51 protein-coding genes and 1 tRNA gene (1 of these 52 running past the window's edge) are annotated in these 57,671 nt (G+C 60.3%); 16 read left to right on the top strand and 36 right to left on the bottom strand.

Annotation, left to right across the window (positions count from 1 at the left end; genetic code table 11):
* Positions 1-184 precede the first annotated feature (184 nt).
* Complete coding sequence (gene arcD / locus J1G34_RS22450; protein ID WP_222994658.1) at positions 185-1,612, bottom strand: arginine-ornithine antiporter; 1,428 nt, start codon at positions 1,610-1,612, stop codon at positions 185-187.
* Between the two features lie 401 nt (positions 1,613-2,013).
* Between arcD (J1G34_RS22450) and arcD (J1G34_RS22455) the strand changes: the two genes are divergently transcribed.
* The 11 genes from arcD (J1G34_RS22455) to J1G34_RS22505 all read left to right on the top strand — a co-directional run bounded on the left by arcD (J1G34_RS22455) (position 2,014) and on the right by J1G34_RS22505 (position 14,992).
* Entirely contained in the window at positions 2,014-3,441 is a 1,428-nt protein-coding gene (arcD, locus tag J1G34_RS22455) for an arginine-ornithine antiporter (RefSeq protein WP_065896407.1), read from the top strand.
* Positions 3,442-3,465: 24 nt separating this feature from the next.
* Positions 3,466-4,722: an arginine deiminase gene (gene arcA, locus J1G34_RS22460; protein ID WP_222994659.1), complete on the top strand. Its 1,257-nt coding sequence runs from the start codon at positions 3,466-3,468 to the stop codon at positions 4,720-4,722.
* A 12-nt stretch (positions 4,723-4,734) separates the two neighbouring features.
* Positions 4,735-5,745: an ornithine carbamoyltransferase gene (locus J1G34_RS22465; protein ID WP_065896405.1), complete on the top strand. Its 1,011-nt coding sequence runs from the start codon at positions 4,735-4,737 to the stop codon at positions 5,743-5,745.
* A gap of 148 nt (positions 5,746-5,893) precedes the next feature.
* Positions 5,894-6,823: a carbamate kinase gene (gene arcC / locus J1G34_RS22470; RefSeq protein WP_065936850.1), complete on the top strand. Its 930-nt coding sequence runs from the start codon at positions 5,894-5,896 to the stop codon at positions 6,821-6,823.
* A gap of 18 nt (positions 6,824-6,841) precedes the next feature.
* Positions 6,842-7,204 (top strand): DUF5064 family protein, encoded by a 363-nt coding sequence (locus tag J1G34_RS22475; RefSeq protein ID WP_065895065.1) that lies wholly within the window; start codon positions 6,842-6,844, stop codon positions 7,202-7,204.
* A 206-nt stretch (positions 7,205-7,410) separates the two neighbouring features.
* Positions 7,411-8,919, top strand: coding sequence for a sigma-54-dependent transcriptional regulator (locus J1G34_RS22480; protein WP_065887621.1), 1,509 nt, complete (start codon positions 7,411-7,413; stop codon positions 8,917-8,919).
* 429 nt (positions 8,920-9,348) lie between these two features.
* A complete protein-coding gene (gcvH, locus tag J1G34_RS22485; RefSeq protein WP_005790845.1) occupies positions 9,349-9,732 on the top strand; it encodes a glycine cleavage system protein GcvH in 384 nt (127 codons plus the stop codon).
* A gap of 10 nt (positions 9,733-9,742) precedes the next feature.
* Positions 9,743-12,580, top strand: a complete 2,838-nt coding sequence (gene gcvP / locus J1G34_RS22490; RefSeq protein ID WP_222994660.1) for an aminomethyl-transferring glycine dehydrogenase — start codon at positions 9,743-9,745, stop codon at positions 12,578-12,580.
* Between the two features lie 98 nt (positions 12,581-12,678).
* Entirely contained in the window at positions 12,679-13,803 is a 1,125-nt protein-coding gene (gene gcvT, locus J1G34_RS22495) for a glycine cleavage system aminomethyltransferase GcvT (RefSeq protein ID WP_065936852.1), read from the top strand.
* 393 nt (positions 13,804-14,196) lie between these two features.
* Positions 14,197-14,409, top strand: coding sequence for a cold-shock protein (locus J1G34_RS22500; protein WP_065887618.1), 213 nt, complete (start codon positions 14,197-14,199; stop codon positions 14,407-14,409).
* Positions 14,410-14,503: 94 nt separating this feature from the next.
* Entirely contained in the window at positions 14,504-14,992 is a 489-nt protein-coding gene (locus J1G34_RS22505) for an RDD family protein (protein WP_065887617.1), read from the top strand.
* A 503-nt stretch (positions 14,993-15,495) separates the two neighbouring features.
* Here J1G34_RS22505 and nadA read toward each other — a convergent pair.
* The 28 genes from nadA to J1G34_RS22645 all read right to left on the bottom strand — a co-directional run bounded on the left by nadA (position 15,496) and on the right by J1G34_RS22645 (position 43,791).
* Positions 15,496-16,554, bottom strand: a complete 1,059-nt coding sequence (gene nadA, locus J1G34_RS22510; protein ID WP_065895069.1) for a quinolinate synthase NadA — start codon at positions 16,552-16,554, stop codon at positions 15,496-15,498.
* 257 nt (positions 16,555-16,811) lie between these two features.
* Complete coding sequence (locus J1G34_RS22515; RefSeq protein ID WP_065887615.1) at positions 16,812-17,279, bottom strand: SRPBCC family protein; 468 nt, start codon at positions 17,277-17,279, stop codon at positions 16,812-16,814.
* 20 nt (positions 17,280-17,299) lie between these two features.
* Positions 17,300-20,776, bottom strand: a complete 3,477-nt coding sequence (locus J1G34_RS22520; RefSeq protein WP_222994661.1) for an amino acid adenylation domain-containing protein — start codon at positions 20,774-20,776, stop codon at positions 17,300-17,302.
* Between the two features lie 12 nt (positions 20,777-20,788).
* The gene (locus J1G34_RS22525) at positions 20,789-21,718 is read right to left on the bottom strand and encodes a diiron oxygenase (protein ID WP_065887613.1); all 930 of its coding nucleotides are present in this window, start codon (positions 21,716-21,718) and stop codon (positions 20,789-20,791) included.
* 25 nt (positions 21,719-21,743) lie between these two features.
* Positions 21,744-22,091: a DUF4437 domain-containing protein gene (locus J1G34_RS22530; RefSeq protein ID WP_065895071.1), complete on the bottom strand. Its 348-nt coding sequence runs from the start codon at positions 22,089-22,091 to the stop codon at positions 21,744-21,746.
* A complete protein-coding gene (locus J1G34_RS22535; RefSeq protein ID WP_065887611.1) occupies positions 22,088-22,864 on the bottom strand; it encodes a DUF3050 domain-containing protein in 777 nt (258 codons plus the stop codon). Before J1G34_RS22535 ends, J1G34_RS22530 begins: the two co-directional genes overlap by 4 nt.
* Before the next feature lie 459 nt (positions 22,865-23,323).
* Complete coding sequence (locus J1G34_RS22540; RefSeq protein WP_065896400.1) at positions 23,324-24,868, bottom strand: MDR family MFS transporter; 1,545 nt, start codon at positions 24,866-24,868, stop codon at positions 23,324-23,326.
* On the bottom strand, positions 24,861-26,033 hold the full coding sequence (locus J1G34_RS22545; RefSeq protein ID WP_065936868.1) for an HlyD family secretion protein: 1,173 nt from the start codon (positions 26,031-26,033) through the stop codon (positions 24,861-24,863). Before J1G34_RS22545 ends, J1G34_RS22540 begins: the two co-directional genes overlap by 8 nt.
* Positions 26,030-27,532, bottom strand: a complete 1,503-nt coding sequence (locus tag J1G34_RS22550) for an efflux transporter outer membrane subunit (protein ID WP_065895075.1) — start codon at positions 27,530-27,532, stop codon at positions 26,030-26,032. Before J1G34_RS22550 ends, J1G34_RS22545 begins: the two co-directional genes overlap by 4 nt.
* A 208-nt stretch (positions 27,533-27,740) precedes the next feature.
* Positions 27,741-28,481: an AraC family transcriptional regulator gene (locus J1G34_RS22555; protein WP_065895076.1), complete on the bottom strand. Its 741-nt coding sequence runs from the start codon at positions 28,479-28,481 to the stop codon at positions 27,741-27,743.
* A gap of 1 nt (position 28,482) precedes the next feature.
* The gene (leuA, locus tag J1G34_RS22560; protein ID WP_065896398.1) at positions 28,483-30,177 is read right to left on the bottom strand and encodes a 2-isopropylmalate synthase; all 1,695 of its coding nucleotides are present in this window, start codon (positions 30,175-30,177) and stop codon (positions 28,483-28,485) included.
* Positions 30,178-30,550: 373 nt separating this feature from the next.
* Positions 30,551-30,626 (bottom strand) — tRNA-Lys (locus J1G34_RS22565).
* A gap of 121 nt (positions 30,627-30,747) precedes the next feature.
* On the bottom strand, positions 30,748-31,395 hold the full coding sequence (gene queE, locus J1G34_RS22570) for a 7-carboxy-7-deazaguanine synthase QueE (RefSeq protein ID WP_034128580.1): 648 nt from the start codon (positions 31,393-31,395) through the stop codon (positions 30,748-30,750).
* A 164-nt stretch (positions 31,396-31,559) separates the two neighbouring features.
* The gene (gene ybgF / locus J1G34_RS22575; protein ID WP_065936870.1) at positions 31,560-32,405 is read right to left on the bottom strand and encodes a tol-pal system protein YbgF; all 846 of its coding nucleotides are present in this window, start codon (positions 32,403-32,405) and stop codon (positions 31,560-31,562) included.
* A 6-nt stretch (positions 32,406-32,411) separates the two neighbouring features.
* Positions 32,412-32,912: a peptidoglycan-associated lipoprotein Pal gene (gene pal / locus J1G34_RS22580; RefSeq protein WP_003193861.1), complete on the bottom strand. Its 501-nt coding sequence runs from the start codon at positions 32,910-32,912 to the stop codon at positions 32,412-32,414.
* Positions 32,913-32,967: 55 nt separating this feature from the next.
* Entirely contained in the window at positions 32,968-34,248 is a 1,281-nt protein-coding gene (gene tolB, locus J1G34_RS22585) for a Tol-Pal system beta propeller repeat protein TolB (protein WP_065887603.1), read from the bottom strand.
* 17 nt (positions 34,249-34,265) lie between these two features.
* Positions 34,266-35,339 carry a cell envelope integrity protein TolA gene (gene tolA / locus J1G34_RS22590; RefSeq protein WP_065887602.1) on the bottom strand — a complete coding sequence of 358 codons (1,074 nt, stop codon included), beginning with the start codon at positions 35,337-35,339 and terminating at the stop codon, positions 34,266-34,268.
* Positions 35,339-35,791 (bottom strand): protein TolR, encoded by a 453-nt coding sequence (gene tolR, locus J1G34_RS22595; protein ID WP_161793227.1) that lies wholly within the window; start codon positions 35,789-35,791, stop codon positions 35,339-35,341. The genes tolA and tolR overlap by 1 nt, the downstream gene beginning before the upstream one ends.
* A 23-nt stretch (positions 35,792-35,814) precedes the next feature.
* A complete protein-coding gene (tolQ, locus tag J1G34_RS22600; RefSeq protein ID WP_034115768.1) occupies positions 35,815-36,510 on the bottom strand; it encodes a protein TolQ in 696 nt (231 codons plus the stop codon).
* A gap of 1 nt (position 36,511) precedes the next feature.
* Positions 36,512-36,967: a tol-pal system-associated acyl-CoA thioesterase gene (gene ybgC, locus J1G34_RS22605; RefSeq protein WP_003175800.1), complete on the bottom strand. Its 456-nt coding sequence runs from the start codon at positions 36,965-36,967 to the stop codon at positions 36,512-36,514.
* Between the two features lie 249 nt (positions 36,968-37,216).
* Positions 37,217-38,275 carry a Holliday junction branch migration DNA helicase RuvB gene (ruvB, locus tag J1G34_RS22610; RefSeq protein ID WP_053135842.1) on the bottom strand — a complete coding sequence of 353 codons (1,059 nt, stop codon included), beginning with the start codon at positions 38,273-38,275 and terminating at the stop codon, positions 37,217-37,219.
* Positions 38,276-38,887, bottom strand: a complete 612-nt coding sequence (gene ruvA, locus J1G34_RS22615; protein ID WP_003175802.1) for a Holliday junction branch migration protein RuvA — start codon at positions 38,885-38,887, stop codon at positions 38,276-38,278.
* 67 nt (positions 38,888-38,954) lie between these two features.
* The gene (gene ruvC / locus J1G34_RS22620; protein WP_065936871.1) at positions 38,955-39,479 is read right to left on the bottom strand and encodes a crossover junction endodeoxyribonuclease RuvC; all 525 of its coding nucleotides are present in this window, start codon (positions 39,477-39,479) and stop codon (positions 38,955-38,957) included.
* A 157-nt stretch (positions 39,480-39,636) separates the two neighbouring features.
* Positions 39,637-40,383 carry a YebC/PmpR family DNA-binding transcriptional regulator gene (locus J1G34_RS22625; protein WP_065887601.1) on the bottom strand — a complete coding sequence of 249 codons (747 nt, stop codon included), beginning with the start codon at positions 40,381-40,383 and terminating at the stop codon, positions 39,637-39,639.
* Between the two features lie 135 nt (positions 40,384-40,518).
* Entirely contained in the window at positions 40,519-42,294 is a 1,776-nt protein-coding gene (gene aspS, locus J1G34_RS22630) for an aspartate--tRNA ligase (protein ID WP_065895080.1), read from the bottom strand.
* A 108-nt stretch (positions 42,295-42,402) separates the two neighbouring features.
* A complete protein-coding gene (locus tag J1G34_RS22635) occupies positions 42,403-42,624 on the bottom strand; it encodes an FmdB family zinc ribbon protein (RefSeq protein ID WP_003193872.1) in 222 nt (73 codons plus the stop codon).
* Positions 42,625-42,796: 172 nt separating this feature from the next.
* Entirely contained in the window at positions 42,797-43,135 is a 339-nt protein-coding gene (locus tag J1G34_RS22640; RefSeq protein ID WP_065887599.1) for a ribbon-helix-helix domain-containing protein, read from the bottom strand.
* A gap of 182 nt (positions 43,136-43,317) precedes the next feature.
* Positions 43,318-43,791: a Dps family protein gene (locus tag J1G34_RS22645; RefSeq protein WP_003193874.1), complete on the bottom strand. Its 474-nt coding sequence runs from the start codon at positions 43,789-43,791 to the stop codon at positions 43,318-43,320.
* A gap of 427 nt (positions 43,792-44,218) precedes the next feature.
* On the opposite strand from J1G34_RS22645, the gene J1G34_RS27415 reads away from it, so the two are divergent.
* Positions 44,219-44,821 carry a cold-shock protein gene (locus J1G34_RS27415; RefSeq protein WP_005790922.1) on the top strand — a complete coding sequence of 201 codons (603 nt, stop codon included), beginning with the start codon at positions 44,219-44,221 and terminating at the stop codon, positions 44,819-44,821.
* A gap of 71 nt (positions 44,822-44,892) precedes the next feature.
* Here J1G34_RS27415 and J1G34_RS22655 read toward each other — a convergent pair whose 3' ends face one another.
* Positions 44,893-45,099: a SlyX family protein gene (locus J1G34_RS22655; RefSeq protein WP_065895081.1), complete on the bottom strand. Its 207-nt coding sequence runs from the start codon at positions 45,097-45,099 to the stop codon at positions 44,893-44,895.
* Between the two features lie 3 nt (positions 45,100-45,102).
* Positions 45,103-45,528, bottom strand: coding sequence for an HIT domain-containing protein (locus J1G34_RS22660; RefSeq protein ID WP_222994662.1), 426 nt, complete (start codon positions 45,526-45,528; stop codon positions 45,103-45,105).
* A gap of 743 nt (positions 45,529-46,271) precedes the next feature.
* Here J1G34_RS22660 and J1G34_RS22665 point away from each other — a divergent pair.
* Complete coding sequence (locus tag J1G34_RS22665) at positions 46,272-47,552, top strand: OprD family porin (protein ID WP_065887597.1); 1,281 nt, start codon at positions 46,272-46,274, stop codon at positions 47,550-47,552.
* Between the two features lie 203 nt (positions 47,553-47,755).
* On the opposite strand, the gene J1G34_RS22670 is transcribed toward J1G34_RS22665, so the two are convergent.
* Positions 47,756-48,598 (bottom strand): mechanosensitive ion channel family protein, encoded by an 843-nt coding sequence (locus J1G34_RS22670; RefSeq protein WP_065895083.1) that lies wholly within the window; start codon positions 48,596-48,598, stop codon positions 47,756-47,758.
* Positions 48,599-48,735: 137 nt separating this feature from the next.
* Complete coding sequence (locus tag J1G34_RS22675) at positions 48,736-49,221, bottom strand: YajQ family cyclic di-GMP-binding protein (RefSeq protein ID WP_003193880.1); 486 nt, start codon at positions 49,219-49,221, stop codon at positions 48,736-48,738.
* Between the two features lie 123 nt (positions 49,222-49,344).
* Here J1G34_RS22675 and J1G34_RS22680 point away from each other — a divergent pair, with 123 nt between their 5' ends.
* The 3 genes from J1G34_RS22680 to J1G34_RS22690 are packed head-to-tail and all read left to right on the top strand — an operon-like array spanning position 49,345 to position 52,925.
* The gene (locus J1G34_RS22680) at positions 49,345-50,262 is read left to right on the top strand and encodes a putative 2-dehydropantoate 2-reductase (protein ID WP_222994663.1); all 918 of its coding nucleotides are present in this window, start codon (positions 49,345-49,347) and stop codon (positions 50,260-50,262) included.
* Between the two features lie 45 nt (positions 50,263-50,307).
* Positions 50,308-52,344: a sensor histidine kinase gene (locus tag J1G34_RS22685; RefSeq protein ID WP_065887769.1), complete on the top strand. Its 2,037-nt coding sequence runs from the start codon at positions 50,308-50,310 to the stop codon at positions 52,342-52,344.
* Positions 52,345-52,346: 2 nt separating this feature from the next.
* Positions 52,347-52,925, top strand: coding sequence for a cob(I)yrinic acid a,c-diamide adenosyltransferase (locus J1G34_RS22690; protein WP_065887594.1), 579 nt, complete (start codon positions 52,347-52,349; stop codon positions 52,923-52,925).
* A 160-nt stretch (positions 52,926-53,085) separates the two neighbouring features.
* Here the strand turns inward: J1G34_RS22690 and J1G34_RS22695 are convergent, their stop codons facing one another.
* The 3 genes from J1G34_RS22695 to secA all read right to left on the bottom strand — a co-directional run.
* Positions 53,086-54,030: a Nudix family hydrolase gene (locus J1G34_RS22695; protein WP_065895144.1), complete on the bottom strand. Its 945-nt coding sequence runs from the start codon at positions 54,028-54,030 to the stop codon at positions 53,086-53,088.
* A 128-nt stretch (positions 54,031-54,158) separates the two neighbouring features.
* A complete protein-coding gene (gene argJ / locus J1G34_RS22700) occupies positions 54,159-55,376 on the bottom strand; it encodes a bifunctional glutamate N-acetyltransferase/amino-acid acetyltransferase ArgJ (protein ID WP_065895085.1) in 1,218 nt (405 codons plus the stop codon).
* A 120-nt stretch (positions 55,377-55,496) separates the two neighbouring features.
* Positions 55,497-57,671: the 3' portion of a preprotein translocase subunit SecA gene (gene secA / locus J1G34_RS22705; RefSeq protein WP_222994664.1), read on the bottom strand. The gene runs 561 nt beyond the window's last position; 2,175 of the gene's 2,736 nt are visible here — the last part of the coding sequence; its start codon lies off the right edge, out of view; its stop codon occupies positions 55,497-55,499.

Below are 57,671 nucleotides of genomic sequence, written 5' to 3' on the forward strand. Positions count from 1 at the left end.
TCCTGCCGGGTTACCCACGGATTCAAGCCTGCGTTCGGCCAGCGTGGTTTAACGGGGCGCCTGAGATCAAGATCAAGATCAAGAGCGGCTCGCTTCGCATCGTGGTTACGGTTGGGCGCTGCTGAGTTGTGTAGATACCTATGCCCCGATGGGGCCAGTACACCCACTATCAATTTCCGACATGTCACAACGACAACACCCCACTGTAAAGCCCGTAGGCCGCCACTGCGGCGCCTGCCAGTACACACCCGAAAATGCCTTTTTCCACCGGGGTGAACAACGCCTGGCCCTGCTCGCGCCTGGCCTGGGCGAACAGAATCACACCGGGGGCATACAACAGCGCCGACAGCAGCAGGTATTTCAGGCCGCCGGCATACAAAAGCCATACGGCGTAAGCCAGGGCAATCAGGCCCACCAGCAAGTCCTTGATGCGCCGACGCTGGGCGCCTTCGTAGGTTTCCCCACGCCCGCTCAACAGCACCGCATAGGCCGCCGACCACAGGTACGGCACCAGAATCATCGACGATGCCAGGTAAATCAGGGTGGTGTAGGTACTGGCTGAAAACAGCGTGATGACCAGGAAAACCTGGATCATCACGTTGGTCAGCCACAGCGCGTTGACCGGCACCTGGTTGGCATTTTCCTTCTTCAGGAACGCCGGCATGGTCTTGTCCTGGGCGGTGGCGTAGAGGATTTCGGCACACAGCAACGCCCACGACAGCAGCGCCCCCAGCAACGAAACCGCCAGGCCGAGGCTGATCAATATCGCCCCCCAGGGCCCGACGATATGTTCCAGCACCCCGGCCAGGGAGGGGTTTTGCAATTGCGCCAGTTCCGGCTGACTCATGATCCCCAGGGACAGCACATTCACCAGCACCAGCAGCGCCAGCACGCCGAGAAACCCAATCACCGTGGCCCGGCCCACGTCCGCGCGTTTCTCGGCCCGCGCCGAGTAGACGCTGGCGCCTTCAATGCCGATGAACACAAACACCGTGACCAGCATCATGTGGCGCACCTGCTCCGTCACACTGCCCATTTGCGGGTTGCCCAGGCCCCAGATATCGCGACTGAAGATGTCGGCCTTGAACGCCACGGCAGCAATCACGATAAACATCAGCAGTGGCACAATTTTCGCCACCGTGGTGACCTGGTTGATGAACGCCGCCTCCTTGATCCCGCGCAGCACCAGAAAATGCACGGCCCACAGCAACACGGATGCACAGCCGATGGCCAGCGGCGTATTACCCTGGCCGAACACCGGAAAAAAGTAGCCGAGGGTGCTGAACAGCAACACGAAGTACCCGACGTTGCCCATCCACGCGCTGATCCAGTAACCCCAGGCGGACGAAAACCCCATGTAGTCGCCAAACCCGGCCTTGGCGTAGGCGTACACGCCGGAATCCAGTTCCGGCTTGCGGTTGGCCAGGGTCTGGAATACGAAGGCCAGGGTCAGCATGCCGACCGCGGTGATCGCCCAGCCGATCAGCACAGCGCCCACGCCAGCGCGTGCGGCCATGTTCTGCGGCAGGGAAAAGATCCCACCGCCGATCATCGAACCCACCACCAGGGCGATCAGGGCACCGAGCCGAAGTTTCTGCGCGGGCTGGGACATTGAAGTTCCTCGAATAAGTTTCTCAGCAGACACTTCGGCACACTATCAATTCAATTAATGCATGCAGCGCACTCATAACATAAAGGCATGTAAACACAGCAAGTTCAGGCGTACTTAGAATTTAAATAAGCGCGACATGACGCATGTCGTCAAACTTCATTAAAAAGTTTGCACATTCGCGAATACGAACTAGCGTCATACATCCACGCCACACCAAATGATTAATCAACACGCAAGAAGCGCTCTGCAAAGCGCTTCTTCGGGATTTTCATCGTCCCACGAACTTCCATGCCAAGTCATTAATTTACAATGGAATGTGCCAATGAAGTGATCTGAGTCAGCTATTTGATTAGCCCACGGAATTATTCTGTGATCTCTCTCTCCTGCATTGGAGTCACACAATGTCTGATTCACCCGGAAAACTAAGGCTTGGCGCACTGGTTGCACTCGTGGTGGGCTCGATGATTGGCGGTGGGATCTTCTCATTGCCGCAAAACATGGCCGCCAGTGCCGACGTCGGCGCGGTGTTGATTGGCTGGGTGATTACCGCGATCGGCATGTTGACCCTCGCCTTCGTGTTCCAGACCCTCGCCAACCGCAAGCCAAACCTGGACGGCGGTGTCTACGCCTACGCCAAGGCCGGCTTCGGCGACTACATGGGGTTCTCGTCCGCCTGGGGTTACTGGATCAGTGCCTGGCTGGGCAACGTCGGGTACTTCGTACTGCTGTTCAGCACCCTCGGTTACTTTTTCCCGATCTTTGGCGAAGGCAACACCCTCGCCGCCGTGATTGGCGCGTCGGTGTTGCTGTGGGCCGTGCATTTCCTGGTACTGCGCGGGATCAAGGAAGCGGCGTTCATCAATCTGGTGACCACCGTCGCCAAGGTGGTGCCACTGGTGCTGTTCGTGTTGATCGCGCTGTTCGCGTTCAAGCTGGACATCTTCACCGCTGACATCTGGGGCGTGAAAAACCCGGACCTGGGCAGCGTGATGAACCAGGTGCGCAACATGATGCTGGTCACCGTGTGGGTGTTCATCGGTATCGAGGGCGCGAGCATCTTCTCGTCCCGGGCGGAAAAACGCAGCGACGTCGGCAAGGCCACCGTGATCGGTTTTATCACCGTGCTGCTGTTCCTGATGCTGGTGAACGTGCTGTCCCTGGGGATCATGACCCAGCCGGAACTGGCCAAGCTGCAGAACCCGTCGATGGCCGCCGTGCTGGAGCATGTGGTGGGCCACTGGGGCGCGGTGCTGATCAGCGTCGGCTTGATCATTTCCCTGCTGGGCGCGTTGCTGTCATGGGTGCTGCTGTGTGCGGAGATCATGTTCGCCGCCGCCAAGGACCACACCATGCCGGCGTTTCTGCGCCGCGAAAACGCCAACCACGTGCCGGTCAACGCCCTGTGGCTGACCAACGCGATGGTGCAACTGTTCCTGATCATCACGCTGTTTTCCGCCAGCACTTACCTGTCGCTGATCTACCTCGCCACCTCGATGATCCTGGTGCCCTACCTGTGGTCGGCGGCCTACGCCCTGCTGCTGGCGGTACGCGGCGAAACCTACGAGAACGCCTTCAAAGAGCGACGCAAAGACCTGTTCATCGGCGCCCTCGCGCTGATCTATGCGATCTGGCTGCTCTACGCCGGCGGCACCAAATACCTGCTGCTTTCGGCCCTGCTCTACGCCCCCGGCGCGATCCTGTTCGCCAAGGCCAAGCGTGAGCTGGGCAAACCGATATTCACCAACGTCGAGAAGCTGATTTTCACCGCAGTGGTCATTGGCGCCCTGGTGGCGGCCTATGGGCTCTACGACGGCTTCCTGACCCTGTAATTGTTGTTCACTGGAGGATCTGTAATGACCACGGAAAAAGTGAAATACGGCGTCCATTCCGAAGCCGGCAAACTGCGCAAAGTCATGGTGTGCTCCCCAGGCCTGGCCCATCAGCGGCTGACCCCCAACAACTGCGACGAACTGCTGTTCGATGACGTGCTCTGGGTGGCCCAGGCCAAACGCGACCACTTCGACTTCGTCACCAAGATGCGCGAGCGGGACATTGATGTGCTGGAAATGCACAACCTGCTGACCGACATCGTCGCCATCCCCGAGGCCCTGGACTGGATTCTGCAGCGCAAGATCACCGCCAATACGGTTGGCCTGGGCCTGGTCGAAGAAGTCGGTTTCTGGCTGCGCAGCCTGGAGCCGCGCAAGATCACCGAGTTCCTGATCGGTGGCGTGTCGGCCGATGATCTGCCGAGCAGCTTCGGCGGCAGGACCATCGAGATGTTCCGCGACTTCCTCGGCCACGCCAGTTTCATCCTGCCGCCGCTGCCCAATACCCAGTTCACCCGCGACACCACCTGCTGGATCTACGGCGGCGTGACGCTCAACCCGATGTACTGGCCGGCGCGACGCCAGGAAACCCTGCTGGCCAGCGCCATCTATAAATTCCACCCGGAATTCACCCACGCCGACTTCCAGATCTGGTACGGCGACCCCGACCAGGACCACGGCGCCGCCACGCTGGAAGGCGGTGACGTAATGCCAATCGGCAACGGCGTGGTGTTGATCGGCATGGGCGAGCGCTCGTCGCACCAGGCCATCGGCCAACTGGCGCGCAATCTGTTCAAGAACAACGCGGTGGAACGGGTGATCGTCGCCGGCCTGCCCAAATCCCGCGCGGCGATGCACCTGGACACGGTGTTCAGCTTCTGCGACCGCGACCTGGTCACCGTCTTCCCCGAAGTGGTCAACCAGATCGTGCCCTTCACCCTGCGCCCTGACGAGAGCAAGCCGCACGGTATCGATATCCAACGCGAGAAAACCAACTTCCTCGAGACCGTCGCCGCAGCGCTCAACCTCAAGGCCCTGCGTGTGGTCGAGACCGGCGGCAACAGCTTCGCCGCCGAACGCGAGCAGTGGGATGACGGCAACAACGTGGTGGCCGTGGAACCTGGCGTGGTGATCGGCTACGACCGCAACACCTACACCAATACCCTGCTGCGCAAGGCCGGGGTGGAAGTCATCACCATCAGCGCCGGTGAACTGGGCCGAGGCCGTGGCGGCGGCCACTGCATGACCTGCCCGATCATCCGCGACCCTATCGACTATTAAGGAGATTCCATCATGGCTTTCAATATGCGCAACCGCAGCCTGCTGTCGCTGATGCACCACACCACCCGCGAGTTGAACTACCTGCTGGACCTGTCCCGCGACCTCAAGCGCGCCAAGTACACCGGCACCGAGCGTGCACACCTCAAAGGCAAGAACATCGCGCTGATCTTTGAAAAAACCTCGACCCGCACCCGTTGCGCGTTCGAAGTGGCGGCTCATGACCAGGGCGCCCACGTCACCTACATCGACCCGGTGTCGTCGCAGATCGGCCACAAGGAAAGCATGAAAGATACGGCCCGTGTACTGGGCCGCATGTTCGACGCCATCGAGTACCGTGGCTTTGCGCAGGAAATCGTCGAAGAGCTGGCCAAGTTCGCCGGCGTGCCGGTGTTCAACGGTCTCACTGCCGAATTCCACCCCACGCAAATGATCGCCGACACCCTGACCATGCGCGAGCACAGCGACAAGCCGCTGCATGACATCAGCTACGCCTACCTCGGGGATGCGCGCTACAACATGGGCAACTCGTTGCTGATGATCGGCGCCAAGCTCGGCATGGACGTGCGCATCGGCGCGCCAAAAGCGCTGTGGCCACACGACGACTTCATCAAGCAGTGCCAGGCCTTCGCTGAAGAAAGCGGCGCACGCATCACCATCACCGAAGACCCGACCGAAGCGGTCAAGGGCGTGGACTTCATCCACACCGATATCTGGGTGTCCATGGGCGAACCGGTGGAAGCCTGGGACGAGCGTATCGAGCAACTGCTGCCGTACCAGGTCAACGCCAAGATGATGAAGGCCTCGGGCAACCCACGGGTGAAGTTCATGCACTGCCTGCCGGCGTTCCACAACAGCGAAACCAAGGTCGGCAAGGACATCGCCGCACGCTATCCGCACTTGGCCAATGGCGTGGAAGTGACCGAGGAAGTCTTCGAATCGCCGGCCAACATTGCCTTTGAGCAGGCGGAAAACCGCATGCACACCATCAAGGCGATCCTGGTGTCGGCGTTGGCGGATATCTAACCCCTGCTGCGATCACACTGTAGGAGCGAGCTTGCTCGCGAAAAACTCAAGGGCACCGCGTTCATTCAGAATGGGCGCGTTATCGTTGACCTCCTTCGCGAGCAAGCTCGCTCCTACACAGGATTGCGAGCTCTAGAAGGATTGCATTATGCGCATCGTCGTAGCCCTGGGCGGCAACGCCCTCCTGCGCCGTGGTGAACCCATGACCGCGGGCAACCAACGCGCCAATATCCGCATCGCCACCGAGCAGATCGCCAAGATCCACGCCGGCAACGAGCTGGTGATCGCCCACGGCAATGGCCCGCAAGTCGGCCTGCTGTCGTTGCAGGCGGCGGCCTACACCAGCGTCTCGCCCTACCCGCTGGACGTGCTGGGCGCCGAAACCGAAGGCATGATCGGCTACATCATCGAACAGGAACTGGGCAACCTGCTGGACTTCGAAGTGCCCTTCGCCACCCTGCTTACCCAGGTTGAAGTGGACGCCAGGGACCCGGCCTTCCAGAACCCGACCAAGCCCATCGGCCCGGTGTATACCAAAGCCGAAGCCGAAAAACTCGCCGCTGAAAAAGGCTGGGCGATTGCCCCGGATGGCGACAAATACCGCCGTGTGGTGGCCAGCCCCCGCCCGAAACGCATCTTTGAAATCCGCCCGATCAAGTGGCTGCTGGAAAAAAACGCCATCGTGATCTGCGCCGGCGGCGGCGGCATTCCGACGATGTATGGCGAAGACGGCAAGCTGCGCGGTATTGAAGCCGTGATTGATAAAGACTTGTGTTCATCCTTGCTGGCTTCGCAACTGGACGCCGACCTGCTGGTGATCGCCACCGACGTCAACGCCGCCTTTATCGACTACGGCAAGCCCACCCAGAAGGCCATCGGCCACGCCCACCCGGACGAAATGGAAAAACTCGGCTTCGCCGCCGGCTCCATGGGGCCCAAGGTGCAAGCGGCCTGCGAGTTCGCCCGTCAGACTGGCAAAACCGCCGTGATCGGTTCACTCTCGGACATCGAAGCCATCGTCCAGGGCCACGCCGGCACCCGCATCAGCACGGCGACACCTGGCATCACCTATCTGTGAAGTAGAGGAGATTTGCCTATGGCTACCTTTGAACCGGGACACTTGCACGTCGAACGTCACGCACTCAACGAGCATGACTACAGCTACAACCTGTGCATCGACTATGAAGTCAGCCAGGACCCCAAGGAAGGCAAGGGCATGTTGTTCAAGCTGCACGGTTCGGTGCAGGGCAAGGACCTCAAGGAAGAGTTCTTCCTGCCCAAGGACCAGGCGTTCGACTTTGCCCGGCATGCGATGAACATCGCGCAGAAATACGGCATGCCGAAAATGGCCGTGCTGAACGGGTCGATGCACAAGCAGTACGACTTGATGTTCGAAGATGTGCGCCATCAGCTGGATGTGAAATCCGGCGACCCGGTCAAGCCCGAACACCTGGAGTAACCCCACTGCACTGACACAACACTGTGCAAAATGTGGGAGGGGGCTTGCCCCCGATAGCGGTGAATCAGCCAACAAGTCTGTAGCTGACACACCGCATCGGGGGCAAGCCCCCTCCCACATTTGATCTCCATCAGTTGTCAGATTTCACCTGCGCCCCGCGCCAAGGCATACTTGCCGCCTCTGCTCCCCAGAATTGCAATCGCCCCATGCGTATCCACGTCAGCTTCATCGACCGCGTCGGCATCACCCAGGAAGTCCTGGCCCTGCTGGGTGGGCGCAACCTCAACCTGGATGCGGTGGAGATGGTGCCGCCCAACGTCTATATCGACGCACCGACCTTGAGCGCCGAGGTGCTCGAGGAACTGCGCGATGCGTTGTTCAGCGTGCAGGGCGTACAGGCGGTGACGGTGGTCGACATCCTTCCCGGCCAGCGCCGCCACCTGCAACTCGACGCGCTGCTGGCGGCGATGACCGACCCGGTGCTGGCCCTGGACAGCGCGGGCACGATCCTGTTGGCCAACCCGGCGTTGATCGCCCTCTACGGGCGGGAACCGGCCGGGGAAAGCATCGCCGAGCTGTTCAGCGACCCAGGGCTGTTGGACACCTTGCTGGAACATGGCTTTCGCCTGCCGTTGCGCGAGATCAGCGTCAACGGCCAGACCCTGTTGCTGGACGCCACGCCGATCACCGATGCCGGCGCCCTGCTCACCCTCTACCCGCCCAACCGCATCGGCGAGCAACTGTCGGCGCTGCACCACGACCATGCCGAAGGTTTCGACGCGCTGTTGGGCGAATCCCCGGTCATCCGCACCTTGAAGGCGCGCGCGCAACGCGTGGCGGCGCTGGATGCCCCGCTGTTGATCCAGGGCGAAACCGGCACCGGCAAAGAGTTGGTGGCGCGTGCCTGCCATGCGATCAGCGCCCGTCACAGTGCACCGTTCCTGGCACTGAACTGTGCCGCACTGCCGGAGAATCTGGCAGAGAGTGAATTGTTCGGGTATGCCCCCGGGGCCTTTACCGGCGCCCAGCGCGGCGGCAAGCCGGGGCTGATGGAGTTGGCCAACCAGGGCACGGTGTTCCTCGATGAAATCGGCGAAATGTCGCCGTACCTGCAGGCCAAGTTGCTGCGCTTTCTCAACGACGGCAGCTTTCGGCGGGTGGGCGGCGACCGCGAAGTGAAGGTCAATGTGCGCATCCTCAGCGCCACCCACCGCGACCTGGAAAAGATGGTCAGCGAAGGCACCTTTCGCGAAGACCTGTTCTACCGCCTCAACGTACTCAACGTTGAAGTACCGCCGTTGCGCGCGCGCGGCCAGGACATCCTGCTGCTGGCGCGCTACTTCATGCAGCAGGCCTGCGCGCAGATCCAGCGCCCCGTCTGCCGCCTGGCGCCCGGTACTTACCCGGCGCTGCTGGGCAACCGTTGGCCGGGCAACGTGCGCCAGTTGCAAAACGTGATCTTCCGCGCCGCCGCCATCTGTGAAAGCAGCCTGGTGGACATCGGCGACCTCGACATCGCCGGCACGTCCGTCGCCCGCCAGAGCGACGGCGAAATCGACAGCCTGGAACAAGCGGTGGAACACTTCGAGCGCGACCTGCTGGAAAAGCTCTACACCAGCTACCCCTCGACCCGCCAACTGGCCAGCCGCCTGCAAACCTCCCATACCGCGATTGCCCACCGTTTGCGCAAGTACGGCATTCCCAACAAGCCTTAGCTCCAAAAGTCAGCAGATTTAAATGTGGAATACAAACCCATGTGGGAGGGGGCTTGCCCCCGATAGCATTGTGTCAGTCAACTCATCCATTGCTGATCCACCGCAATCGGGGGCAAGCCCCCTCCCACATTTGGAATGTATTGCCAATTTTTGGTCTGAGAACGACATTCTGTGTACTGAAAGCGCTACAGCGTAACGATATCGCTACAACCCTGCTTTTCGCGCGCCATGCAAGGCTTTGATCCACATAGTCTTTTTTTCTCAGGTCGAACTGTAGCGAAATCGCTACAGCCAAAACCCAAAGCATCACCACCCCTTTTGATAACCCATTGTTTTGTAACACTTTAATAACCTTGGCCGCGATATTGCTATGCAACTCCCATTATCCCAATCCCGTCCACCAGACGAACCTGGCCCTGAGGAGTTTCCATGAGCGAGTTGCGTTTCACTGAAGATCACGAATGGCTGCGCGCCGAAGCCGATGGCAGCGTCACCGTGGGCATTACCGCTTTTGCGCAGAACGCGCTGGGTGATGTGGTTTTCGTGCAACTGCCTGAGCTGCAGGCCTACGACAAGGGCGCCGAAGCGTCCACCGTGGAATCGGTCAAGGCCGCCAGCGGCGTTTACATGCCCCTGGACGGTGAAGTCCTCGAAGTGAATGACAAACTCGATGGCAGCCCCGAACTGGTCAACGAAGACCCGATGGGCGAAGGTTGGTTCTTCCGCTTTAAACCAGCCGACGCCGATGCAGTGGCTAAGCTGTTGGATCAGGATGCGTACGACCGCCTGATCAAAGCCAACGCTGAAGCCTGAGGAGCGCGCCATGACCGTTAATCTGACCACCGCCAACGAATTCATCGCCCGCCACATCGGCCCGCGCCAGGAAGACGAGCAGCACATGCTCGCCAGCCTGGGTTTTGACTCCCTCGAAGCCCTGAGCGCCAGCGTGATCCCGGAAAGCATCAAGGGCACCAGCGTGCTCGGCCTGGAAGACGGCCTGAGCGAAGCCCAGGCCCTGGCCAGGATCAAGACCATCGCCGGCCAGAACCAACTGTTCAAGACCTATATCGGCCAGGGCTACTACAACTGCCATACGCCGTCGCCGATCCTGCGTAACCTCCTGGAAAACCCGGCCTGGTACACCGCCTACACCCCGTACCAGCCGGAAATTTCCCAGGGCCGCCTGGAAGCGCTGCTGAACTTCCAGACCCTGATCAGCGACCTCACCGGCCTGCCGATCGCCAACGCTTCCTTGCTCGACGAAGCCACCGCCGCCGCCGAAGCCATGACCTTCTGCAAGCGCCTGAGCAAGAACAAAGGCAGCAACGCGTTCTTCGCCTCGGTGCACAGCCACCCGCAAACCCTCGACGTTCTGCGCACCCGCGCCGAGCCACTGGGCATCGATGTGGTGGTGGGCGATGAGCGCGAACTGAGCGACGTCAGCGCATTCTTCGGCGCCCTGCTGCAATACCCGGCGAGCAACGGTGATGTGTTCGATTATCGTGAGTTGACCGAGCGCTTCCACGCCGCCAATGCGCTGGTCGCAGTGGCCGCCGACCTGCTGGCCCTGACCCTGCTGACCCCGCCGGGCGAGTTCGGCGCCGACGTGGCCATCGGCAGCGCGCAACGCTTCGGCGTGCCGTTGGGCTTTGGCGGCCCGCATGCGGCGTACTTCTCCACCAAGGATGCGTTCAAGCGCGACATGCCAGGCCGTCTGGTCGGTGTGTCGGTGGACCGTTTCGGCAAGCCGGCCCTGCGCCTGGCCATGCAGACCCGCGAGCAACATATCCGCCGCGAGAAAGCCACCAGCAACATCTGCACCGCCCAAGTGCTGCTGGCCAACATCGCCAGCATGTACGCCGTTTACCACGGCCCTGAAGGCCTGACCCAGATCGCCCAGCGCATTCACCAACTGACCGCGATCTTGGCCAAGGGCCTGACCGCCCTGGGCCTGAAGGTCGAGCAGGAACACTTCTTCGACACGATCACCCTCAACACCGGCGCAAACACCGCCGCCCTGCACGACAAGGCACGCACCCAGCGCATCAACCTGCGCGTAGTGGACGGCGAGCGCGTTGGCCTGTCGATCGACGAGACCACCACCCAGGCCGATATCGAAGCCCTGTGGACCATCTTCGCCGACGGCAAGGCCCTGCCCGCCTTTGCCGCCACCCAAATCACCCTGCCGAGCGCCCTGCTGCGCCAGTCGCCGATCCTCAGCCACCCGGTGTTCAACCGTTACCATTCGGAAACCGAGCTGATGCGCTACCTGCGCAAACTGGCCGACAAGGACCTGGCGCTGGACCGCACCATGATCCCGCTGGGTTCGTGCACCATGAAACTCAACGCCGCCAGCGAAATGATCCCGGTGACCTGGGCCGAATTCGGTGCCCTGCACCCGTTCGCCCCGGCCGCACAAAGCGCCGGCTATCAACAACTGACCAGCGAGCTGGAGGCCATGCTCTGCGCGGCCACCGGTTACGACGCCATTTCCCTGCAACCGAACGCCGGTTCCCAGGGTGAATACGCCGGCCTCCTGGCGATCCGCGCCTACCACCAGAGCCGTGGCGAAGCGCGTCGCGACATCTGCCTGATCCCATCGTCGGCCCACGGCACCAACCCGGCGACCGCCAACATGGCCGGCATGCGCGTGGTGGTCACCGCCTGCGACGCACGGGGCAACGTCGACATCGAGGACCTGCGCGCCAAGGCCATCGAGCACCGCGAGCACCTCGCCGCGCTGATGATCACCTACCCGTCCACCCACGGTGTGTTCGAGGAAGGCATTCGCGACATCTGCGCGATCATCCACGACAACGGCGGCCAGGTGTACATCGACGGCGCCAACATGAACGCCATGGTGGGCCTGTGCGCACCGGGCAAGTTCGGCGGCGACGTCTCCCACCTGAACCTGCACAAAACCTTCTGCATTCCCCACGGCGGTGGCGGCCCGGGCGTTGGCCCGATCGGCGTCAAGTCGCACCTCACGCCCTTCCTGCCAGGCCATGCGGCCATGGCGCGCAAGGAAGGCGCGGTGTGTGCCGCACCGTTCGGCAGCGCAAGCATTTTGCCGATCACCTGGATGTACATCAGCATGATGGGCGGCGCGGGCCTCAAGCGCGCGTCGCAGTTGGCGATCCTGAATGCCAACTACATCTCCCGTCGCCTGGAAGAGCACTACCCGGTGCTGTACACCGGCAGCAACGGCCTGGTCGCCCACGAATGCATCCTCGATCTGCGCCCGCTCAAGGACAGCAGCGGCATCAGCGTGGACGACGTGGCCAAGCGCCTGATCGACTTCGGCTTCCATGCGCCGACCATGTCGTTCCCGGTAGCAGGCACCTTGATGATCGAGCCGACCGAAAGTGAATCCAGGGAAGAACTGGACCGCTTCTGCGAGGCCATGATCGCCATTCGCGAAGAGATTCGCGCCGTGGAAAACGGCACCCTGGACAAGGACGACAACCCCCTCAAGAACGCCCCGCATACCGCAGCGGAACTGGTGGGCGAGTGGACGCACCCGTACAGCCGTGAACAGGCGGTGTACCCGGTAGCCTCGTTGATCGAAGGCAAGTACTGGCCGCCGGTGGGCCGGGTCGACAACGTGTTTGGCGATCGCAACCTGGTGTGTGCGTGCCCGTCGATCGAGAGCTACGCGTAACCCGCCTGACTGAATAGGGTCAAAAAATCTGGGAGGGGGCTTGCTCCCTCCCACACTTGACCGAGTCGGCCTCGAAAAATAAGTTTCAGGAGCTGAACATGTCCACCGAAACCCTGTTGAAAACCCCGTTGCACGCCCTGCATCTCGAGCTGGGCGCGCGCATGGTGCCCTTCGCCGGCTACGACATGCCGGTGCAATACCCGCTGGGCGTCATGAAAGAGCACCTGCACACCCGTGAACAGGCCGGCCTGTTCGATGTGTCGCACATGGGCCAGATCCGCCTGACCGGTGCCAATGCCGCCAAAGCCCTGGAAACCCTGGTGCCGGTCGACATCATCGACCTGCCGGTAGGCATGCAGCGCTACGCGATGTTCACCAACGAGCAGGGCGGCATCCTCGACGACCTGATGGTGGCCAACCTGGGCAACGACGAACTGTTCCTGGTGGTCAATGCCGCCTGCAAGGACCAGGACCTGGCGCACCTGCGCCAGCACATCGGCGACCAGTGCAGCATCGAACCGTTGTTCGAAGCTCGCGCATTGCTGGCCCTGCAAGGCCCGGCGGCGGTGAAGGTGCTGGCGCGCCTGGCACCGCAAGTCACCCAGATGACGTTCATGCAATTCGCCACCCTGCGCCTGCTGGGAGTGGACTGCTACGTCAGCCGCTCCGGCTATACCGGTGAAGACGGTTTCGAAATTTCCGTACCGGCTGAAAATGCCGAGAGCCTTGCCCGAAGCCTGCTGGCCGAAGCCGAAGTGCAGGCGATCGGCCTGGGTGCGCGCGACTCCCTGCGCCTTGAGGCCGGCCTGTGCCTGTACGGGCATGACATGGACACCGAGACCACCCCAATCGAAGCCAGCCTGCTGTGGGCGATTTCCAAAGCGCGCCGTGCCGATGGCGCGCGTGCCGGCGACTTCCCTGGCGCAGACCGGATCTTCACCCAGCAGCAAACCGGGGTGAACCGCAAACGCGTCGGCCTGCTGCCCCAGGAACGCACTCCGGTACGTGAAGGCGCTGAAATCGTCGACGCCGAGGGCGCGGTGATTGGCAGCGTGTGCAGCGGTGGCTTTGGTCCCTCTCTGGGCGGACCGTTGGCGATGGGTTACCTGGACAGCGCCTTTACCGCACTGGATACCGAGGTTTCTGCGCTGGTGCGTGGGAAAAAGGTGCCATTACGTGTAAGTAAAATGCCATTTGTACCGCAACGTTACTTCCGTGGCTGATAGATCGTTTCCATAAGTAACGCGGCTGCGTTACGTGCACTAAACTGTAACGCAGCCGCCATATAACAGTGCACAAGCGATAGTCTTTGTTATAGGGATTGCCCTATAACAAGTGAGCACGCCTATCGAATAAGCCGGCGTGAATTTATTCACCAAACTGTCATCAGCCCGAGCAAAACCGGGCTTTCTGGCAGGGCTTGTTTTTTCCATATTAGTTGGCGTAGAGTTTGCCCACTGTGTTTGCATGGGTCGCTTGGAACCTGGACCTGGGCAGTAGCTGAAGTAGTAATGCTACAACCCGTTCGACGTCTCTTACTTTCCTGCAACCCAGCCCAGTACTCTTTCGTGTGAAAGAGGCTGTCATTAATTTTTAGCGTCAAAGGAAAGAAGAAAATGGCTGATCGTCAGAGCGGTACCGTCAAGTGGTTCAACGACGAGAAAGGGTTTGGTTTTATCACTCCAGAAAGCGGTCCGGATCTGTTCGTGCATTTCCGCGCTATCCAGGGCAACGGCTTCAAGAGCCTGAAGGAAGGCCAGAAGGTCACCTTCGTGTCAGTGCAAGGCCAAAAAGGCCTGCAGGCTGATGAAGTACAAGCAGAAGGCTGATCCTTCCTGCGACAAAAAGCCCCTGATATGACATCAGGGGCTTTTTTATGGGCGTCATTGCGTAAACTGCACGTTTTCACCAGAGAGCCCTGCCATGCCCAAGCCCCTGTTGCGCCCCCAAGGCGAGTTCCCCGCCGTTGGCCTGGGCCGCCGCCTGGCAGCGATGTTCTATGATTTCCTGTTGTGCACCGCCCTGCTGATCGTCACCGCCTTTATCTACAAGCTGGTGTGGATCGCCTTCGTGGGTGAAGCGAAGATGCGCACACTCACCGAGTCCGGCGCACTGGACGGTGACCCATTGCTGTCGACGATCCTGCTGTTTGTGCTGTTCGGTTTTTTCGCCAAATTCTGGACCCATTCCGGGCAGACCCTGGGCATGCAGGTGTGGGGCGTACGCGTGCAGAACGCTGACGGCACGCGCATCAGCCTGTGGCAGGCGCTGTTGCGCTTTGTGGTGTCGATTGCGTCGTGGTTGTGCGTGGGGCTGGGGTTTATCTGGTCGCTGTTCGACAAGCAAAAGCGCAGCTGGCATGACATCTATTCGGACACGCAACTGGTACGTATCCCGAAGCAAAAGAAGTAACCACCAGCCAAGTGAAGATCAAAATGTGGGAGGGGAGGGGCGGTGCGACGATTCGACTTGCCCCCGATGGCGGCCTCTGGGCTGGCCGGGATGCTGGATTGGAACGAGTACATATCCGTTTCTGCGGTCACGGCTGCTTAGGGTTCCGCCCTTACGGCGGCTCACTTTTGAAAAGCGCAAAAGTAAGCAAAACGCTCTTGCCCCACCACTCGGCACCTCGCCTGGGCTCGGTGTGCCCGAACGCAGGCTTGAATCCGTGGGCCGCCGCAATGGGCCATCCCTGGCCCAGTGCGGCTAACCCGGCGTCCTGCCGGGTTACCCACGGATTCAAGCCTGCGTTCGGCCAGCGTGGTTTAACGGGGCGCCTAGGATCAAAAGCAGATCAAGATCAAGAGCGACTCGCTGCGCATCGTGGTTAGGGTTGAGCGCTACAGAGTTGTGTAGATACCTATGGCCATCGGGGACACGCCCCCTCCCACAGTTTTTACCCAGGCAGTCTTGAATCAGGCGTTACCGGCGAGCTTGAGGCGTGCAGCCTGGGTGAAGTCGAGCATGCGCTTGAGCGGCCGCACCGCCTGCGGGATCACCGAAGGCTCGACGAATATCTCGTTACTGCCCTCGCGCAGGCACTGCAACGTGCGTTCCAGCGTATTCATCGCCATCCACGGGCAGTGCGCGCAACTGCGGCACGCGGCGCCGTTGCCGGCGGTAGGCGCTTCGATGAAGACCTTGTCCGGGCACAGCTGCTGCATCTTGTAGAAGATGCCGCGGTCGGTGGCGACAATGAACGTCTTGTTCGGCAGGCGCTGCGCTGCCGCAATCAACTGGCTGGTGGAACCGACGGCGTCCGCCAGCTCGATCACCGAGGTCGGCGATTCCGGGTGCACCAGGATCGCCGCGTCCGGGTACAGCGCCTTCATGTCCTCGAGCTGCTTGGACTTGAATTCTTCGTGGACAATGCAGGCACCGTCCCACAGCAGCATGTCGGCGCCGGTCTGGCGCTGGATGTAAGTGCCCAGGTGCTTGTCCGGGCCCCAGATAATCGTCTCGCCGTTGTCCATCAGGCTTTCGACGATCTCCAGCGCGCAACTGGACGTCACCACCCAATCGGCGCGGGCTTTGACTGCCGCTGAGGTATTGGCGTAGACCACCACCGTGCGCTCGGGGTGCTGGTCACAGAACGCGGAGAATTCGTCCACCGGGCAACCCAGGTCCAGGGAGCAGGTGGCTTCCAGGGTCGGCATCAGGATACGTTTTTCCGGGGTCAGGATTTTCGCGGTTTCGCCCATGAACCGTACTCCCGCCACCAGTACAGTTTTGGCTGGGTGCGCGGCGCCGAAGCGCGCCATTTCCAGGGAGTCGGAAACACAACCGCCGGTCTCTTCGGCCAGCGCCTGAATCACCGGGTCGCAGTAGAAGTGGGCGACCAGCACCGCGTCTTGCGCTTTGAGCTCGGCGGCGATGGCGGCACGCAGGCTCGCCTCTTCACTGGCGCTGAGGGCCTTGGGCTGCTTGGCGTCGAGATGGGCTTGAACCAGTAGGCGTTCGGAAATATGGGTCATGTTCGCAAGACCTGCAGGCGCAGTAGCGCGAAAGTCGAGTGTACCACCGGCTCTGGAGCCCTTCGGGCGCCGCCGGACGAAGTGTGTGTTCATCAAGCACGGGTAAAGCTGAAGCTGCGCAAGGCTACAGAATATCGAATGGATTCAAAAGCCTAATCTGGCAGTGCGCGGGCATTTTGCGGGGGGAGTACGGCGGGTTCAAAGCCCCGCGAATACCGCTGATCCAACGGTACTCACAGGGCGGTACACCTGAAGCGTTAGGCAAACAGCTTCTGCACGTTGCTCATCGCATCATCGGCAAACCCTTGCAGGAACGCCTCGAACGCCGGCACGTCCTCCGGGCCGCCGGTATAGGGCTGGCCAATGATGGTCCAGGTCGCCAGGCTTTGATTCGCACCTTGCGGCTCCACTTGCATGACGGCCCACAGGTTGCCGATATTCAGCGAGGTGTAGATCAGCGACCAGGTCATGGTCATGCCTTCGTTATCATGGCTGTTGAGTTGCTCGATCACCACATTGCCGTCCTTGAACAGCTTCTTGCGTACCGAGCGCACGCCCTCCCCGGTCATTTCGATGTGGGACAACGCCGGGATGAATTTGGCGAAACCGGAAAAGTCTCCGACGATATTCCACACGCTGCGCGCGTCGCCATTGACCGTGACGCTGGCGACCACAGGGTTGCCCACGGGGTTGCGTACCAGGGTATCGGGTTCAAAATGTTGCATGGGACAGCTCCTTTTTTTGCTTAGATGAAATCGATTTGCTTGAGGTAGTCGCAGCCTTTTTGCAGCAGCGCACTGTTTTTGGCCGGGTAGTCTTCACCCATGCTACGGATGCCTGAGAGCGCATTGTGGTACTCGATCATCGAGATATCGCCGATGTCCTCTTCAAAGCCATTGAGGTAAAAGCCGACGACACCGAATAACGCATTGTCACTGTCGATTGCCGACAGGCGCTGCTGCCATTGTGTCACCGGGACCATCTGGAAATCGTGACCAGCGGCGCGAAACGCCTCCAGGTAATGCGCCCAGCTCAAGGGCAACGGGTTGTGCAGGTTGAAGACGGCCTTGGAGCGGTTATGCCGGCTGGCGTGAAACGCGATGAAGCGAGCCAGGAAGTCCACCGGCATCAGGTCGAAGTTCAGTGCCAGCTCAGGCACTTCCTTAAGCTGCAATGACCCCTTGAGCATCAGCATCAAGCGGTTCTGATGGGGCTGGCACACCCCGGTCCGCGTATTGAAGGCAATGTTTCCCGGACGATAGAGGTTGACCCACACTCCCGACTCACTGGCGTTCCACAAGATGCGCTCGGCCACCCACTTGGACAGGTTGTAGCCATTGCGAATGTAGATCGGCGGTGTGAACGCCGGTGGTTCTTCCAGCACGCGCCCCTGTGCATCCACCGTGCTGGACGCGGACAAGGTGGAGATGAAATTGAACACCTTCTTGCTGCGCCCCTCACACAGTTGCAGGCATTCCAGCACGGGCGTGACGTTGTCCTTGACCAGCGATTCATAGTCGAGCACGTGGTTGACGTTGGCCGCGTTATAGATCAACACGCCGTATTCACGGTCCAGCCACTCGTAGTCCGCTTCCGATAGGCCCAGGCGAGGCTGGCTGATATCGGCCGCCAACACCCGCACCCGGCTCAGGTCAAGGTGCTCGAGGCGGTTCTGAATCAATGCCTGTTCGAAACGCTGCTGAGCGCTCATTCCCCCCGACTCGCGCACCAGGCAGGCCACTTCGGTGCTGCCCAGTTCCAGCAGTGCCTCAACGATGTGCACACCCAGAAACCCGTTGGAGCCGGTGACGATGACTTTATGCAGGTTGCCCAGGCGGCTGATCGGCAACACGTCCAGCTCAGGCCGCAGCGTCGCGTCACGCAATGCCTGCGGGCTGACGGTGGCGGTGGCTTCGACGTCCTGGTCGATCAGGTTGGCGAGGTTGATCAGGGTCGGCTGTTCGATAAAGCGGTTGATCGAAACCCCTTTGCCGAACATCTCGCGAATGCCCATGAGCATTTGCGACAGCAGGATCGAGTGGCCGCCGAGATTGAAAAAGCTGTCCTCCACGGAGATATCGGCGCCGGGCATGTCGAGCAGGGTGGACCACAGCCCGAGCAACTGCTCCTGCGTGGGGTTCTGCGGTGCCTGGCGCGGCCCTTGGGGTTTGTAGTTCACGGGCAGATTCTTCAAGGCCTTGCGGTCGACTTTGCCGTTGGCCGTGGCCGGCAGGCGTTCCAGCAGGCAGTAAGCGCTGGGGCGCATGTAGTCGGGCAAGTGCTTGAGTGCGTAAGCCTGCAGCTGTTCGCTGGCGGCGTGGCCGTCACCGCCGTGGGGCTGGGAGAAAAACGCGAGGATGCGCCGCTGCTGATCGATCACCACCGCCAGCTGACGGAACAACTGGCTCGATTGCAGCAAGTGTTCGATCTCTTCAGGCTCGACACGAAAACCGCGAATCTTCACCTGGTTATCCAGGCGTCCGATGATCTGGATGCCGTCCTCGGTCCAACGCGCCAGGTCGCCGGTGCGGTACAGGCGCAACCGTTGCCCGTCGGGCAATTCATGCAGGCGGTAACGCTCGGCGGTCATTTGCGCGGCGTCCAGATACCCCAGGCCCACCCCCGGCCCGGCGATATGGATCTCACCACTGCCGTTTTGCCCGACCGGCTGCCCCTGCTCATCGAGCAGGTAAATCGCGGTATTGGCAATCGGCACGCCGAGGTTGCGGTTATTGTCGCCTGCCTGGAACGTGCGGCACGTGGCAAGCACCGTGGTCTCGGTCGGGCCATAAATGTTATGCAACTGGCAGTGGCCCACCAGTTGCTCGATGACATGGGGCTCGCACACATCGCCCCCGGTCACCAGATGCTGCAGGCCGTACAACGATTCGAGCGCAAGGATGCTGAGCAAGGCCGGTGGCAGGAAGGCGTGAGTCACCTGCTCCTGCTCAATCAACTCGGCCAGCGCGACGGGATCGCGGCGCTGGTCCTCGGTGGGGACGATCAGTTCGGCGCCCTGGATCAGCGTGGGGAAGATGTCCAGCAGCGAGGCATCGAAATTGATCGTGGAAAACTGCAACGCACGGCTGTGACGGTCCAGCTCCACATAGCGCGCATACCACGCGCAAAAGTGGCTCAGGTTGTCGACGCTCAGCAAGACGCCCTTGGGTTGCCCGGTGGTGCCCGAGGTATAGATCGCCACACAGGGCGCCGCCCCCGCCAACGGCACGCGCAGCAGACTCTGATCCGGCGCCAGGGCCACGCGGCTGTAGCCTTTGGCGCCATGGTGGAAGAAATCCAGGTGGCTGATGTCCAGGGTCGCCAGGCCCGCGAGCGGGTTGACGGCGTCGGTCTCCTGAATCAGCAAGCTGGCATTGGCATGCTTGAGGATCGCCCCACGACGCTCCGCAGGATGGTTCGGGTCCAGCGGCAGGTACACGGCGCCGCAGCCGATCACCGCCAGGATCGCTGCGTACAGTGCCGAGCCTTTGGGCAAGGAGATGCCGACCACGGTCAGCCCGCCGCCCTGCGCTTGAAGCAAAGGCTGCAAGCGCTCCTGGATGGCCACGCTGTAGGCATGCAGTTGCGCATAGGACATGCCGTGCCCATCGACTTTCAAGGCACTGCGCTCGGCATTGGCCAGCAGACTGTCGGCCAGGCGCTGAACGAAGGGTTGCCGGGCTTCCTGCAGCAACCCGACGTTGGCAGTCGCATTGTGGCGATGCTGCCAGGCCAGTCGATCCAGCTGGGTCAGGCTCGACAGGCTGTCGAGCGCCTTGACCGGCTCACGCGGCGTCTCGAGGTAGTCGGCACTGCGCGAGTAACGGCCAATGTGCACGCTGGCCATGTCCACCAGTTGTGCGATGGCTTCCTGCATCAGGTCGGCGCCATTGCCGGCCGTGTCGGCATCAACTTCACGACGTCCCAGCGTCATCCAGTCGCCCTCCCCCGCACGCCACAGGCATTCAAGGTGCAAGGGCGCGAACACATCGCCGGCATCGTCGGACCGCATCCGTAAGGACAGATGGTGACACGCGGGATACTGAAGAAACCGCGTCGTGCTGGCGTCATCGATCAGCAGGTCCGGCACCGGTAACCGGGCGTGCTCATTGGCACTGTCAGTGGGCAGCAGATGGGTGGTATGGCCCATCTGCTGCAGCTCTTGCGTAAGGCAGGCGAGCGCATGGCTGCGCCCGCACAGAACGATATCAAGATGTCTCATTGAAGTTCTCCTCTAGCGCAAATAATCGGCGAGCGCTTCCTGCATGCAGGGAGCGTCGAGCATGGCGCTGTGTTTGAAGAATCGGACGATGTTGCCCACCAGAGGGTGCGTCGGCGTGATCGGAAAACTCATGCCTTCGACCTCCTCGCGCAGCGCCGCCTTGACAGCAGGGCTCACCGGCAATTGCTCGATCAAGGCGAAATCGAACCCCTGCTGGATCTCGTTCGTCAGGTACTCAGCGAGAAACACCGGCATGATCGCGGCCAGCGTGCGCTTGTCTTCCTCGCTCGCGGTGCGCCAGTAAATGCGCGTCAACTTGGCCCAAAAGCCGGAGTGCCGACCTTCGTCGGCCAAATGATCGGCCATCAACCCCTTGACTGATGCCTTCACCGAGTCGTCCCGGGCAAATGCCGCGACATCGTTGGTCAAGGTATTTTCGGCCACTGCGACGCAGATCAACTCCACAGCCGCTTTGAGGTGCTCGGGCGCCATCGCCAGGGCTTTGGGAATCGAACGGCTGAGTTCGATTTCCGCAGGCAAGGTGATGGGCTCGATCCCGGTCAGCTCGATGGTCTGCTGCATGTAATCCATCGCCACCAATGCGTGATAGTCCTCATCGACTACCACGGTCATCGCGTCATACCGGCAGGCAAACGGGAAGCGGATGGCGAAGTTATCTTTCGCGATGCTCCTGGCGGTTTTGTCGACGATTTCCGTCTCGAAAATCACCACATCATTAATGAACTTGTACAGGCTTTGAACAAGCACAAAGTGCTGCAAGTGCGCACATTCGCGGATGAACGTTGCGCCCATTACCAGCGGTTGGCGACTGATCGGGAATATTAACTTTTCATCATCTTCCAGACGACGCCTCGGGCGCGTACGAATCGTCGCACGCTCCTCCCACGCTTCGGAAAATGATTGATATTCTTCAGCTCTCATGAAGCGTTCCCTTTGTTCATGATGTTCAGTAGTAGTGCACTTCAAACAACAGGCAGCCGTCTTTGGAGTTGAACGGACCGTGCTCGGTGTGCGCCGCCCTGAAGAAGTAAGCGCCATCACGGTACGTCTTCTCGGGACGTTCATTACTGGCCAACTCTGTTTGATCGCCTTCGATCAAGTACACTTCTTCGTGATAATCATGCGTGTAGATTTCGCGGGTGCCGCCGCCCGGATGAAAACGCACCAGACGCGTGCGAATACCGGTCTTATTGATAGGGTCCAACGTGTCCTTGAATACCGTCAACGTGATCCCGCGCTCGGACTTGACCTCGAACCATTGGGCCTGGTCCGCTTCGATGATTTCTATGTTCATGCCACGCACTCACTGACATTTTCGCGCATGGCCACGCGCAAGTTGTCCCAGAGCGCCAGGCGACTTTGCACGGCTGCGATGGCCGATTCGTAGACTTCGTCCTGGCGCTGAGCATCACCGTTGACCAGGCGCGCGAGCAGGCTTTCCGCCGCCGGGCCGTGATCTTCGGAGTCGACTTCAATATGGCGTTGCAAGTAGTAGCGGAAGGTCGGGGCGTCGTCGGCGGTGATATCCCAGTCATCAAGAATGCGCTGGAACATCTCCGGAATAACGCTCTCACGCCCATGCAGGAACGCTGCGGCGACACAGTGCGTGGAGGCGTTTATGGCGGTTTCGATGGTGTCGGTCACAAAGGCCGAGGCTGCCAGGCCTGCGCCGCAGCGGTTCAACGCGGTCTGCAGGTCGACACCTTCACGCATCAGTTTGACGAAGAATTCAATCTTGTCGGTGCTGGCGCCGACTTCACGCATAGCGTGCAGGTAGAGTTCGAAGTGGCTGTAGTGACCGCCCTGCAGGTTCTGGTCAGACTCTTCGCCGAGGATGATTTCGTTGATCAAGTGCGCTGCCGCCGGGTCCAAGGGTGGGAGCCATGGCAGTCGAGTACAGGTCAGGTCCTGTTGCAGACGCTTGGCCAGAGACATGAAATCCCACACGGCAAAGACATGGGTTTCCATAAAGGCGCGCAAGACCGGCAATGAATTGATCTCAGCAAAGATCCGATGATTGCCCAGTTCGGTTTTCTTGGCGTTCAAGTGCGACTTTTTATCTTCCATGTTGCTCTCCTCATCAGGCTTAGTTGGGTCCCGACCGTTCGATATAAACCAGCCTGCCTTTTTTCAGGCATGAGCAGGCTTATCTCGCCATTACCGGCCAGCACACTATGTATTTCAGTTGAATTACAGCATGACACTTCGTCGGACCGAGCGGTCAGCCGCCGAAGCAAGACGAAACTTAGAGGAAGTTCATTACGCTCAGCAAGTGTTTTCTCAATAAATAATTCAAAATATTTCCGAACTATAAAACATACAACAACAGAAGCCCGATCAAAGTTATAGACATCAACTTTGTCGGGCGTGAGTTTGCCTACTCACCGGATCTGAGCATTTGCAAACTGTATGTCATTGCTAAGTTAGCAAGTCACCAAACTGTCAACAGGCCATTCGCCTTTTCACCATTCAAGTTCCCTCTTGCTCGTTGAGAAGTACCGCGTATCAATTGCGGACTTTATGCATTTAATTCTTTGCTTGTTGACGCAATGCCAATGCCGCCACACCACACAGGATCAACGCGATACAGGACACGTAGAACGCATCGCTGTAGGCCATCAGGTAGGCCTCGCGACGCACCGTATGCATCAGGCTTTCAATCACTTGCTGTTGGGCGGGCAATAGCTGGTTGAAGATGAATGCTTCACTGTCTGCCATGCTGGCGCGCAGGCGCTCCTGCAATGACGGGGAAAACAGGGTGATCGACTCGCCGACGCGCTCGGAATGAAAGCGCTCGCGCATCGCAACGATCTGCGTCAACCCGGCTGTGCCCACGGCGCCACCCAGGTTGCGCAGCATGGAGAACAAGGCGGAAGCCGAACCGGCCTCATCCTTGGCCAACCCGGACACGGCCAACACCGACAACGCCACCATGATCAATGGCTGCCCGATGCCCCGTACCACGGTGGACGGGATGATCACGTTGGCGGCGCTGTCCACGTCCAGATGCGCACCGAGATAGCACCCCAGGGCCATGATGAAAAATCCGCTGGCAACCATCAGCTTGGGGTTGAGCCACTTCATCAGGCGCGGCATGAACGGTGCCAGCACCAGTTGCACCATGCCATAGGCAATCAGGCTGATGCCGATTTCGCGCGCGTTGTAGCCCTGCAACTGGGACAGGTAATTGGGTACCAGAAAGACCAGGCCGAACGTGGCCCCGCCAAAAATGAACATCGCCGCGCTCGCCACGCCGAAGTTGTAGCTTTTGAGCAAGCGCAGGTTGATGAAGGAGCGGCTGCCGTAGAGCTGTGACAGCACGAAATACACCAGGGCGATGCCTGCGACCAAGGACATCCACACGATGAAATCGGAGCCGAACCAGTCCTTGCGCCCACCCTCTTCGAGCACGATCTGCAAACCGCCCAGGCCGACGATCATGGCCAAAATACCGCCCCAATCGCCGCGCTTGAGCAGGCTCAACTGCATCGGTTTGGCATCGATGGACCACGCCACCGCCAGCAACAGCAGAATGCCGGGGGCCAGTTGCAGGTAGAAAATCCAGCGCCAGGAATAGGCGTCAGTCAGCCAGCCGCCAATCGACGGCCCGGCGGCCTGGGCCACGCTGTTGGACAGGGCGAACAGCGCCATGCCCATGGCGATCTTGCTCGGCGGCAGTTCGGTGATGATCAGTTGGAACGACAACGGGATCAGCACCGCGCCGGCGGCGCCCTGGATGACCCGGATGATGATCATGACTTCCAGGTTGGGCGCCCAGGAACACGCGATGGAAGCCACCAGAAATACAAACGAGCCCACCAGCATCACCCGGCGCAGGGAAAACACCTGCACCAGCCAGGCGGTCAGCGGGATCATGACGATTTCGGCGACCAGATACGCCGTGGAAATCCACGAGCCCTCCTCAAAGGTCGCGCCCAGCGAGCCTTCGATTTCAGGCAGCGCGGCGCTGGTTACGTGTACGTTCATGCCGGCCATGAAACAGCCGAACAGCCCGCCGATCACCGCCACCCAGGCGCGAAAGGAGACGGTTTTCTCGCCGACCTCAGTCATGCTTGGCGTCCTGCACGGCAGGACGGGTATCTACCGTGGTAATCACTGACATGCCCGGCAGAATCGGGCCACCTTCATCGTGCTGATCGATCACGATCTTCACCGGGAAGCGCTGCACGATCTTGGTGAAATTGCCGGTGGCGTTGTCCGACGGCAGCAGCGCGAACACCGCTCCCGAGCCCGGCGAAAAACTCACCACATGCCCCGTGAGCTTGCGTCCCGAATAGCTGTCGACACTGATATCCACCGGTTGCCCGGCGCGCATGTCGCGCAGTTGGGTTTCCTTGTAGTTGGCCACCACGTAGGCCTGATGCAGAGGCACCACCGCCAGCAACGGCAGGCCCGGCGCGACGTACTGGCGCGTGCGCACCTTGCGCTGCCCCACCACCCCGTCGATCGGCGCGCGGATCAAGGTGTCTTCAAGCGCGTTGGTCGCCAGTTTCAACTGCGCCTCGGCCTGGCCGCGCCGGGCTATTTGCTGCTGGAGCGAGGCATCGGCCAATTGGCGCCGGGTAATGGCGACATTCAGCCGGGTTTCCTGCTGGCGCTGCATCGCCCGGGCAATTTCCACCGCAGCGCTGGCCTGGGTGTAACTGGCGGCTGCGCTTTCCAGGCGCTGGGCGCTGGCGGCATGCTCACGGACCAGGCCTTCATAGCGACGCTGATCCAGACCGGCGCGGCGCAACTCCGCTCCCACACTGCGCGTGTGCGCCTCAGCCTGGGCAATACCGGCCTTTTGTTGCGCGATCAGGCTGTCGGTGACTTGCAGGTTGGCCTGCTGGGCGGCAATCGAGGCTTGCGTTTCAGCCAACTCCGCACGGGCCTGGGCCAACCTCGCCTGGTAGTCACGGTCCTCGATGCGCACCAGCACATCGCCGGCCTTGACGGGCTGGTCATCCTCGACCAGCACCTGGGCCACGTAGCCCGATACCCGCGGACTGATGGGAATCCAGTCGGCGCGCACGTAGGCATCATCGGTCTGTTCCAGGTAGCGCCCGATGGTCATCCAATACACGCAGAACGCCACTGCCGCGATCAATAAAACAGCACCACCGAGCAGGATCAGGTTGCGTTTGCGGCGTTGCTTGCGGTCGTGCATGAGTTGCTCGACCACCTGCTCCTGCTCATCCTGCACAGTGTTTTTTTCATCAACAGCGATATTCATGGCTGGGTACCGGAAGAATTGACGGAAGCATGGGTGAGCGCAGCGGTCGGGGCCTGGCTGGAAGCGGACTGCCAACCGCCGCCCAGGGCGCGAAACAAACTGATCTGGCGCTGCAGCAACTGGCCATCGGCGTCGGCGCGCGTGGCTTGCAGGCGGATCAGCTCACGCTCGCTGTCGAGCACGTCGAGAAAGTCGATGGAGCCGGCGTTGTAATTGAACTGCGCGAGCCTGTAGGCGTGCTGACTGCTCTCCAGCGCCTGGCTCAGGGCGGCGTGGCGCTGGCGCTCGCCGTCGTACAACGCCAGTGCCTGGCGCACGTCCTTGAGGGCGTTGAGCACGCTGGCCTCGAATTGCGCGACCTGCACCTGCTCGAGCGCCCGGGCCTGGTTGACCCGTGCGCGATTGGCACGCCAGTTGGGGAACTGCCAGGTGATCAGCGGGCCGATGCCGAACATCACCGCGCTGCTGTCGCCCAGTTCATGGGGTTTGCTGGCTGAGGAAGACACTGATGCACCAAAGGTCACCTTCGGATACAGGTCGGCCTGGACGATATCCACTTGTAACGTGGCTGCCTGCAATGCCCGCTCGGCCTGGCGAATATCCGGGCGGCGCGCCAGTAATTGCCAGCCGTCCCCCACCGGCAGTGCGGCGGCGAGCTGCGGCACCGCTTCGCAGGTCGCCGCGCCTGAGCCTTGCTCCAGGTCCGCCACGCCAGTCAGCATCGCCAGTTCATACAACGCGGCCTGGCGACGCGCCTCCAGCATCGGCAGCAAGGCCAGGGTTTCGCCCTGCAATGCCTGCATGCGGCTGTATTCAAGATCCGTGACCACGCCTGCCTGACGCTGGCGATCGGTCAGTGCCAGGCTGTGCCCGACCACTTCCAGTGAATGGCGCTGCACCTTGGCGCGTGCGCCCAGGGCACAGGCATTCACGTAGGCGCGGGTGGTTTGCGCAGCGACCGTGATACGCAGCAGGTCTTCGGCGTCCTGGGCCGCCGCCGCCTGCACCTGCGCCCGCTCGATACTGCGCTGGACCTGGCCCCACACATCCACCTGGTAAGCCAACTCGAAGCCCGGGTTGAACGCCCACTGCGACGGCGCGTGGCTGTCGGTGGCCTTGGCCAGGGTCTGATCGTCGGCCGTCTTGCCGTAAACGGCGCCCAGCGAGGCCTGCGTGGACGGCCAGCGCTCGGCGTCGGCCTGCATGATCCCGGCCAGCATCGCCTGCACATGAGCCTGCGCCGCCGCCAGGTCACGGTTGTGCGCCAACGCTTGCTGCACCAGCGCATCGAGTCTGGGGTCGTTGTACAACTGCCACCAACGGTCGGGTAACGCCTGGGCCGATACGCCTTGCGGCAGGCGACTCAAGGCATCGATGCGCTGCGGGTGGGGTTGCGCCGGCGTATGGGCGACCCAGGAGGAACACCCCGTCAACCAGACAACCGCCACGCCCAGGAGCGAAAGACGGCAGTGCCGCGCGGAAAAAGAAGGCGAACCCATCGCAGAAATCCAGAGTGCTAAGTAGAGACGCAGATTAAGAGAGCACCGCGTCGCGCATCTCCCGAGTTCCAGACAACCATCGTTTCGATTGGGACAACCTGCGTGCCACCGTTGAATCCTGAGCAACCGTCGGCCGCGCAGACGCAAACATGGCCCTGCGCAGCCGCGGGCCATGTCCAGTGGGAGGGGTGTGAACGCCGGGTGCGGCTCAGACCAGACGGCAGTTGCTCGGTGTATAACCCATGGTGCGTTTGAACATCGCGGTAAAAGCGCTCGGGCTTTGATAACCATGCTCCAGCGCCACTTCCAGAATGGACACGCCGCAGGCCAGGCGCTGCATGCTCAGCAGCAGCCGCGTGCGCTTGCGCCACTCGCCGTAACTCATGCCCAACTCTTTCTGGAACAGCCGAGCCAGGGTGCGCGAACTCATATTGAGTTGCACCGCCCAGCTCTCCAGTTTCGACTCCTGGGAGGGGTTGTCGATAAAGTCGGCACACAGCGACTTGAGCCGCGGCTCGTCCGGGATCGGTACATGGGCCAAAACCCTTTGTGCCCGGTCGAGTTCGGAGAAAATCAGGTCGACAATCTGCACATGACGCACCGCGGCCGACTCACTGTCAGGCACCTCGGACGCAGCGATGATCAACTCGCGCAGCAGTGGCGATACGCGGATGACGTGGCACTCCTCGGTCAAGGCACGGTGGGCGCCGGGGGTGATCAGCAACGTGCGCATGCGCACCTCGCCGGTCATGCGGATCTGATGCTCCTGCCCCGAGGGCACCCACAACGCGTGTCCGGAAGGCACCACCCACGTGGTGCCGACCACCGATACCAGCATCACGCCGTTGATGGCATAGACCAACTGGCCTTCTTCATGTCGATGCGAGGCAACGATGTCACCGTGACCAAAGTTACCGGTGAGCGCCGCCAATGCGGTATGCGCATTCATCTCAGGAAGGCACCGCAGCACTCACCACGCTGAGCAGGCCCAGACGCGATGCGCGGTTGACCGCACTCGTCACCGCCTTGAGGGACGCCAGCAGGATACTGCCGTCGCGGGCGGCACCAAACAGCAGCTGGTTGTTCACACGGATCTCTACGTAGGCCAGCGCCTCGGCCTGGGCACCGTCACGGGTGGCATGCTCATGGTAATCGGCGATGTCGAAGTGCACGCCGCGTTGAGCGAATGCGTCCACCAGCGCCGCCAGCGGGCCGTTGCCTTCGCCGCTCAGTTCGATGTCCCTCGCGCCGCCGGTCAGCGTACCCTCCAGATACGTCACGTTGCCTTCGCTGACCAACTTGGGCTGCAACAACGTGTAAGGGTTGCCCTGATCCAGGTAGTGCCGGGTAAAGCAGGCCAGGATCATCTCGCCGCTGACTTCCTGGCCGGAAGCATCGGCTTCCTGCTGGACCAGGCTGCTGAATTCCATCTGCAAACGGCGTGGCATGACAATGCCATGCTGTTCCAGCAGGTACGCCACGCCGCCTTTGCCCGACTGGCTGTTGACACGAATCACCGCCTCATAGCTGCGCCCCATGTCGGCCGGGTCGATCGGCAGGTACGGCACTTCCCAGCGTCCGTCGGGATTGGCCTGGCGCGCCGCGAAACCTTTTTTGATCGCGTCCTGGTGCGAGCCCGAGAACGCCGTGAACACCAATTCCCCTGCGTAGGGATGGCGCGGGTGCGTGGGCAGTTGGTTGCAGAACTCGACCTCACGCTGCACGTGGATGATGTCGGAGAAATCCAGTTGCGGGTCGATACCGCTGGTGTAGAGGTTCATTGCCAGCGTCAGGATATCCACGTTGCCGGTGCGCTCACCGTTGCCGAACAAGGTGCCCTCGACACGCTCCGCCCCGGCCAGACAAGCCTGCTCGGCCGTCGCCACCCCGGTGCCGCGATCGTTATGCGGGTGAACACTGATGACCACGCTGTCGCGCCGGCTGAAATGTCGGCAAAACCACTCGATCTGATCGGCGAAGACGTTCGCCGTAGAGACTTCCACGGTGGTCGGCAGATTCAGGATCATTTTGTTCGACGGCGTCGGCCCAAACGCATCCGTCACCGCCTCGCAAACCTCCAGCGCGAAGTCCAGCTCGGTAAAGCAGAAAGTTTCGGGAGAATACTGGAACGTCCATTGCGTATCTGGATTGTTGTCCATGTGACGCTTGATTTCACGCGTCGCCTGGGTGGCGATGTCGATGCAGCCGGCGCGGTCGACGCCGAACACCACTTCGCGAAACACCGGCGCGGTGGCGTTGTACACGTGCACGATCGCTCGCGGTGCGCCCTTCAAGGCCTCAAAGGTGCGCTCGATCAAATGACTGCGCGCCTGCGTCATCACCTGGATAGTCACATCGTCGGGAATCGCGCCACTGTCGATCAGTTCACGCACGTAATCGAAGTCGGTCTGGGATGCAGCGGGAAACCCCACCTCGATCTCCTTGAAACCCACCTTCACCAGCAGCTCGAAGAAGCGGCGCTTGCGCTCGGCATTCATGGGTTCGATCAGCGCCTGGTTGCCATCACGCATATCGACACTGCACCAGGTCGGCGCAGCAGCCTGCACGACACTGGGCCATTGGCGGTCCGGCAGATCCACGGTGGTGAAATGGCGGTATTTGCTGGAAGGGTCCTTGAGCATCATGCGGCTTCTCCTTTTTAGAACTGATCGTCGGTTGCCTGGGCGGCCTCGCTGACCGCGCTCGACATTGGATCCAATACTAAACAAAGAAAGCTTGGCATGAATTGCGTATTTGAGTCGACAACGTGAAGAAAAATACACAAACAACCAATATCTATAAAAATATTGGTGAATTTGTTCAACTTGTCTATTTTAAGAGCAATAACTTGGATGGATCGGCAGGGAGGCGAGACAAAAGATGGTGTATCGGCTGACCAGCGAGATGAATCGATCACGGCGCAATGCGTATCGATTGGGTGACGCGGAATGACAGGCAAAAAAAAACCCGGAAATCCTCACTTGCGTGGGCCTTCCGGATTTTCTAAACCGCCAAAAATGGTGGGTCGTGTGGGATTCGAACCTACGACCAATTGGTTAAAAGCCAACTGCTCTACCAACTGAGCTAACGACCCGCTGTGTGGTGGCGCGTATAATACTGATTTCTAAGGATTATTCAACACCTTATTTGAAATAAATCAGAAAAAACCCATTGAAGCTAAAAATGGTGCGGTTTGAAGGCCTTCCACAGCCGTCTCAGCGACCTGGTTCGTCATTCCACAGGTATTTGTGCAATTGCAACTGCAGGCGTACCGGCAGGTTATCCGCCACTACCCAGTCCGCAAGATCGCGTGCGTTGAGGTCGTGATGACTTGGGGAGAACAGCACCTCCCCCGCTCGACGCTCAAGGCCGTACTGGATCAGCTTGGAAGTCGCCCAGTCATAATCGTCGCGAGAGCAAATGACGAACTTGACCTGATCGTTCGCCGTCAGCAAGTCCATGTTCTCGTAGCGATTGCGATGGGCTTCCTTGGAGTCAGGGGTTTTTAGATCGACCACCCGACTGACACGCGGATCTACCGCAGAGATATCCAAGGCGCCGCTGGTTTCCAGGGAGACCTCGTAACCGGCATCACACAACTGCTTGAGCAAGGGGATGGCATTGGGTTGCGCCAACGGCTCGCCGCCCGTTACACAGACGTAGCGCGGCCGATAACCGGCAACCTGCTCGAGGATGTCATCCAGGGTGCGTACGGTGCCGCCGCTGAAGGCATAGGCGCTGTCACAGTATTGGCAACGCAAGGGGCAGCCGGTGAGCCGTACGAATACGGTGGGCAGGCCGGCAGTGCGCGTTTCACCCTGCAACGAGTAAAAAACTTCGGTAATACGTAATGTGTCTTGCATAGTCGCCACGGGCGTAACAGCTAAACAGGCTGTCCGCCTCCGTCAGGCACTTCAAGGGATTGCGCCAACGCGTCAACCCCAGGAAGCGTGTTTCATAAAAGGGCGTGGATTCTAACGAAAAAACCCGCGCCAGGCGCGGGTTTCTTCTAAACGGGCTGCATTGCCTACAAGCGTTGCAGGTCCCGCTGGGCCAACTGCGCGGCGGAGGTGCCCGGATACTGGGCAACCACCTGCTGCAGAATGCCTTTGACCTTGTCGGTATGACCCAGGCGGCGCTCTACGTCAGCCAGCTTGTACAGCGAGTCAGGCACCTTGGCATGCTTGGGGTACAACTGGCTGACCTTGGCAAACGCCTGGCCCGCCCCCTGCAAATCACCTTTTGCCAGGTTGACCTCACCCAACCAGTACTGGGCATTGCCCGCATACTGGCTGTTCGGGTACTTGCGCAGGAACGCGGTAAAGGCCTGGCTGGCTTTATCGAAGTCCTTGGCCTTGATCAGGTCGAAGGCTGCATCGTAATACAGTTTTTCCTTCGCCGGATCGCCCGGTTCGCTGCTCGCGGCAGGGGCAGCTGCTGCGGCCCCCGCTGCTGCGCCACCGGCAGCGGCACCACCGATAGCGGCACTGGGCGCGCCACCGGCAGAAGAATTATCAGGAGTAGCGGCAGGTGCAACACCGGCTCCAATACGTCGATCAAGATCCTGGTAACGCTCCAGGCCTTCTTGCTTGAGTTGGTTCACTTGATTCTGCAGAACTTCAATGGCGCCTTGTTGCTGGGCCAATTGATCCTGCATGCGTTGCAGCTGGTTGAACAGCTCGCCCTGTGCCGAGGGCGCGGCCGTAGCCGCGCCCCCAGCATAGGCGCCGTTCGTGCCATAACCTGCTGGCGGATAACTGCTGCCGCTATTGTTATAGCCAGAGTTGCTATCCGTTACAGGAACCGCAGCCCACACCGCAAGCGGTGCGAGGCTGAGAGCCAATACAGTCAGAGCACGACGGCACGTTCGCATGACGAATTACTTACGCAGTTCGACGCGACGGTTCTGAGCCCACGACTGCTCGTCGTTGCCAGTTGCAACTGGACGCTCTTTACCGTAGGAAACCAGTTCCAGTTGGCCTGGAGCAACACCTTGCAGTACCAGGTAGCGCTGAACGGCTTTCGCACGACGCTCGCCCAGAGCCATGTTGTACTCACGAGTACCACGGGCGTCAGTGTTACCTTCCAGAACAACGCGAGCGCCGTTAGCTTTCAGGTCCTTGGCGTGAACGTCCAGAGCGCGCATGGCTTCTGGCTTCAGGTCCGAACTGTCGTATTCGAAGTAGAAAGTGGTGATCGCGCGCAGAGCAGCTTCTTCGCTCAGGGAGCCGTCGACTGCACCAGTGTTAGCGCCGTAACCAGCGTTTGGATCAACAGCTGCGCCTTCACCGGCATTGTCGCCGCCTTTAGAGGAGCAACCAACGGCTACGGACAGAGCCAGAGCCAGAGCAGCAAACTTACCAAACTTCAGCATTTCCATCGTGAAACTCCTAATGAACCCCAGTGTGTTAAGTACTTCTTTTTGTAGCGCCGCGTCAGTTCAGGTAAGGGGACCAGGATGGTTCTCTGACTTCGCCTTGTGCGGTAGGAAGCGGGAGCCTTACGCGTCCGTTGATGGACACGAGCATCAAGACTCCCCGGCCCTGCTGGCGGGTGGCGTAGATTACCATGGTGCCGTTGGGCGCAACAGTGGCTGACTCATCAAGGTTGGTATCTGTAAGGATTTTCACGGTTCCGCGCTGCAAATCCTGGGCCGCAACCCGGAAATTAGTGAAACCATCCTGACGGTGAATCATTACCAACGTCTTTTCATCGGCCGAAAGCTTGGGATTGGCGTTGTAGTTACCGATAAAGGTCACACGTTCCGCGCCGCCACCGTTCACATTTGCCTTGTAGACCTGAGGCTTGCCGCCACGGTCAGAGGTGAAGTAGATGGTCGAACCATCTTTACCCCAGAACGGTTCGGTGTTGATACCCGGGCCGCTGGTCACACGCGAGAGCTGACGCGAGGCCATGTTCATCACGTAGATATCCGGGTTACCGTCCTTGGACAGCACGAATGCCAGGCGCGAACCATCCGGCGACCAGGCCGGTGCACCGTTGAGGCCTTCGAAGTTGGTGATCTGCTCGCGACGGCCGGTATCAATGTGCTGGACGAAGATACGTGGACGCTTCTGTTCGAACGATACGTAGGCAATACGCTTGCCGTCCGGCGCGAAGCGCGGCGACAGGATGGGCTCACGGGACTGCAGCAAGGTCACTGCACGCGCACCGTCGTAGTCCGAACGCTGCAGGGTGTAGCGGGTGTTGTCGACAGAGAAACGCTCAGCGGTCACATACAACAGGCGCGTGGAGAATGCCCCCTTGATACCGGTGAGTTTTTCAAACGACTGGTCCGAAATGTAGTGGGCCATGTCGCGCAGTTGTTCAGCGGTGCCGGAGACATTGCCGGTCAGGACCTGCTGCTCGGTGGCCACGTTGAACAAGGTGTAGGTGATTTGCAGGCGACCGCCGGCCGGCGTGATGTTGCCGACCATCAGGTACTGCGCGCCCACCGCTTTCCAGTCACGGAACACAACTTCGCTGGCCTGGTTGGGCTGGCTGATCATGTTGCCTTTTGGAATCGGTGCGTAGTAGCCGGAGTTACGCAGGTCGTCACTGACGATCTGGGCCATGTCATCCGGCAGCACACTGCCGCCCTGCCAGCCGAACGGTACCACCGCGATCGGGGTGGCCCGATCGCTGCCGCTGGTAACCAGGATGTTCTTTTCATCCGCCGCCGCTATCCCTGCCATACAGCAAATAACGACAAGCATTCCTCGAAGAAGGTTTCTCACAAGGCTAGATCCTCAGGTGTGAATGTCATCTTGAATGAACGATAGGGAGCGAAGTCGCTTGGTTTCATTCCCTGCATCTCGGTCAACCGGCCAATATTCTTGACTGCGGCAACCGCCGAACTGTCGAACGAACCGTCACCACTGGACTTGGCCACGCTGACCGAAGTCACCGTACCGTCCGGCAACATGCCGATCTGCAGCACTACTGTCATGCCTTTACGTGCCGAAGGTGGACGTGTCCAGCCTTCCGCTGCCCGCGCCCGGATCAGGTCGTCAAAACTGCCCGCGACTTCATCGCCACGTTCATCGGCCAAGGCTTGCTGACGCTGCGGCGTGTCGGAAAGCAAATCTGCCAGGGCCTGGGCCTTTTTCTCTTCGGCGGATTTACGGGCTGCTTCCTGGGCCTTTTTCTTGGAGGCGTCGGCGGCAGCTTTCTTCTTCGCGTCGTCGGCGACTTTTTTCTTCGCCTCGTCTGCTTCAGCTTTTTTCTTGGCGTCTTCGGCGGCTTTCTTCTTCGCGTCTTCGACGATCTTCTTCTTGGCTTCCTCAGCGGCCTTTTTCTTGGCCTCTTCTTCGGCAGCTTTCTTGGCTTCTTCTTCGGACTTCTTCTTGGCTATATCAGCCAATTGTTTCTCTTCGGCCTTTTTGGCTTCGGCAGCTTTCTCGGACTTCTTGGCTTCATCAGCCTTTTTCGCCTCGTCAGCTTTCTTCGCTTCGTCAGCCTTTTTCGATTCCTCGGCCTTTTGAGCCGCCTCTTCTTTCTTTTGTTCCGCAGCAGCCTTCACCGCTTCCTGCTCGACCTTCTTCTGTTCCATCTGCTCGACTTCGGTCTGGCGCGCAGCCGACTTCTGGGCCTCACCCGCAATCTTCTGATTGGTCTGGGTGGTGGCCTGACTTTTCGATTTCAGCTGATACAGGGTCGCCTGCACGATCGGCTTGGCTGGCGGCAGGTCCGGGGTCATGGCAAAGCTGACGAACAGCATGCCGAACACCAGGACGTGCAGGGCAATTGCCCAGACGCTAGGCCAGAAGAAGCTTTCCGAGGCGGACGGCTCTCGCTGTTGCTGCATCAGGGCGCCTCGGTAATCAAGCCAACGTTACCCACGCCGGCCTTCTGCAGCCCGCCCATGGCGCCCATGACGGAACCGTAGTCGACCGACTTGTCGCCGCGGATGAACACCTGGGTGTGCTTGCCGCCTTCGTTGCCGGAACGAATGATCTTGGTCACGGCATCGGTCATCGCCGGCAAGGTCAGGGCCTTGTCCTGCTGTTTCTGCGTGTCGACTTCGCTGCCAAGGTTCCAGTAGTAGGTCTTGTCAGCCTTGATCGAAATGGTCAGGACCTGAGTGTTGTTGTCCTGCGGCAAGGCTTCACTGGAAACCTTGGGCAGATCAACCTTCACGCCCTGGTTGAGCATCGGCGCGGTCACCATGAAGATAACCAGCAGCACCAGCATCACGTCGATGTAGGGCACTACGTTCATCTCGGCGACCGGCTTGCGCTTTTTGCGAGCTCGAGCGATTAAAGCCATTGGGAATTACCTGCTTATTCTTCGCTGGTGTGCACTTTACGGTGCAGGATCGCCTGGAATTCATCGGCGAAGGTGTAGTAACGGCCAATCAAGGTTTCGCTGGTGGCGGCAAAACGGTTGTAGGCGATTACTGCGGGGATAGCGGCGAACAGGCCGATCGCGGTGGCGATCAGGGCTTCGGCAATGCCCGGGGCTACGGTAGCCAGGGTCGCCTGCTGCGCCTGGGCCAGACCCCGGAAGGAGTTCATGATGCCCCATACGGTACCGAACAGGCCGATGTACGGGCTGACGGAGCCGACGGTCGCCAGGAACGGCAGGCTTTGCTCCAGCTTCTCTTCTTCGCGGGAGATGGCCACGCGCATGGCTCGGGCCACGCCTTCCATCACGGCTTCCGGGTCAACGCCCGGCTGCTGGCGCAGGCGCGAGAATTCCTTGAAGCCGGCGCGGAAGATTTGCTCGACGCCCGAATCCGGGTCCGGATTGCTGCCGGCCTGGCGATACAGCTTGGACAGGTCGATACCCGACCAGAAGCGCTCCTCGAAGCTCTCCAGGGCGCGTCGACCGGCACGCAGCAGGTTGCTGCGCTGAAAAATCATGACCCAAGAGGTAACCGATGCGGCTACCAGGGTCAGCATGACCAGTTGCACCACGATACTGGCATTACTGACCAGGCTCCACATCGAGGAATGGTCGACGACGGTAGGTTCCACGCTAAATCTCCTGCTTTGATTGTTTACCCGCGCCGCTCACGGCAGCAAAGGCCGCACGTAGAGTTTCGGGAATGGCCCGAGGTTTCAAACTGTTGGTGCGTACACATGCCACCAGGAACTGCCCCTCACAGAGCAGCGTTGCATCCGTAGCCCGCCTGACCTGCTGCTTGAATCGCAGGCTGGCACGGTTCAATTCGATGACTTCAGCGCTGACCAGCAACTCATCGTCCAGTCGCGCCGGTGCGTGGTAACGCGCCTCGCTGGAATGCACGACGAATAACAGGTCCTCCCCGGCCAGCGTGGATTGGGCAAAGCCCAGCTCCCTTAGCCGCTCGGTTCGAGCCCGTTCCATGAATTTCAGGTAATTGACGTAATAAACGATGCCGCCGGCATCAGTGTCCTCGTAATAAACGCGACAGCGATGTGCGAACGACTGATCCCCGTTTTGCGCGCGCATACTCTAGTGCTTACTCCTCAGGTTGCCAATCCGGCTGGACAACTGTTTTTTCAATACCTGAACATATTTCCAACGCCTGAATGACGACGCCAGACACTGGGACAGCACAAACTTCAGATAAATCACCCCACATGGCAAATACCCTGCAGGAGCGAGCTTGCTCGCGAAGCACCTGAGCGCGACGCGTATCACCAGACACACTGCGTCATCGTTGACGTTTTTCGCGAGCAAGCTCGCTCCTACAGTTTTTTAATCGTCTACCGCATCAAGGAATTCGTCTACCACAGGCATCTCTCCCAATCGTGACGGAATGTTTAGCCCAAAGTGCAGATAGGCATGACGCGTCACCACCCTGCCCCGCGGCGTGCGCATGATATAGCCCTGCTGGATCAGGTAGGGCTCCAGTACATCTTCAATGGTGTGACGCTCTTCACTGATTGCAGCCGCAAGGCTGTCCACACCCACCGGGCCGCCGTCGAACTTCTCGATCATGGTCAGGAGCAGACGCCGATCCTGGTGATCGAAGCCATGTTCGTCCACATCCAGCAGGTTCAAGGCCAGGTCCGCGACCGCCTTGGTGATATGCCCCTTGGCGCGCACCTCGGCAAAATCGCGCACGCGGCGCAGCAAGCGGTTGGCGATCCGAGGTGTACCGCGGGCACGCCGGGCGATTTCGAAAGCGCCTTCCGGGTCCAATGGCAAGCCGAGGATGTTCGCCGAACGGCTGACGATGGTCGCAAGGTCTGCCGTGCTATAGAACTCCAGACGTTGAACAATGCCGAAACGGTCTCGCAGCGGGTTGGTCAACATGCCCGCGCGGGTCGTGGCCCCCACCAGCGTGAACGGCGGCAGGTCAAGCTTGATCGAACGGGCCGCCGGGCCTTCGCCGATCATGATGTCGAGCTGGAAGTCCTCCATCGCCGGGTATAACACTTCTTCGACAATCGGCGACAACCGGTGGATCTCGTCGATAAACAGGACGTCGTGGGGTTCCAGATTGGTCAGCAACGCGGCCAGGTCGCCGGGGCGCTCCAGCACCGGGCCGGACGTGGACTTGATCGACACGCCCATTTCCTGGGCAATGATGTTGGCCAGGGTGGTCTTGCCCAGGCCCGGCGGGCCGAAGATCAGCGTGTGATCCAGCGACTCACTGCGCCCGCGTGCGGCCTGGATGAACAGCTCCATCTGCTCGCGCACGGTGGGCTGGCCGATATAGTCGGCCAGGCTCAGGGGGCGGATGGCGCGGTCCTGGACTTCTTCACGGTCGCGCGGGCCGGTAGCCGCGATCAGACGATCAGCTTCTATCACTTAAATCATTCCCTTCAGGGCTCGGCGGATCATGTCTTCACTGCTCAGGTTCTTGTCCTTGATGGCCGATACGGCCTTGCTGGCCTCCTGTGGCTTGTAGCCCAGGGAGATCAACGCACTGACCGCATCGCTTTCGGCACTGGCGACCTGGCCTGCCGGCATATCCGGCTGGTTCGGGACCAGGGCGAACATGCTCGGCACCACTTCCCAGGCCTTGAAACGGTCCTTGAGTTCCACCAGCAAACGCTCGGCGGTTTTCTTGCCCACACCCGGCACCTTGGTCAAGGCCGAGGTGTCCTGGGCTGAAACGGCGCGTACCAGTTCATCCACTTCCAGGCTCGACATCAATGCCAGAGCCAATTTGGGCCCGACGCCATTGAGCCGAATCAGCTCGCGGAAGAAATCGCGGTCGCGCTTGCCGATGAAACCATAGAGCAGTTGCGCGTCTTCGCGCACCACTAAATGCGTGTGCAAGGTTATCGGCTCGCCGACCGACGGCAAGCGGTACAAGGTGGTCATGGGCACTTCAAGCTCATAACCCAATCCATTCACATCCAGAATCAGGTGCGGCGGCTGTTTCTCAGCCAGGGTGCCGCGCAAGCGTCCAATCACGGTTCAGATCCTTAAAGCTTGGGGGTCAGAGCAGGCCTGACCAGAAATAACGATTGCGCTGATGCTATCAGAGACGCAGGCGTCCGCCACGGCTGCGTGCCGCACCCAGGCCATGGGGCAGCAGGCTGGAGCGGGTGTGGGCGTGGCAAATGGCGATGGCCAGGGCGTCGGAGGCGTCGATCTGGGGTTTTGAGGTGAGTTTGAGCATGTGCATGACCATTATCTGCACCTGCTCTTTATTGGCCCCACCCGTACCCACGACGGCCTGCTTGACCTGGGTCGCGGTGTATTCGGCGATCTCCATGCCCTCCTCGGCCCCCGCCACGATGGCCGCGCCACGCGCCTGGCCGAGCTTGAGCGCCGAATCGGCATTCTTGGCCATAAAGACTTTTTCGATGCCCATGGTTACCGGGCCGTAGGTCTGGATGACCTCCCGCACGCCGCGATAGACGATCTGCAGGCGTTCGGCCAGTTCGCCTGCGCCCGTGCGGATGCAGCCTGAGGCGACATACACGCAGCCGCGCGGGGTCTGTTGCACCACGCCAAAACCGGTGATGCGCGAACCGGGGTCGATACCTAGGATTAAAGTCATAACGCCTGCGGGTTGGATAAATACAATTTCTGACACACCGTAGTTTCAATGTGGGAGGGGGCTTGCCCCCCGATGGCGGTGGGTCAGTCACAAATGTGCCTACTGACACTCCCTCATCGGGGGCAAGCCCCCTCCCACATTTTGACCTCATCGCTTTTTAGACTAGCTGTTCAGCCACGGACTCGGGGATGTCGGCGTTGGAGTACACATTCTGCACATCATCCAGGTCTTCGAGCATGTCCAGCAGCTTCAACACCTTCTGCGCACCGTCCAGGTCGAGTTCGGCGCTGGTGGTCGGCAGCATCACGATTTCCGCGTCGGTGCCCTTGAAGCCTGCGGCTTCCAGGGTATTGCGCACTGAGTAGAAGCTGGCGAAGGAGGTGAACACGTCAATGGAGCCATCTTCGTTGGTGACGACGTCGTCGGCGTCCGCCTCCATCGCGGCTTCCATCAGCGCGTCTTCATCCGTGCCCGGTGCAAAGGTAATCTGGCCCTTGCGCTCGAACAGATAGGCCACCGAACCGTCGGTCCCCAGGTTGCCGCCGCACTTGCTGAACGCGTGGCGCACCGCTGCGGCGGTACGGTTGCGGTTGTCGGTCATGCATTCGACCATCACCGCCACGCCGCCCGGGCCGTAGCCTTCGTAGGTCAATTCGACCATGTCGTCGGTATCGGCCGCACCGGCACCACGGGCCACGGCGCGGTCGATGATGTCGCGGCTCATGTTGGCGCCGAGCGCCTTGTCCAGCGCCAGGCGCAGGCGCGGGTTGGAGCCCGGGTCACCGCCACCCTGGCGGGCGGCGACGGTCAGTTCGCGAATCCACTTGGTGAAAATCTTGCCTTTCTTGGCATCCTGACGCTCTTTGCGGTGCTTGATGTTCGCCCACTTGGAATGGCCAGCCATAACACAACTCCGAAATTCTCTAGAAACCTATCAATCCCGCCGCCGGCGAGATTTCCCTCTTTTAAACGCAAAGGCGCATCCGAAGATGCGCCTTTTTGACTGCTTACAACCTTATCGCGCTTTCACGCAGCAGCCTTACTCAGCCTTCGGCGTCTCGCGCAGACGGATGTGCAGTTCGCGCAGTGCCTTGGCATCCACCACACCCGGGGCCTGGGTCATGACGTCCGCGGCGCTCTGGGTTTTCGGGAACGCAATCACCTCACGGATCGACTGGGCGCCGGTCATCAGCATCACCAGACGGTCCAGGCCGAACGCCAAACCACCGTGCGGCGGCGCGCCGTATTTCAGCGCGTCGAGCAGGAAGCCGAACTTCTCTTCCTGTTCCGCTTCGTTGATGCCCAGCAGGCGGAACACCGCTTGTTGCATCTCCTTGCGGTGGATACGGATCGAACCGCCACCCAGCTCGGTGCCGTTGAGCACCATGTCGTAGGCACGGGACAGCGCGCCGGCCGGGTTGGCTTCCAGCTCGGCCGGGGAGCACTTCGGCGCGGTGAACGGGTGGTGCAAGGCGCTGAAGCTGCCGTCGTCGTTCTCTTCGAACATCGGGAAGTCGACAACCCACATCGGCGCCCATTCGCAGGTCAGCAGGTTCAGGTCGTGGCCGAGCTTGATGCGCAGCGCGCCCAGGGCCTCGCTGACGATCTTGGCCTTGTCGGCGCCGAAGAACACGATGTCGCCATCGACTGCACCAACGCGATCGAGGATTTCGTTCAGGTTGTCCAGCGGGATGTTTTTAACGATCGGCGATTGCAGACCGTCAACGCCATTGGCGCGCTCGTTGACCTTGATGTAAGCCAGGCCCTTGGCACCGTAGATGCCGACGAACTTGGTGTAGTCGTCGATCTGCTTGCGCGGCATGCTCGCACCGCCCGGCACGCGCAGGGCGGCGATGCGGCATTTCGGGTCGTTGGCCGGGCCGCTGAACACCTTGAAGTCGACTTCTTTCAACTGGTCGGCCACGTCCACCAGTTCCAGCGGGTTACGCAGGTCCGGCTTGTCGGAACCGTAGCGGCGCATGGCTTCTTCGAAGGTCATGTGCGGGAAGTCGCCGAACTCCAGGTCCAGCACTTCCTTGAACAGGTTGCGGATCATTTGTTCGGTGAGGCCCATGATCTCTTTTTCATCGAGGAAGCTGGTCTCGATGTCGATCTGGGTGAATTCCGGCTGGCGGTCGGCGCGCAGGTCTTCGTCGCGGAAGCACTTGGCGATCTGGTAGTAACGGTCGAAGCCGGCCACCATCAACAGCTGCTTGAACAGTTGCGGCGATTGCGGCAAGGCGAAGAAGCTGCCTGGGTGGGTACGGCTAGGCACCAGATAGTCACGCGCGCCTTCCGGGGTGGCGCGGGTGAGGATCGGCGTCTCAACGTCAAGGAAGCCGTTCTCGTCGAGGAAGCGGCGGATGCTGGTGGTCATGCGCGAGCGCAGACGCAGCTTCTCGGCCATTTCCGGGCGACGCAGGTCCAGGAAGCGATAGCGCAGGCGAGTTTCCTCGCCAACGTCGGAATATTCGTTGAGCGGGAACGGCGGGGTTTCCGACTCGTTCAGCACCTGCAGCTCATAGCCCAGCACTTCAATGCCGCCGGACGCCATGTTCTTGTTCACCGCACCGGCCGGGCGCAGACGCACCTTGCCGGTGATTTTCACGACGTATTCGCTGCGCACGCGGTCGGCGGCAGCGAAGCTCTCGGCGCGATCCGGGTCGAACACCACCTGGGCCAGACCATCACGATCACGGATATCGAGGAAGATCACCCCGCCGTGGTCGCGGCGACGGTGAACCCATCCGCAAAGGGTGATTTCCTGACCTTCCAGGGTCTCGTTCAGTTGGCCGCAATAGTGGCTGCGCATCATGGTAGTGGTTTCACTTCTCGTAATTCGAAATTCGGTGGCAGGCCTGCCGCGTCACCGTACATTAAAGCAGGGGACGGATAATGCAGGAGCCTGCGCGTAGAGTTCAACTCAGTCTGCTTTGTCGCCGCCCGCCAGGTTCTTCTTGGCGCCGGTCTTGAAATCGGTCTCGTACCAGCCGCTGCCGCTCAGGCGGAAACCCGGCATGGACAACATCTTTTTCAACTCAGGTGCCTGGCAGGCTGGGCAATCGACCAACGGCGCGGCGCTGATCTTCTGAATGGCTTCCAACTGATGACCACAGGAAGCACATTGATAGTCGTACATGGGCATGGAGATGTCTCGGCGATCAGATCGTAACGGCGCCACGCCCTGCCGTCGTGCATATAACCCGGCATGCGCAGCAAAGCGCGGGATTATATCTGGTAAATCGAGGCAGCGCAGCCGGCTTTCTGCCCGAGGCCCGGCCCGCCGCAAGCATGGGCCGGGCCCTGGCGCCCTCCAGTCAGACTGACCCGCAGGTGCCAACGCGATCTTTCAACAGGTGAACGACGCACACCACCCGCACCAGCCCGCTGAAGTTCTTCACGCCGCCATAACGCAGATGCACTTCGCGGTCGACATAGGACAACAACGCACTGACCGAGCAGGTATTGATCCTGGCTATTTCCGTCAGAATGTTCCAATAGATCTGTTCAAGCCGCAGGCACGTGGAAAACCCGTTGAGGCGCACCGACCGCGATAAGGGTTTGGCGAGCCCCATGTCGAACCCTTTCGCGAAAGGGTCGACCTTTATCTTGTGAAAACCTGCGGTTTCCACGCCCTTACCCAATCCACACGACATACACCTGACACTCCCTTGCCAAACATCGGTCCATGGGTTTGTCCCATTGGACGGTAGGCCTATAAAACAGCAGGAAGCGATGGGCAGCCAGAAGACGCGGGAGTTGGGCGTCGTAGGACAACGCCAGGAAACACAGGGAAACAAGTGGGTGGCGGCATGAAGACGCCACCCAAGCTTGACGGTTACTGGTTTTCGAGCAGCGAGCGCAGCATCCAGGCGGTTTTTTCGTGCACTTGCATACGCTGGGTCAGCAGGTCGGCCGTCGGCTCATCGCTGACCTTGTCGAGCAACGGGAAAATGCCCCGCGCGGTGCGAGTGACGGCCTCTTGGCCGGCCACCAGTTGCTTGATCATCTCTTCGGCGCTCGGCACACCCTCTTCTTCCTTGATCGAAGACAGACGGGCGTAGATCGAGTAGGCGCCCGGCGCCGGGAAGCCCAGGGCACGAATACGCTCGGCGATGGAATCCACCGCCAGTGCCAGTTCGTTGTACTGCTCCTCGAACATCAGGTGCAGCGTACGAAACATGGGGCCCGTGACGTTCCAATGGAAGTTGTGGGTCTTCAGATACAGTACATAGGTATCGGACAGCAGCCGCGAAAGTCCGTCGACGATGGATTTACGGTCTTCTTCACTGATACCAATATCGATTGCCATGTTTTTCCCCTTCAATTGATGAGCATTCATTGATCAGGTGCAGGACCACTCTAGCAAGAGTGTCGCTCACGTGCAGCCCGGCACGTCCAGGCGATGTGCGGCAAATCGCCCCGCATCGCTTGCGAGGCAGCGGCCGGCGAGCCTGTGTCCTGTAGGAAAAACGCTCGAGAGGCCGCTCAAATTACCTGCACCCGTCTAGGACAAGCCTTCGGCGCAAAAATGCCACCGCGATTGCAATACCCCGAAACGCTTGATTTGAGTAGGCACAGCCTTTGCTGTTAAATAGGCGCCGTGTGGCTGCCGTTCATTTCTGCGGCACGTCACATAGGCTGATACCCGCGCACGTGCTCAACGCCTCCCATTGTTCAGAAGCGAACCGTGCCAGTCAGCTCTTCCTTGTGATCCGTCTTAACGTGAGTTAATCAAAATGTTGAAAATCGTCCACCTGCTGACGGGCGTTGCGGCTTTGCTGCTGTCCTTTATCCCGAGCCTGCAGCCTGAAAGCCTGCCCTACCTGCAACAACACGACGCTCTATACCTGGCCTTGTTCGGCCTTCTCAACCTGACACTGGCACCGGTAATCCCTTACTGGAACAAAGGCACGCGTCATCAACTGCAAAACCTGGTCAGCGCGCTGCTGGTACTGACCGTTGTCGTTCAAACCCTCACCCTGCTGGCACCCATGCCTGAAGTGGGCGGCCACCCGGCCATCCTGCTCAGCCTGGTGATTGCTGTGGTCGCCATCGTTCTTCACCTGGCCATCAGCTTCTACCGTTCGTCCCCAGCGGCCGCGTCGCAAAACTACGACATGACCAACCGGGATACCGGGACCGTCAAGTGGTTCAACACCTCCAAAGGCTTCGGCTTCATTTCGCGCGACTCGGGCGACGATATCTTCGTCCACTTCCGGGCTATCCGCGGTGAAGGCCACCGCGTCCTGGTCGAAGGCCAGCGCGTGGAGTTCTCGGTGATGAACCGCGACAAAGGCCTGCAAGCTGAAGATGTAATCGCTGCCCTGCCGCGTCGCTGATTCCAGACGGCGCTGCAAAAAAAACCGCGATCCGGCGTTGCCCGGATCGCGGTTTTTTATTGCGCGCTCATTCAATAGTGCGGCGGCGGTGCTTCTTCTTCCGAGGTTTCGAACTGGCCGCCCATCTCTTCCTGGCGCTTGAGCAATGCGTTCATCTGCAATTGCAGGCGCTCCACGGCGTGCTGCTGGGCGACCAGAATGTCATTGAGGGTTTCGATGGTGTCGTCCTGGAAGGCCAGGCGGCTTTCCAGGTCGGTGACGCGATTTTGCAGGTCCATGGTTCAGTCCTGGGTAAAAATGAAGTCGGCAGGCAGCAATTCACGCAGTCGGCTGCGGATCGCCGCCACCTGCTCCGGGCTGTAGGGAACGGCCGGATGCCTGCCCCACACCGGCGCCGGCCAGGCTGCGTCATCGCGCTTGCGCACGATGACATGCACATGCAACTGGCTGACGACATTGCCCAGCGCGCCGATGTTCATCTTGTCGGCGCACAGGCCTTCGTTCAGCAGTTGGGCGAGGGCCGTCGTTTCCTGCCACAACCTCTGTTGATCGGCGACATCCAGCTGAAACACTTCGCTGATACCGTTGATACGCGGCACCAGGATGAACCAGGGGTAGTTCGCGTCATTGGACAGCAGCAGGCGACAGAGCGGGAAGTCCCCAATGGCCAGAGTGTCTTGTTGCAGGCGTTGATCTAAAGCGAACACGTGGGCACTCCGTTCGGCAGGTCAATTTCAGGTGCCCAGCATAACGCCGAATGCTCACGGCTTCACGGTGAATGCGCAGGAAGCCTTGAGGCAGACGGATCGCATCCACGCACCCTTTCGAGGCAACGGGAGGTTTGAACCACCCTACCTCGGGCCTCGAAGGGATGCACCAAAATGACCCAGCCGTGCCTCAAAGAGGTCCGGCGCCTACCCACATGGAGGGTCAATCGGTAACGTTTTGCCCAGGCGCGGGTTGGGTGGATCACAGAAAAGGGGTAACCCCTGCCTGCCAAGTGAGAACCAAATGGCTTAAAAAGCCCGTGTTTATGCGGTTTTTACATTCCCGTAACGTTTTTCACGAAAAAATGACATTCGATCAGCGCTTTGTGCACGCTTGTTGCATTCACCTCATTATCGTCGGCAACGACACCTGGAGGGATGCCGGGGTTTCGCGATAGGAAACAGTAGCGTTTCAATGTGTACCAGGGACGGGTTTCAAACTTTTAAACCGTTTGAAGAGAACATTGAAGTTGTCAGCCGGGTGATAGCCGGGCTGTGATTTGCGACACGGAGCTAGCAATTTACGACAGCCTCGTAAAGAAGCTGAAAGGATAGTTGAGTAAGTATCGTCAATAGCGCCGGCGTGAGATAACTTTGCGCCGACACAATAAAGAAAGAGCCGCCCAGATAAAAATACAGGTGGGACGGCAGTACTCTTCCTAAAACCAAAGGAGCAAATCACGATGCGCGTGATGAAGTGGAGCATGATCGCCCTGGCTGTTTCAGCAGGCACCTCGCAGTTCGCAATGGCGTCCGCCCAGGACGATTCCAAGGGCTTTGTTGAAGACAGCACATTCAGCATCAATACTCGCGCTCTGTACTTCAGCCGCGACTTCCGTAACAACCCGTCGGGCCCCGGCTCCAAGAGCCGTGCCGAAGAAACCGGCCTGGGCTTCAACGCGTTGTACGAATCGGGCTTCACCCAGGGCACCGTTGGTGTCGGTGTCGACGTGATCGGCCTGATGGGCCTCAAGCTCGACAGCGGCAAGGGCCGCGCCGGCACTGGTCTGTTCCCTACCGGTTCCGACGGTCGCTCGCAGGACGATTACTCCAAAGGCGGCGCTGCCGTTAAGTTCCGCATCTCCAATACCGTGCTGAAAATCGGTGACCAGTACACCACAGCCCCTGTATTCGCTTCCGATGACAGCCGTCTGCTGCCCGAGCTGCCACAAGGCATTTCGATCACCAGCAACGAAATCAAGGGCCTGAAGCTCGAAGGCGGTCACTTCACTTCCAGCGTCGCGCAGAACCAGACCTTCCATGACAGCCTGGGCCTGACCAAGACCGACTTTGTCGGCGGTGTCTATGCCTTCACGCCTGAAGTCACCGGCAGCCTGTACTACGCGAAAACCGAAGATTACTTCCGCAAGTACTACAGCAACCTGAACTGGACCCACGCCCTGAGCGATGACCAGTCGTTCGCGCTGGACTTCAACATCTACGACACCAAGAGCGAAGGCGCCGGCCTGCAGCGCGCGGCGAAAGATGGCGTGACCAAGCTCGACAACCGCGCATTCAGCCTGCAGGGCGCGTACACCATCGGCGCTCACACCTTTACCCTGGCTGCGCAGAAGGTTTCCGGCGACGGCGACTACGGCTATGGCGTAGATGGCGGCGGCACCGTGTTCCTGGCCAACTCCATCGCCCGTTCCGACTTCAACGCCGAAGGCGAGAAGTCCTACCAGGCGCGTTACGACATCAACATGGCGACCTTCGGCATTCCCGGCCTGAGCTTCATGACCCGTTACGTTACCGGTAGCGGCGCCAACACGGCCACCACCAGCAACGGTAAAGAGTGGGAACGTGACATCGAAGCCAAGTACGTGATCCAGAGCGGCCCGGCTAAAAACCTCAGCCTGCGTCTGCGTCAAGCGACCTATCGTTCCGGTGATGGCGTTTACTACGGTTCGCCTTCGATCGACGAACTGCGTCTGATCGCGAACTACCCGCTGAACATCCTGTAATCGCGAAAGCCCTTACAACGATGACTTAAGGTTTCGACCTTGAATAAAAAGCCGCTCCCCTGTTTGCAAGGGAGCGGCTTTTTTATTGCAGTTATATGTCAACGGAAAAGTAACTAGCAAGCTAAGTAACTATATTCGCCCATGACATATAACCGTCGCGTTTAAGCTGACCTTTCGGCCAACTTAAACGCAACACGGCTTTATCACTTCACCGGGGCTTCCTGCATCACGCGAATAACGCGCTGCGGGAACGGAATATCAATGTCCGCCGCTTTCAAGCGGTCGCGCGCCAGTTCATTGAGCATAAATACAACATCCCAATAATCCGCAGTGTTGGTCCAGCAGCGCAGGGAAACGGTGATGGAACTGTCGCCCAGGGTCGATACCACTGCGACGGGCGCAGGGTCGGCCAGCACGCGCGGGTCCTTGGCCAGTTCCAGCAACACTTCACGGGCTTTCTGCAGGTCAGCCTCGTAGTCCACGCCCACATCGAACACGACCTTGCGGGTCGGCTGGCGGTTGGTGTTGGTGATGATGCCGTTGGACAGGATGCCGTTCGGCACGATCACGGTCTTGTTGTCGCCGGTACGCAGCACCGTGTGGAAAATCTGGATACTGTCGACGGTGCCCGAGGTGCCCTGGGCTTCGATCCAGTCACCGATACGGAACGGACGGAACAGCAGGATCAGCACGCCGCCGGCGAAGTTGGCCAGGCTGCCTTGCAGTGCCAGGCCGATAGCCAGGGTAGCCGCACCGATGGCGGCGACGAACGAGGTGGTTGCCACGCCGATCATCGACGCCACGCTGACGATCAGCATGACTTTCAGCGCAATGTTCGCAAGGCTGGTGATGAAGTGCTGCAGCGCCAGGTCGGCGTTACGCAGCGCCAGCAGGCGCCCTACGCGGTGGGTAAACACGTTGATCAGCCACCAACCGATGGCCAGGGTGATAACGGCCAGCAGCACCCGGCTGCCGTATTCCATGATCATCGGGATCCAGGACTGCGAGGTTTTGATCAAGTGATCCACTTCTGCGTTTAAATCCATGTAGCTTCTCCTGTCTTAGCGGATATGCGGCTTGATTGACTGCCTGAAAACGCAATTGAGCCCCGTAGGGCTCAATTGTAGGCGCCGATTCTGGGCCGTGGGACGTCAAAAACGGCCACAGGTTCCACAAATGGCCATCAGTCGCGGAAGTTATTGAATTGCAGCGGCATGTCGAACGTCTTGGCGCGCAGGGCCGCTATGGCCTCTTGCAGGTCGTCGCGCTTCTTGCCGGTGACACGCACCTGTTCGCCCTGGATGGCCGCCTGGACTTTGAGCTTGGCATCCTTGATGTGCGCGACGATCTTCTTCGCCAGCTCCTTGTCGATGCCTTCCTTGAGCACGGCTTCCTGCTTCATCAGCTTGCCGGAAGCATAGGCGTCCTTGACTTCAAGGCACTGCACATCGATCTTGCGCTTGACCAGGGCCAGCTTGAGGATTTCGATCATCGCTTCCAGCTGGAAATCGGCTTCAGCGGTCAGGTTGACGGTCAGTTCCTTTTCCTTGAATTCGAAGCTGCCCTTGCCTTTCAAGTCATAGCGACGGTCCAGTTCCTTGACGGCGTTTTCGACGGCGTTGGTGACTTCGTGTTTGTCCAGTTCGGATACCACGTCGAACGAAGGCATGTCATTTCTCCAATATAAGGGGCGGGCTCAGTAGAGATGGAGCGCGCCCGAGCTAAAATGCCGGGGCATTATAGCGGTTCTTTCGCCGCGTTCACCGCTGGCGACCCCAAGGAGCACACACTGATGGCGACCACCTGGCATATTCTCGGCGCCGGTAGCCTGGGCACCCTCTGGGCCACGCGTCTGGCGCGGGCGGGCGTGCCGGTTCGTTTGATCCTGCGCGATCAGGCGCGCCTGGCCAGCTATGCGTCGGGCGCGGGCCTGACCCTGGTTGAACAAGGCATCGCGCACACCTACCGGGTCACCGGCGAAACGCCCGACAGTCCCGAACCGATCCACCGCCTGCTGGTGGCGTGCAAAGCCTACGATGCCCAAAGCGCTGTCGCACAATTGCAACATCGCCTGGCGCCTGACGCGGAACTGATCCTGCTGCAAAACGGCCTCGGCAGCCAGGATGCCGTGGCCGCGCAGGTGCCGCAGGCGCGTTGCATCTTTGCCTCCAGCACCGAAGGCGCGTTTCGCGATGGCGAGTGGCGCGTGGTATTTGCCGGCCACGGCTACACCTGGCTGGGGGACCCCGCGCGCCCGACCGCGCCGCTGTGGCTGGAGGACTTGCAGGCCGCCGCCATTGCCCATGAATGGAGCACCGATATTCTCACGCGCCTGTGGCGCAAGCTGGCGCTCAATTGCGCGATCAACCCGCTGACCGTGCTTTACCAGTGCCGCAACGGGGGACTCCAGGCCCATCAATGCGAAGTCGCCACCTTGTGCGCCGAATTGAGCGAACTGCTGGAGTGCTGCGGCCAGCCTGCGGCTGCGCAGGATTTGCTCAGCGAAGTGCAACGGGTGATCCAGGCCACCGCGGCCAACTACTCGTCCATGTACCAGGACGTGGCCAACGCGCGGCGTACCGAAATCAGCTACTTATTGGGTTACGCCTGCCAGGCGGCGGCTCGTCATCAACGAGTGCTGCCGCATCTGCAGCAGGTGCAGGCGCGTTTGATCGAGCACTTGGTTGCACGCCGATTGCCCCACGACTGAGGCACGCGCTACCCTGCCTTATATCTATTGCCTGCGAAAAACCTGATGCCACTGCGCCAGCGTCTTGAAAACTTACCGGTAGGGCAGAAATTGCTGGCCGCCCTGCTGGTACTGCTGACCACCGTATTGCTGGTGGCCAACCTGACCTTTATCAGCGCCGCCTACTGGATCTCCCAGGAAAGCATGGCGCCCCAGGCGTTGCAGGCCATCGGTCGACTGGTGTCCAACCCGGCACTCGCCGCCGAGGCCCTTCAATCCCCGGACAAGGCCGACGCCCTGCTCAATGAACTGACCAGCTATTCACCGTTGCGCGCCGCCGCACTGTACGACGGCGAGGGCAATCGCCTGGCGCAGATGCAACACGGCGACCGCCTGCACCTGCCCGACAATTACCGGCATGTCGAAGCCTGGCGCCTCACCGAGTTTCGCAGCAACCAGATCATCACCCTGCCCCGCCCCGGCCAGCCTTCGGGGCATCTGTTGCTGGTGGCCAGCAGTGAGCTACCGGTGGCGTTCTATACCGGCACCCTGACCGCGAGCCTGGGCATCCTGATTTTCAGCGTCTTGCTGTGGCTGGTGATTGCCCGGCAGATCAAACGCTTGATCACCCGCCCCATCCATGAGCTTGAAGAACTGTCGCGCCAGGTGACGCGAGAAGAGAACTACGCCCTGCGCGCAGGCCCCGGCAACCGTGACGAAATCGGCAGCCTGGCGGAAGCGTTCAACACCATGCTGTCGCGCATCGAGGCCCGTGAACAACAGCTCAAACGTGCGCGGGATGATTCCCAGGCCGCCTACGACCAGGCCCAGGGCCTGGCCGAGGAAACCCGCCATACCAACCGCAAGCTGGAGCTGGAAGTCCAGGTGCGCAGCAAAATCGAGAAAAAGCTCACCGGTTTTCAGAATTACCTCAACAGCATTATCGACTCAATGCCTTCAGCGCTGATTGCTCTGGACGAACAGCTCTACGTCACCCAGTGGAATCAGGAAGCCACTGCGCTTTCCGGCACGCGCCTGGATGAAGCCCTCAATCAGCCGATTTTCCTCGCGTTCCAACCGCTCAAGCCGTACCTGCCGCAAATCAAGGCTACGGTGGAACAGCACACGGTGGAGCGGATCGAGCGGGTCACCTGGGTCAAGGACGACGAGCCAAAGCACTACGCGCTGACGTTCTACCCGCTGATGGGCGGCGCCGGGCGTGGCGTGGTGATCCGCATCGACGACATCACCCAGCGCCTGTCCCTGGAAGAAATGATGGTGCAATCGGAAAAAATGCTCTCCGTCGGCGGCCTGGCGGCCGGCATGGCCCATGAAATCAACAACCCGCTGGGCGCGATCCTGCACAACGTGCAAAACATCCGGCGGCGCCTGTCACCCGACCTGCCCAGAAACCTGGAACACGCCGAACAGGCAGGTATCGAACTGGAAACCGTCAACCGTTACCTGCAAGCGCGCGAAGTCCCGCAATTACTCGACGGCATTCAACAGGCGGGCGCGCGTGCAGCTAAAATCGTCACGCACATGCTCAGTTTCAGCCGACGCAGCAATCGGCAAATGGCCCCCTGCGACTTGCCGGCCCTGATCGACCAGGCTGTGGAGATCGCCGGTAACGATTTCGACCTGGCCATCGGCTTTGACTTCAAGGGCCAGGCAATCATCCGCCAGTTCGATCCGCAACTGGGCCCGGTGCCGGGCACGGCCAACGAACTGGAGCAAGTGCTGCTCAACCTGCTGAAAAATGCCGCCCAGGCGATTCACCTGCGTGAAGACGACAGCGAACCGGGGCGCATCATCCTGCGCACCCGCCTCAACCCGCCCTGGGCCGAAATCCAGGTGGAAGACAATGGCATCGGCATGAGCGAAAACGTGCGCAAACGCACCTTCGAGCCGTTCTTCACCACCAAGGAAATAGGCCAGGGCACCGGGCTTGGGTTGTCGGTGTCATATTTCATCATTACCAATAACCACAAGGGCCAGATGGAAGTGCACTCGACCCTCGGCCAAGGCACGTGTTTCACCTTGCGTCTGCCGCTGGCCGGCAGCCAATTATCCCCTGCTGAACTCACCCGACTGGAGCAATGACCATGGGCTTTCGCCTGTCAAAGATCTACACCCGCACCGGCGACCAGGGCGAAACCGGCCTCGGCGACGGCCGCCGCGTGCCCAAGGATCACCCCAGGGTCGAGGCCATCGGCGAGGTGGATACGCTGAACAGTCAGTTGGGGTTGCTGTTGGCCAATCTGGAGGAACAGAGCGGCAAGCACCCCGAATTGAATGATGTCATCGAAGTGCTCACGCCCTGTCAGCATCGATTGTTCGACCTCGGCGGCGAGCTGGCGATGCCGGTGTACAAAGCGTTGACGGCAGCGGAAGTGGATCGGCTGGAAGCGGCAATCGATCGCTGGAACGAAGAGGTAGGGCCGTTGGAGAATTTCATCCTGCCCGGTGGTTCAGCGCTGATCGCCCAGGCCCATGTGTGCCGCAGCCTGGCGCGCAGTGCCGAACGTCGCTGTCAGCACTTGAATGCGGTAGAACCGTTGGAAGGGGTGGGGTTGGCGTATATCAATCGGTTGTCGGACTTGCTGTTCGTGGCGGCCAGGGTGATTGCCCGGCGCCAGGGGGTGGCCGAGGTGTTGTGGCAGGCGGCTGCCAAGCCACACTGATGTTTCACGGGTGACTGACAGGGCATCATCGGGGTGTAGGAGCGAGCTTGCTCGCGAAAAACTCACAGGCGCCGCGCCCATTCAGAAAGCTCGCGTTATCGTTGACGCTTTTCGCGAGCAAGCTCGCTCCTACATCCCGATAGCGCCCGTCAGAGCAGCATCAGTCTTCGGGCCAAAACGCCCGAATCCCCGCCACACCCTGCGCTCCAGCCGCCCACGCCTGCTCACGCTGCGCAGGCCCAACTCCGCCCAGTAGAAACACCGGCTTGCTGAACCCACGGATCAGCTCGGCCGCCTGCTCCCAACCCAACGGCTGGGCCTCGGGATGGGTTTGAGTCGGCTGAACCGGCGACAGCGTGACGAAATCCACGTCCATCATTTCCGCCAGCGCCAGCTCCTCAGCATTGTGGCAAGAAGCCGCCAGCCAACGATCCTCAGGCAGCGGACGGCCCTTGCTTGCATATTGGCGCAATTGCGCCGAGGTCATGTGCCAGCCGGCTGCGGGGAAATCCCCCAGCCATTCGAACGGCCCCTTGATCATCAATTGCGCCTTGCCGGCACACAGGCCCACCGCATCCACTGCCAGGTCACGGTATTTGGGGTCGTAGCCGTTGGGTGCGCGCAGTTGAACCAGCTTGATGCCACCGGCGATAGCCTTCTGGATGCCACGCAGCAGCGTCGGGGTTTCCAGCTCGCCAGGGGTGATCAGGTACTCGGCGGGCAAGCGCGCAGCAGCGACAATCGGTGTATTCGCCGCCGGGAACGCATAGTTGACCAGGTCCCGTGGCGTCACCCATTCCAACGGCTGCCCTTCAGCGCCGTGGGGTTCGCCGGTGAAGGCCGAGACCTCCCAGACATCCAGCAGCACCTGCTTGTCCGGGTAGTCATGTTGCACCTGGATCAACGGCCGCGCGGTGGTGACCTGGATACCCAGCTCTTCCTGCAATTCGCGGGACAAGGCCGTGGAGACCGACTCATCCGCCTCCACCTTGCCGCCGGGAAATTCCCAGAGGCCGCCTTGATGTTGAGTATCGGCGCGGCGTGCCAGCAGGATCCTGCCATCGACACCGCGGATCACCGCTGCTGCTACATGCACTCGTTTCACCGCCACTGCTTCCTCTCGTTATAACCCTTGTAGGAGCGAGCTTGCTCGCGAAGAACGTCAACCATAACGCGTACATCCTGGATAACGCGTTGGCGTTGAGTTTTTCGCGAGCAAGCTCGCTCCTACTTTCAGGTGCGATATTCCGCGTTGATCTTCACGTATTCGTGGGACAGGTCCGTGGTCCAGATGGTTTCGCTGCACTCGCCGCGACCCAGCTCGATGCGGATGGTGATTTCTTCCTGCTGCATCACTGCCGAGCCCTGGGCTTCGGTGTAGGTTTCGGCGCGGGCACCACGGCTGGCAATGCACACGTCGCCGAGGAACACGTCGATCTTGCTCACGTCCAGGTCAGGCACACCGGCGCGACCAACGGCTGCGAGGATACGGCCCCAGTTCGGGTCGGAAGCGAACAAGGCGGTCTTGATCAGCGGCGAGTGCGCCACGGTGTAACCCACGTCCAGGCATTCCTGATGGTTGCCGCCGCCGTTGACTTCAACGGTGACGAACTTGGTCGCGCCCTCGCCGTCCCGCACGATGGCCTGGGCCACGTCCATGCACACCTCGAATACCGCCTGCTTCAACGCTGCAAACAGCGGGCCTTCGGTGGAGGTGATTTCCGGCAGGTTGGCCTGGCCGGTGGCGATCAGCATGCAGCAGTCGTTGGTGGAGGTGTCACCGTCGATGGTAATGCGGTTGAACGACTTGTTGGCGCCGTCCAGCATCAGGCGCTGCAGCACATCGCGGGAGACTTTGGCGTCAGTGGCGATATAACCGAGCATGGTGGCCATGTTCGGGCGGATCATGCCGGCGCCCTTGCTGATACCGGTCACGGTGACGGTGACGCCATCGTGCACGAACTGACGGCTCGCGCCCTTGGGCAAGGTGTCGGTGGTCATGATGCCGGTGGCCGCAGCCGCCCAGTTATCCACAGACAGGTCATCCAGCGCGGCTTGCAGGGCGCCTTCGATTTTCTCCACCGGCAGTGGCTCACCGATCACGCCGGTGGAATAGGGCAGCACCTGGCTGGCGTCTACGCCGGTCAACTGAGCCAGCTTGGCGCAGGTGCGCGCGGCGGCGACCAGGCCAGGCTCGCCGGTGCCGGCGTTGGCGTTGCCGGTGTTGGTCAGCAGGTAACGAATCGACCCGGCCACACGTTGCTTGGCCAGGATCACCGGCGCAGCGCAAAAGGCGTTGAGGGTGAACACACCGGCGACGGTCGAGCCTTCGGCACAGCGCATCACCACCACATCCTTGCGCCCCGGACGCTTGATACCGGCCGAAGCGATACCGAGTTCAAAACCGGCGACCGGGTGCAATGTGGGCAAAGGACCAAGACCAACAGCCATGTATGCGCTCCTTGAGAGAGAGGATGTGTATGCCGTCACTGTCGACGGGAATTAATGGCAAAACGCCGCGACGGCTGATGCCGGTCGCGGCGCAGGATGTTGCAGCGTCAGGCGAAAATCTTATTCGATCTGGCCGTGACAGTGTTTGAATTTCTTGCCCGAACCGCAGTAGCACAGCTCATTGCGGCCCAGCTTCTGATCATTGCGTACCGGGGTTTGAGCCAGGGCCACATCGACCTCTTCGCCCAACACCTCAGGCGCGTCCAGGCCAGGCGCTTCGTCATGCTGGAACTGCATGCGCGCAGCCAGTGCCTCGGCTTCCTGACGCAGGCGTGCTTCTTCCTCGATCGGGTCTTCGCGACGCACCTGAACGTGGGACAGCACGCGAATCGAGTCGCGCTTGATCGAATCCAGCAGCTCGGAGAACAACGTGAACGACTCGCGCTTGTACTCCTGCTTCGGGTTCTTCTGGGCGTAGCCACGCAAATGGATACCGTGGCGCAAGTGGTCCATGGTCGACAGGTGGTCTTTCCACAGGTCGTCCAGCACGCGCAGGACAATTTGCTTCTCGAAGGTGCGCAGTGCTTCGGCACTCGCCTGCTCTTCTTTCTCGTTGTACGCGGCCAGCAGCTCGGTCATCAGCTTCTCGCGCAGCGTCTCTTCGTACAGGTGATCGTCCTCGTCCAGCCACTGCTGAACCGGCAGGTCGACGCCGAAGTCACTCTTCAACGCGGCTTCCAGGCCGGCCACATCCCACTGCTCAGGCAGCGACTGCGGCGGGATATGCGCGCTGACGGTCGCGTTGAGCACGTCCTGGCGGAAGTCAGCGATGGTTTCGCCAATGTTGTCGGCGGCCAGCAACGTGTTACGCATGTGATAGATCACTTTACGTTGTTCGTTGTTGACGTCATCGAACTCGAGCAGTTGCTTGCGAATGTCGAAGTTGCGCCCTTCGACCTTGCGCTGAGCCTTCTCGATGGCGTTGGTCACCATGCGGTGTTCGATCGCTTCCCCGGACTGCATTCCCAGGGCCTTCATGAAGTTCTTCACCCGATCCGAGGCGAAGATACGCATCAGGCTGTCTTCCAGGGACAGGTAGAAACGGCTGGAACCGGCGTCACCCTGGCGACCGGCACGACCACGCAACTGGTTGTCGATACGGCGCGATTCGTGACGCTCGGACGCAATCACCTGCAAACCGCCGGATTCCAGTACGGCCTGGTGGCGTTTCTGCCAGTCCGCCTTGATCTGGGCGATCTGCTCGGGGGTCGGGCTGTCGAGGGAGGCCACTTCCACTTCCCAGTTACCGCCCAACAGGATGTCGGTACCACGACCGGCCATGTTGGTGGCGATGGTCAGCGCGCCGGGGCGACCGGCCTGGGCGATGATCTCGGCTTCCTTCTCGTGGAACTTGGCGTTGAGGACCTTGTGCTCGATGCCTTCCTTGTTGAGCAGGTTGGACACGTGCTCGGACGTCTCGATGGTCGCGGTACCCACCAGGATCGGGCGGCCCTTGGCCATGCCGTCCTTGATGTCGTTGATGATCGCCGCGTATTTCTCTTCGGCGGTCAGGAACACCAGGTCGTTATAGTCTTTACGCGCCAGTGGCTTGTTCGGCGGGATGACCACTACCGACAGACCATAGATCTGGTGGAATTCGAACGCTTCGGTGTCGGCCGTACCGGTCATGCCGGACAGCTTGTTGTACAGACGGAAGTAGTTCTGGAAGGTGGTGGATGCCAACGTCTGGCTCTCGGCCTGGATATTGAGCATTTCCTTGGCTTCGATGGCCTGATGCAGGCCTTCGGACAGACGACGACCGGGCATGGTACGGCCGGTGTGTTCGTCGACCAGAACGACCTGGCCTTCCTGCACGATGTATTCGACGTTGCGATGGAACAGCTTGTGCGCGCGCAGGCCGGCATACACGTGGGTCAGCAGGCCCAGGTTATGCGCCGAGTACAGGCTCTCGCCCTCGGCCAGCAGGCCGATCTGGGTCAGCATGTCTTCGACGAACTGGTGACCGGCTTCGTTGAGTTCGACCTGACGGGTCTTCTCGTCAATGGTGAAGTGACCTTCTTTGGTCACCACGCCTTCGACTTCCTCGATGTGCTGCTCCAGGCGCGGGATCAACTTGTTGATCTCGGTGTACAGGCGCGAGCTGTCTTCGGCCTGGCCGGAGATGATCAGCGGGGTACGGGCTTCGTCGATGAGGATGGAGTCGACTTCGTCGATCACGGCAAAGTTGAGTTCGCGCTGGAATTTTTCTTCCATGCTGAACGCCATGTTGTCGCG

It is taken from the genome of Pseudomonas sp. Wu6, from assembly GCF_019891515.1.
GTDB classification, from domain to species: domain Bacteria; phylum Pseudomonadota; class Gammaproteobacteria; order Pseudomonadales; family Pseudomonadaceae; genus Aquipseudomonas; species Aquipseudomonas orientalis_A.

Excerpts from the sequence above, each read along its gene's own strand:
- arcD (WP_222994658.1), bottom strand. The coding sequence starts at position 1,612 with ATGTCCCAGCCCGCGCAGAAACTTCGGCTCGGTGCCCTGATCGCCCTG.
- arcD (WP_065896407.1), top strand. The coding sequence starts at position 2,014 with ATGTCTGATTCACCCGGAAAACTAAGGCTTGGCGCACTGGTTGCACTC.
- arcA (WP_222994659.1), top strand. The coding sequence starts at position 3,466 with ATGACCACGGAAAAAGTGAAATACGGCGTCCATTCCGAAGCCGGCAAA.
- J1G34_RS22465 (WP_065896405.1), top strand. The coding sequence starts at position 4,735 with ATGGCTTTCAATATGCGCAACCGCAGCCTGCTGTCGCTGATGCACCAC.
- arcC (WP_065936850.1), top strand. The coding sequence starts at position 5,894 with ATGCGCATCGTCGTAGCCCTGGGCGGCAACGCCCTCCTGCGCCGTGGT.
- J1G34_RS22475 (WP_065895065.1), top strand. The coding sequence starts at position 6,842 with ATGGCTACCTTTGAACCGGGACACTTGCACGTCGAACGTCACGCACTC.
- J1G34_RS22480 (WP_065887621.1), top strand. The coding sequence starts at position 7,411 with ATGCGTATCCACGTCAGCTTCATCGACCGCGTCGGCATCACCCAGGAA.
- gcvH (WP_005790845.1), top strand. The coding sequence starts at position 9,349 with ATGAGCGAGTTGCGTTTCACTGAAGATCACGAATGGCTGCGCGCCGAA.
- gcvP (WP_222994660.1), top strand. The coding sequence starts at position 9,743 with ATGACCGTTAATCTGACCACCGCCAACGAATTCATCGCCCGCCACATC.
- gcvT (WP_065936852.1), top strand. The coding sequence starts at position 12,679 with ATGTCCACCGAAACCCTGTTGAAAACCCCGTTGCACGCCCTGCATCTC.
- J1G34_RS22500 (WP_065887618.1), top strand. The coding sequence starts at position 14,197 with ATGGCTGATCGTCAGAGCGGTACCGTCAAGTGGTTCAACGACGAGAAA.
- J1G34_RS22505 (WP_065887617.1), top strand. The coding sequence starts at position 14,504 with ATGCCCAAGCCCCTGTTGCGCCCCCAAGGCGAGTTCCCCGCCGTTGGC.
- nadA (WP_065895069.1), bottom strand. The coding sequence starts at position 16,554 with ATGACCCATATTTCCGAACGCCTACTGGTTCAAGCCCATCTCGACGCC.
- J1G34_RS22515 (WP_065887615.1), bottom strand. The coding sequence starts at position 17,279 with ATGCAACATTTTGAACCCGATACCCTGGTACGCAACCCCGTGGGCAAC.
- J1G34_RS22520 (WP_222994661.1), bottom strand. The coding sequence starts at position 20,776 with ATGAGACATCTTGATATCGTTCTGTGCGGGCGCAGCCATGCGCTCGCC.
- J1G34_RS22525 (WP_065887613.1), bottom strand. The coding sequence starts at position 21,718 with ATGAGAGCTGAAGAATATCAATCATTTTCCGAAGCGTGGGAGGAGCGT.
- J1G34_RS22530 (WP_065895071.1), bottom strand. The coding sequence starts at position 22,091 with ATGAACATAGAAATCATCGAAGCGGACCAGGCCCAATGGTTCGAGGTC.
- J1G34_RS22535 (WP_065887611.1), bottom strand. The coding sequence starts at position 22,864 with ATGGAAGATAAAAAGTCGCACTTGAACGCCAAGAAAACCGAACTGGGC.
- J1G34_RS22540 (WP_065896400.1), bottom strand. The coding sequence starts at position 24,868 with ATGACTGAGGTCGGCGAGAAAACCGTCTCCTTTCGCGCCTGGGTGGCG.
- J1G34_RS22545 (WP_065936868.1), bottom strand. The coding sequence starts at position 26,033 with ATGAATATCGCTGTTGATGAAAAAAACACTGTGCAGGATGAGCAGGAG.
- J1G34_RS22550 (WP_065895075.1), bottom strand. The coding sequence starts at position 27,532 with ATGGGTTCGCCTTCTTTTTCCGCGCGGCACTGCCGTCTTTCGCTCCTG.
- J1G34_RS22555 (WP_065895076.1), bottom strand. The coding sequence starts at position 28,481 with ATGAATGCGCATACCGCATTGGCGGCGCTCACCGGTAACTTTGGTCAC.
- leuA (WP_065896398.1), bottom strand. The coding sequence starts at position 30,177 with ATGATGCTCAAGGACCCTTCCAGCAAATACCGCCATTTCACCACCGTG.
- queE (WP_034128580.1), bottom strand. The coding sequence starts at position 31,395 with ATGCAAGACACATTACGTATTACCGAAGTTTTTTACTCGTTGCAGGGT.
- ybgF (WP_065936870.1), bottom strand. The coding sequence starts at position 32,405 with ATGCGAACGTGCCGTCGTGCTCTGACTGTATTGGCTCTCAGCCTCGCA.
- pal (WP_003193861.1), bottom strand. The coding sequence starts at position 32,912 with ATGGAAATGCTGAAGTTTGGTAAGTTTGCTGCTCTGGCTCTGGCTCTG.
- tolB (WP_065887603.1), bottom strand. The coding sequence starts at position 34,248 with ATGCTTGTCGTTATTTGCTGTATGGCAGGGATAGCGGCGGCGGATGAA.
- tolA (WP_065887602.1), bottom strand. The coding sequence starts at position 35,339 with ATGCAGCAACAGCGAGAGCCGTCCGCCTCGGAAAGCTTCTTCTGGCCT.
- ybgC (WP_003175800.1), bottom strand. The coding sequence starts at position 36,967 with ATGCGCGCGCAAAACGGGGATCAGTCGTTCGCACATCGCTGTCGCGTT.
- ruvC (WP_065936871.1), bottom strand. The coding sequence starts at position 39,479 with ATGACTTTAATCCTAGGTATCGACCCCGGTTCGCGCATCACCGGTTTT.
- J1G34_RS22625 (WP_065887601.1), bottom strand. The coding sequence starts at position 40,383 with ATGGCTGGCCATTCCAAGTGGGCGAACATCAAGCACCGCAAAGAGCGT.
- aspS (WP_065895080.1), bottom strand. The coding sequence starts at position 42,294 with ATGATGCGCAGCCACTATTGCGGCCAACTGAACGAGACCCTGGAAGGT.
- J1G34_RS22635 (WP_003193872.1), bottom strand. The coding sequence starts at position 42,624 with ATGCCCATGTACGACTATCAATGTGCTTCCTGTGGTCATCAGTTGGAA.
- J1G34_RS22640 (WP_065887599.1), bottom strand. The coding sequence starts at position 43,135 with ATGTCGTGTGGATTGGGTAAGGGCGTGGAAACCGCAGGTTTTCACAAG.
- J1G34_RS22645 (WP_003193874.1), bottom strand. The coding sequence starts at position 43,791 with ATGGCAATCGATATTGGTATCAGTGAAGAAGACCGTAAATCCATCGTC.
- J1G34_RS27415 (WP_005790922.1), top strand. The coding sequence starts at position 44,219 with ATGTTGAAAATCGTCCACCTGCTGACGGGCGTTGCGGCTTTGCTGCTG.
- J1G34_RS22655 (WP_065895081.1), bottom strand. The coding sequence starts at position 45,099 with ATGGACCTGCAAAATCGCGTCACCGACCTGGAAAGCCGCCTGGCCTTC.
- J1G34_RS22665 (WP_065887597.1), top strand. The coding sequence starts at position 46,272 with ATGCGCGTGATGAAGTGGAGCATGATCGCCCTGGCTGTTTCAGCAGGC.
- J1G34_RS22670 (WP_065895083.1), bottom strand. The coding sequence starts at position 48,598 with ATGGATTTAAACGCAGAAGTGGATCACTTGATCAAAACCTCGCAGTCC.
- J1G34_RS22675 (WP_003193880.1), bottom strand. The coding sequence starts at position 49,221 with ATGCCTTCGTTCGACGTGGTATCCGAACTGGACAAACACGAAGTCACC.
- J1G34_RS22680 (WP_222994663.1), top strand. The coding sequence starts at position 49,345 with ATGGCGACCACCTGGCATATTCTCGGCGCCGGTAGCCTGGGCACCCTC.
- J1G34_RS22685 (WP_065887769.1), top strand. The coding sequence starts at position 50,308 with ATGCCACTGCGCCAGCGTCTTGAAAACTTACCGGTAGGGCAGAAATTG.
- J1G34_RS22690 (WP_065887594.1), top strand. The coding sequence starts at position 52,347 with ATGGGCTTTCGCCTGTCAAAGATCTACACCCGCACCGGCGACCAGGGC.
- argJ (WP_065895085.1), bottom strand. The coding sequence starts at position 55,376 with ATGGCTGTTGGTCTTGGTCCTTTGCCCACATTGCACCCGGTCGCCGGT.